This window comes from Collinsella sp. AK_207A, assembly GCF_902501965.1.
Taxonomy (GTDB): Bacteria; Actinomycetota; Coriobacteriia; order Coriobacteriales; family Coriobacteriaceae; genus Collinsella.
This window is the reverse complement of record NZ_CABWID010000022.1, coordinates 56,165-110,294: the sequence shown is the minus strand read 5'-3', so window position 1 is coordinate 110,294 and position 54,130 is coordinate 56,165. Positions and strand designations below refer to the sequence as shown.

Genomic DNA, 54,130 nt, shown 5'->3' with positions numbered 1-54,130 from the left:
TGGTCCCCGGTGACCTCATGATCGGCGCGGACAGCCACACCTGCACCTACGGCGGTATCGGTGCCTTCTCCACCGGCGTGGGCTCCACGGACGCCGGCGTGGGCATGGCCACCGGGCGCGCCTGGTTCAAGGTGCCCGAGGCAATCCGCTTCGTGGTGGACGGCGAGCTCGCCGACGGCGCCACGGCCAAGGACATCATCCTGCATATCATCGGCATGATCGGCGTGGACGGCGCCCTCTACTGCGCCATGGAGTTCGCCGGTTCCACCATCGAGGCGCTCTCCGTGGAGGGCCGTCTCACCATTGCCAACATGGCCATCGAGGCGGGCGGCAAGGCCGGCCTCTTCGAGGTGGACGAGAAGTGCCGCGAGTACGTGCGCGCCCGCAGCTCGCGCGAGTTCACGGAGTACCATCCGGATCCGGATGCGCAGTACAAGCAGGTCATCCACATTAACGCGGCCGACATCGTGCCCTGCGTCTCGTGGCCGCACCTGCCGAGCAATACGCATCCCGTCACCGAGAGCCGTCACATCACCGTTGACCAGGCCGTGATCGGCTCCTGCACGAACGGCCGCATCGAGGACATGCGCGCCGCCGCCGAGGTGCTGCGCGGGCGCAAGGTGGCCGACGGCGTGCGCTGCATCGTGATTCCCGCCACCCAGAAGGTGTGGCTGGATTGCGTGCACGAGGGTCTGATGGATGTCTTCATCAACGCTAACTGCGTGGTCTCCACGCCCACCTGCGGCCCCTGCCTGGGCGGCTACATGGGCATCCTCGCCGCGGGCGAGCGCTGCATCTCCACCACGAACCGCAACTTCGTGGGCCGCATGGGAGACCCGACCTCCGAGGTTTACCTGGCGAGTCCCGCCGTCGCCGCGGCATCGGCCGTGGCCGGGCACATCGCGCTTCCCTCCGATATCGCGTAAAGGAGCATATCCATGCAGTTCAAAGGCACCGTCTTCCGGTACGGCCGAGACATCGACACCGATGTCATCATTCCCGCCCGCTACCTCAACACATCCGATCCCGCCGAACTCGCCAAGCATTGCCTGGAGGACCTGGACAACACCTTCACGGCTCGCGTGAAGCCGGGCGACATCATCGTGGCCGATGAGAACTTCGGCTGCGGCAGCTCGCGCGAGCACGCGCCGGTGGCCATCAAGGCCGCTGGCGTGAGCTGCGTCATCGCCAAGAGCTTCGCGCGCATCTTCTACCGCAACTCCATCAACATGGGCCTGCCCATCCTGGAGTGCGCCGAGGCCGTGGACGCCATCTCCGAGGGCGACGTGGTGCACGTGGACGCCGACACCGGCACCATCACGGATGAGACCACGGGCGCGGTCTTCCATGCCGCCCCGTTCCCGCCGTTCATCCAAGAGATCATCAACGCCGGAGGCCTGGTGGCCCGCACCAAGGCCAAGCTCGCCGCCGAGGCGAGGACGGGGGAGGAGTAGCCCATGCCCGCGTATAAGATGTGCTGCCTGCCGGGTGACGGCATTGGCCCTGAGATCATCGCCGAGGGCAAGAAGGTGCTCGCTGCTGTGGGCGCGCGCTTTGGCGTGGACTTCGCCTGCGAGGACGCGCTCATCGGCGGTGCCGCGATCGATGCCACGGGAGAGCCGCTGCCCGCGGCCACGCTCGAGGCCGCCCAGGCTTCGGACGCCGTGCTGCTCGCGGCGGTCGGCGGCCCCAAATGGGACACGACCGACTCCTCAAAGCCGCGCCCTGAACAGGGGCTTCTGGGCATCCGCAAGGCGCTCGGCCTCTATACCAACCTGCGCCCCGTGCAGATCTTCGCGCCGCTCGCCGGCGCCTCCACACTCAAGCCCGAGGTCATCGATGGCGTGGACCTCATGATCGTGCGCGAGCTGACGGGCGGCCTGTACTTTGGTGCGCGTCATCGCTACTACGACGAGGAGGGCGCCGGTCCGGACGGTACGCCCGGCCAGCGCGCCGTGGATACCCTCGAGTACCGTGAGTACGAGGTGGAGCGCATCGCCCGCCAGGCCTTCGAGGCCGCTCGCCGGCGCCGTGGCCACGTGACCAGCGTGGACAAGGCCAACGTGCTGGACACCTCGCGCATGTGGCGCGAGGTCGTGCATCGCCTGCACGATGCGGAGTACCCGGACGTCACGCTCGACGACATGCTCGTGGACAACACCGCTATGCAGCTCATCAACCGTCCCGCGTTCTTCGACGTCGTGGTGACCGAGAACATGTTCGGCGACATCCTCTCCGACGAGGCCGCGCAGATCACGGGATCGCTCGGCATGCTCGCCTCTGCGAGCCTGGGCGACGGCGTGGCACTCTACGAGCCGAGCCACGGCTCCGCGCCGGATATCGCCGGCAAGGGCATCGCCAATCCGCTCGCGCAGATCCTCTCCGTCGAGATGATGCTGCGCTACAGCTTCGATATGGGCGAGGCCGCCGACGCGGTCCACGCCGCCGTGGAGGCTGTGCTCGACGAGGGCTGGCGCACCGGCGACATCGCGGATGCGTCCACGCCGACGGACCATGTGCTCGGCACCGTCGCCATGGGCGACAAGGTGGTCGAGCGTATCTAGGCGAGGTTCGGCGAATCCCGTCTAAGCTCTCCGCGCAGCGTCCCCATCACCGGCTTGGTGGTGGGGGTGCCGCCGTTGCATCGCGCGCCTAGTATGCCGGGTCCTGTCCCGTCACCTGCCGAGAGAAGGTGCTGATGGGCACGTAGCCGTCGTTCGTGAGCACTTCCACCACGAGCATGACGAAGTCCTTCTTCTTGCTCGGTCCGTAATGTGAGGGGTTGTCGTACTCTGTGGGGGAGATGCGCGTGGGATAGCTTCGACCATTCACCTCGATGTAGAGCTTGCCGACCCGGTCACTGTCATCGTCGAACGGGTTGTACGGCGCGTATTTCCAGCGCGCCTGCAGATGAAAACGGTCTTGGATGTCCTGGATGGCGATCTGGGCGGCCTGTTCCTGCTCGGCTTGGTAGTTGGGGTTGAGCGCGTACGTCGCCAGACTCAGGACGCACACCAACGAGCAGACAAGCGTCGTGACGCCCTTCCTGCGGGTCTTGGCGTCGAGCGGCATACCGGGGAATTGCTGGCGCGCGGCGAGGAAGCGGCGGATGAACGGGATGATGTTCCAAATAACGAGGAAGAGTGCCGCGCAGAAGATCGTGGCGATGATCATGCCGGACGACGACTTGTCATAGGGCACGTAGATGGTATCGAGGTTCCCCGAGAGCTCGTAGGACATGAGGCCTCCCAGCCTGTGGCGCATATATGGCCCCAGTGTACTCTTCAGGACCTGTCCCGTGATGCGGAGCGCGGCGGCATTGGTGCTCCATACCACACGTTGCCGACATGTTACGGTTGGGAAACGCCGCCTCGCCGATGGCATCGTCGTCCGCCCCCGTGGGTAAGGTGGAGCCACCGTGTTTTCAATGCGGAACTATGCACAAGGAGGCATGCTATGCAGCTCGAAATTCATTCCCATGCCATCGAATACGTTGACCCCGATGGTAAGGCGCTTGCGCGCGTCACCTTTCCCGATCGCGCCGACGGTACGGTGGATATCGATCACACCTTTGTGGACGAGTCCCTGCGCGGGCAGGGCGTGGCGAGCATGCTGATGCGCGCGGTGGCGGAGGAGCTGCGCGAGACGGGACGTCGGGCGCACCTGAGCTGCAGCTATGCCAAGAGCTGGTTTGAGAAGCATCCCCAGGAGCTCGATCTGGTGGTGGAGTAGCACCGCGCCCTGGGGCTGCGGGACTCCGTGCGGGCTGATGCTATCATGCCGGGTCGAGGACCCGGCAAAGGAGGCGCGGCGATCAAAGCCCCTTTTTTCGACATCGACGGTACGCTGATCAGCTTCGAGACGCATCGCATTCCCGATTCGACCAAGAACGCGCTCATCCAGCTGTGCCAGCGCGTGCCGACATCTCGGCCTGATCGACTAGCCGCCGTCCGCGTATGAGGTTCTGGTCTTGCGATGGCCGCTCTCTCGCATGAGGGCCTGCGGCATAGTACGACCCCATATGGGTACCAGCTTTGTAGTAAAATACGCGAGCATTTACCAGAGGAAGGAGCCACGCGTGGCTGTGAACGAGAAGCTGCTCAAGGAAGTCCTCGAAGAGATTCGCCCGAACCTCCAGGCCGACGGTGGCGATATGACCTATATCGGCGTCGATGACGAGGGCGTGGTCAAGCTGGAGCTTTCGGGTGCCTGCGCCGGCTGCCCCATGAGCTCGCTCACCCTCTCCATGGGCATCGAGCGCATCCTGAAGGAGCACGTGCCGGGCGTGACGCGCGTCGAGGCCGTGAACGACGATGCGAACGCCGAGGATCTCTACGAGGAGTATCGCCCCTTCTAGGCGAGAGCGCGCATGACGGCGACGAGCCTGACGGAACAAGATAGAACGGTCGATGATCCGCGCCGCGAAGACGGCGTGGTCATGTGTTGGACGGTGCGCGGGTGCGCGGGCCTGTGGGGCCCCACGGGCGCGAGCATGGAAGACGACTGCCCGCATAACGTGCCCGGCCGTTACTCGCCCTGCCCCTCAACCTGCGCTTACACGCGCTGCCAGCGTCCCTGGCATCGTGAGGCCACCTCGGTCTGGGACCTGCTGGACCCCGACGTGGACCGCATGGGGGCTATCAAGGAGGAATGCCGTCACTGCCTGCATTTCATCCACCACGGTCCGCGTGCGTGACGCTTTGGGAGGCTCGCCATGCTGAATGATCTGTACCATATGCTCGATCCGGTAGCCATATCCGCCGGGCCCATCACCATCTACTGGTACGGCATCGCCTACATCGTGGGTGCCGCGCTCACGGGCGTCGTCATGTACCGCACCGCGCGCCGCTGGGGGCTGGGCCTCACGGTTGACGACATCTGGATGGTCGTGACGGGCACGGTCTTCGGGCTCATCATCGGTGCCCGTTTGTTCTACTGCATCTTTTACGGCGATGGCTACTACTTCGCCCATCCGCTCGAGATCCTCGCCGTCAACCAGGGTGGTATGAGCTTCCACGGCGGTCTGGTGGGCGGCGTGATTGGCGGCGTTCTGGTGTGCCGCGCGATGGGGCTCTCGGCCTGGACGATCGCGGACCTTGCCGTGTGCGGGGCACCGCTCGCCCTCATGCTGGGGCGGTGCGCCAACTTCGTCAACGGTGAGCTGTGGGGCAAGCCGACGGACCTCCCCTGGGGCGTTGTCTTTGGCGGCGCCGCCGGCACCATGCCGCGGCACCCGAGCCAGCTCTACGAGGCGGCGCTCGAGGGCATCGTGCTCTTCTTCGTGCTGCAGGTCCTCAGCCGCCGCAAGCCCCTGCTGCCGCAGGGAACGTTCATGGGCACCTTCATCTTGGGGTACGGTATCTGCCGCATCCTGGTCGAGTTCGTGCGCGTGCCCGATGCCCAGCTGGGCTACCTGTTCGGCGGCGTGGTGACCATGGGCCAGCTGCTCTCGTTGCCGCTGGTGCTGGCCGGGATCGCGCTGCTGGTGGTGGCGCACCGTCGCGGCGCTCCGCAACGGGGGCGTTTGGGCGAAGGGGACATGCCGACAAGTGCCCGCGAGGCCTCCCGTCCGCGCGATTCCCGCGATGCGTAGCCGGTCTCTGCCCGCGCGAGCGGCGATCTACCTTACTGCCACGGTTGCCGTGCTGCTGCTGTGGAGCGCGGCGTCGGTGCTCCTGGCGTCTCCGGCGCTCCCGCTTCCCACGCAGGCCGCGGGTCAGCTGGTGGAGAACCTGCCGGAGCTGGTTCCCGCCTTCGGTGTCAGTCTCTACCGCGTGGTCGCGGCGCTCGCCATCGCCTCGGCGCTCGCCATTCCCGCTGGCCTCGCGCTCGGCCGCTCTCCGCGCGCCGATGCCCTGATCGGTCCCGTTATCCACATCCTCTATCCCGTGCCCAAGGTCGTGCTGCTGCCCGTGCTGCTCGTGTTTCTCGGCCTGGGTGATGCGGCTAAGATCGCGCTTATGGCCATCACCGTGTTCTTCCAGGTGCTCGTGACGGTGCGCGATGCGGCTGCCACCGTGCCGACCACCTCGCTCGAGGCCGCCCGGAGCGTCGGTGCTGGCCGGTGGGTCACCTGTCTGCACGTGGTGGTTCCCGAGGTGCTGCCCACGCTCTTCACGGCGTTGCGGACCGGCATGGGCACGTGCGTCGCCATCCTCTTTCTCGCGGAGGCCATCGCCGGCTCCACGGGGCTCGGCTACTTCATCGTGGATGCATGGGGTATGCTCGACTACCCGCGCATGTTCGCCGGCATCATTGCCATGGCCGTGCTGGGCGTGGGACTCTACGAGGCGCTGACGGCGCTCGAGTGGGTGCTCACGCCCTGGCGTCATCGCGGGCGGGTGGCTTAACCCGATTCAGGCGAGGGGCCCCGTCTTACTTGCCGTCCTTGAAGGTGCCCGTTTCCTCGTCAAAGGTCAGCGCTTGCTTGAGATAGCCCTTCTCGAGCATCCAGTCGAGCTGCGGCTGGATCATCTCGCTGGTCGGTTTGGCGTCGACCGGATACGTGGGGATGGGATAGCTCTTCTTGAGCGGGTCGGCTAGGTTCGCCTTCTCCACCAGGAGCGCGCGATAGCTCTCCGGGTCCTCGTTGATCGCCTGTGCCGCCGCGTTCCAGCCCTGCTGCACCGCATTGATCGCCGCGGCACCGCCGTTCCCTTGAGCGAACTCCTCGCGGACTGCCATCACGGACTGCGAGAGGTTCTTGCCCTGGGTGTCGTCGACGATGGTGCGGCAACCCTGTGCCTCGCCGAGCGCGAGGAGGCTCGCGGGAAGCGCGGCGGCATCCGTCTTGCCCGAGACCATCATCTGAAAGCGGACGGGCATCTTCTTGACCTCTTCTTTCTTGAAATCGTCGGCCCCGATGCCCGCATCCTCAAGCAGCATGTCCATCACGTACTCGGGCACGGTGTTGGAGCCCACGCCGATACTCGCGCCTGCCAGTTGCTCCACGCTCGCGATCTTCGAGTCCGGGCCCACCTGGATGCCAAAGCGCCCCTGGTCGGGCGTGGCGCCGAGCGTGATCCAGGCCAGGTGGACCGGCGTACCGCCGGCGGCGAGCACGGCGGAGACCTGCGGGTCGGTCATGGCCAGGTCGATGTCGCCGGAGGTCATGGCGGCGGCGAGTTCTTGGGCGCTTTGGAAGGTGATGATGTTCACCTGCGCGTCCGTTCCAAAGAGCCCGTCGCGCTCGGCCGCCCAGCCGGGCAGGAAGTCCTCGGTCACCATGGTGCCCACGTTGACCGTGCCGGCACCGCCGTCACCCGCGTGGGAACCTGCGCTCGAGCCCGATTCCGCGTTGCCGCTGCATCCGGAGACGAGCGCCGCTCCGGTGATCATGGCCCCTAAAAGAAGATCGCGGCGCGTGAGCGCGACGGTTGTGTGGTTTGCCAGCATCTCTTCTGTACATCCCCTTCGATTTCGAGGTTTGGCGCCCGCGGCTCGTCCCATCATGAAGCGGGTCCGAGCGGTCTCTCCTCGTGCCTCTCGTGTGTTCAGCGTTGCCAGTATAGTCCGCAATATGGTTTTGCGCGCGTGTCATTTTGCGCGGGCGCGCGGCACGTGTATGCTCGTGGACCGTGAGAGGGGAGTTCGAGAAAGGAGGGCACACCATGCATGAGATTCGCAAGCGCCTCGCCCAGGTCGTGTGGGGCGACGTCCACACGGGCCACCGGGGAGGCTTGGAGATCCTGAAGGCCATCGGCCCGGGCCTGCTCGTAACGGTGGGATTCATCGATCCGGGCAATTGGGCGTCCAACATGGCCGCCGGTTCCACCTTCGGTTACGCCCTGCTCTGGGTGGTGACGCTTTCCACCATCATGCTCATCCTGCTCCAGCACAATGTCGCCCACCTGGGTATCGTTACCGGCGAGTGCCTGGCCGAGTCGGCCACCCGGCACCTGCCGCGCCCCGTGGCCTTCGTTGCGCTCTCCACCGCCATGCTCGCGAGCATCGCGACGGCGATGGCCGAGGTGCTGGGCGGTGCCATCGCGCTCCAGATGCTCTTCGGCCTACCGGTGCGCGTAGGGTCCATCCTCGTCGCCCTTGTTGCCCTGGCGCTCCTGCTCACCAACTCCTATCAGCGCATCGAGCGCATCATCATCGGGTTCGTCTCGTTGATCGGCCTAGCCTTTCTGGTCGAGATTCTGCTGGTGGACGTGGACTGGCCCACGGCCGCTTGGAGCTGGGTCGTGCCGTCTATGCCCGCGGGTTCGCCCGTGGTGGTGATGAGCGTGCTCGGAGCCGTGGTGATGCCGCACAACCTGTTCCTGCACTCCGAGATCATCCAGAGCGCGCGCTACGACGAGCGGGGCGAGGGGGTCATTCGCCAGCGCCTTGACGACGAGTTCGTGGACACGCTGTTCTCGATGGTCGTGGGCTGGGCGATCAACTCGGCGATGGTGATCCTTGCCGCCTCCACGTTCTGGAAGGCGGGAATCCAGGTGACCGATCTGGCGCAGGCGGCGGATACGCTCACCCCGATGCTCGGCCGTGCGGCGAGCGTCATCTTCGCGCTCGCACTGCTCATGGCGGGCATCTCGTCATCCATCACCGCCGGTATGGCCGCGGGCACTATCTCTTCGGGTGCCATGGGCGAGCCCTACGACATCCACGACCGGCACAGCTCGGTGGGCGTGGTGACGACGTTCGTCCTGGCCGTGGCGGCGATCTTCTTCGTGAGCGACCCGTTCCAAGGGCTCGTGCTCTCGCAGGCAGCGCTCTCGGTCCAGCTGCCCATCACGATCTTCTTGCAGATCTACCTGACGAGCTCGGGACGCGTCATGGGGAAGTACGCCAACGGGGCGCGAATGCGCGCGGTGCTCGTGGGAATCGGCCTCATCGTGACCGCGTTGAACGTTTACTCTCTGCTCGGCCTGTAGCGGCTCGGTTGGAGGGCTGCGCTCGCGACCCCGCCCGCGCCGCGCGCTTTCTGGGCGAATTGCGTGGCCCCTTTATCTGACCTGCCGTTGGGTGTAATATCCAAAACCGTATGTTTACATGGGTTCTCCAGCGCTGGCGCGCGCGGGAAGCCTCACGCACGATAGAAGGAGTTCGCATGTCCGGACACTCAAAATGGGCCACTACCAAGCACCGTAAGGGCGCGCAGGACGCCAAGCGCTCCGCCCTCTTCTCCAAGCTTAGCCGTAACATCACCGTTGCGGCGCGTCTGGGCAACGATCCCAACCCCGAGAACAACGCCAGCCTGGCCGCCGCCGTGGACAAGGCCAAGGCCCAGTCCATGCCCAAGGACAAGATCAAGTCCGCCATCGACAAGGCCTTTGGCGCCGGTGCCGATGCCGCCGTGTACGAGGCCATCGACTACGAGGGCTATGGTCCCGCGGGCGTGGCCGTGTACGTTGAGTGCCTGACCGACAACCGCAACCGCACTGCCGCCGATGTGCGTTCCGCCTTCAGCCATGCGGGTGGCAACCTGGGCACCACCGGTTCCGTGTCCTTCCAGTTCGAGCGCAAGGGCCAGATCATCGTGGTGAAGGAGGTCCTCGACCCCAACGCCCGTAAGGAGGTCATGATTCCCAACGGCGCCGCAGGCGACGAGGAGGAGTTCATGATGGCCATCGCCGAGGCCGGTGGCGAGGACTACGAGGACGCTGGTGACGAGTGGCTCGTCTGGACCGCCGCGAACGACCTCAAGGCTGTGGCCGACGGCCTGAAGGCCCAGGGCATCGAGGTCAAGGGTTCCGAGCTCACGCGCGTTCCCACCACGCCGACGGCCGTCTCCCCGACGGACGCCAAGAAGGTGCAGCGCCTCATCGACCGTCTGGAGGAGCTGGACGACGTGCAGGACGTCTACAGCACGATGGATATGACCGACGAGGTCATCGCCGCCCTCGAGGAGGAGTAACTGCAGCACGGACACATGTCCGCTGCTGTGTGGAGTGAAGCCGGGTTCGCGCTGGGCGAGCCCGGCTTCACCTGTATTTGGGTAGAATGCCCTGAGTGCTTGTTTCTCAGGGCGGATGCCCCCAGGTAAAGGAGTCGCATGAGGCCGCTGAAGAGAGCCGCCGCCATTCTGTATCTGCTGTGCTGTGTGTTCGTGCTGGGCTCGTTTGCCTGCTCGATCGTTGGTCCCGCGCAGGAGCGCATGGCGTATCTGCTGGGCCTCCCGGCGTTTCGCATCGCGCTGCTGGCGGCTACCGGGGTCATAGCGATTCAGGCGCTCTACGTGCTGGGTCTCGTCATCGTGTGGCGGCCCGAGCCCAGGAGCGTGCACCCCGATGCCAATCCCGATATCGAGGTCACCTGCCCTGCGATCGAGAAGGTGGCGCGTATGGCCGCCGCCGACGATGATGACGTCCTGGTTGAGAGCGTGCGGGCGCGCGTGGCCGGCCGGGAGGCGGCCCGAGTTCGGGTAAAGGTGGAGGCCATCGCCCTTGTGAACGAGGGGCTTCCCGGTATGGCGCATCGCATGCAGCAACGCGTGCAGGATGCCTGCGAGGCCATGCTCGGGTGTCCGGGGGTTCACGTGCGCGTGCGGTTCCTGCCGTCCAAGACCACAACCGAGATAAAGGAGGCCTCCGATGAGTGAGGAGAAGGCCCGGAGCGCCAAGGCGCCCAAGGCTGTGATCGAGCAGGGGGACGACGCGAAGGTGGATGCTGACCCCTCCTTCGCTGCCGATAGCGGAGAGCAGGGCGGTTCCCGTCGCGCCGCATCCGATGCGGCGGAGGATCCCGCTCGGGTTGGCGGGCGCTTCCAAGATGCCACGATGGGCTTCATCGAGGGCGTGGGACGCCGGGCGTGGGCGTATGCCGACGCGCATCCGCACACCGTGCTCTACGGAGCGGTGGGCCTGCTGCTCGCGGTGCTCATCTTGGTGCTGGGGCTCTGGCACACCATCGTCATCGCCATCTTCGTGGGCGTCGGAGCGACGCTCGGTCAGATGCGCGACGGCGAGGGCGGCATTCACGATTTCTTTTGCCGAATCTTCGGTAGCAAGCGGTAGGCGAGAACGGTCGCGCGCAGCGCGGTTGAAAGGGGCGTTCACATGACCAAGAAGCAGACGAAAGACCAGGAGCAGGAGCTGGACGAGGCGCGGGAGAAGCCGGCGCCCGAGGATCAAGCGCCCGAGGACCAGACCGCTCGGGAAGAGGCACCGGAGATTGAGGACACCGAGGACGTGGAAGACGATTCCGAGGATTCCCTCACGTACTCCAACGGCGTGATCGAAAAGATCGTCGCCATGGCCACGCGCGAGGTGCCGCACGTGCTCGGTATGAAGGGCAACTTCTTCCATGCCGTGCAGGAGCAGTTCGGCGTGGAGAACCTCACCAAGGGCGTGACGGTGGAGGTGACGGACGACAACCGCGTGGTCGTGAACATCTCCGTCATCATCGAGTACGGTGCGTACGCGCCGGACATCTTCGAGGACGTGAAGGAGCGCGTTACCGAGCGCCTGACCGCTATGACCGGCCTCGAGGTGGCGGGCATCAACCTGCGCATCGAGGACGTGGTGACGCCCGAGGAGTATCGGGAGGGCCAGAAGCGCCTGGCCGCCGAGGTGGAGTAGCCGCCTGTACAACGCATGCGGGGAAAACGGCCCCGAACCATCGCCGTCCAACGGGGCGAGGTGGTTCGGGGCCGCCGTTTCGAGGCGCGCAGCGGGGCGCTCAGGTTGCTACCGCACGTACTCCACGACCTCGCCGAAGGGGCGGCGCGTCTTGGGATGCGCGCGATGGCTCTCGTCGTGCACGCCGAACTGCACCAACACGGAGACGCCCCATTCGCTCGGGTCGTAGAGCTTGGCGGCGGCGAAGAGCTCTTCCAGGGCATCGCGGTTGTAGCCCTCGATCGGCGTAGCGTCCACGTCCAGGAGCGCCGCTGCTGAGAGCATGTTGGCGAGCGCGATATAGCTCTGCTTGCCCGCCCAGTCGAACAGGGTGCGGTCGTTCTCGAGTACCTGCAGGTCGTTTTGCTGGAATCCGGAGAAGGCCTGAAGACGCGCTTGCTCGTCCTGCTTGCTCAGGTGCTGCACGTCGTGCGCGATGTGGTGGACCCACTCGCTCTCGGCGCTCACGCCGCGGCGGGCCAGGATGAGCACGGTGCGGTCGGCGTTCTTCTTGGTGCCCCAGGCACGCTCGAGAATATCCGCCAAGAGGCGACGATCTTCGATAACCAGGAACTTCCAGGGCTCAAAGCCAAAGGAGCTGGGGGCCAGGCGCCCCGCTTCGAGGATGGTGTTGAAGGCGCTGTCCGAGATGTGCCCCTCGGGGTCGTAGCGCTTGCAGGTAAAACGGCTCTCCAGCGCGTGGATGTAGGTCTGTCCCTCGGAATCGGCCATGATGATTCCCTTCGATCGTGGTGATTGCCAGATACAGAACGGTATACCCCACGGTAGCCCATTCCAAGGGGGAAGGGTGAAATATCGGGTAACCGGCGTCCGGGGCAGCGTGATTCCACGGTGAGGGCGAACGCGTGGTGCATTCTGAGCCGGTGTTGGCCTATCATGGCCCTGTCGAAAGGAAGTTAGCCATGTTTGACGGTTTGGACACGCCCGGCCGCAACGACCCGTGCTGGTGCGGGAGCGGTCGCAAATACAAGAAGTGCCATCACGAGTTCGATGAGCGTCTGGAGGAGCTCTGGGAGGGCGGCGACGAGGTGCTGCCGCGCGACCTCTACAAGAACGCCGAGGATATCGCCGCCATCGAGCGGAGCGCGCAGGTGAACATCGGCGCACTCGACTACGTGGCCGAGAAGATTCACGCCGGCTGCACCACCGAGGAGATCGATCGCTGGGTGCACGAGTACACCGTCGAGCACGGTGCCGTGCCCGCGCCGCTCAACTACGAGGGTTTTCCCAAGAGCGTGTGCACGAGCGTGAACAACGTCGTCTGCCACGGCATCCCGAGCAAGGACGAGGTGCTGCACGACGGCGATATCGTCAACGTGGACTGCTCCACCATCCTCGGTGGGTACTTCTCCGATTCCTCGCGCATGTTCATGGTGGGCGAGGTGTCGCCCGAGCGCCGTCGCCTGGTGGAAGTCACGCGCGAGGCAGTGCAGCGCGGGCTCGCCGCGGTAAAGCCCTGGGGGCATCTGGGGGACGTGGCCCACGCCGTGCAGAGCTACGTGGAGGAGAACGGCTTCAACGTGGTGCGCGAGTTCGGCGGCCACGGTATCGGCTTGGAGTTCCACGAGGACCCGTTCGTGGGCTTCGTGGGCGAGCCCGATGAGGGCGTCGTGCTGGCGCCGGGCTTCTGCTTCACCATCGAGCCCATGGTGAACGCCGGCGAGCCTGGTATCGATATGAACGATCCGAACGGCTGGACGGTGCGCACCAAGGACGGCAGCGATTCCGCCCAGTGGGAGGTCCAGCTCGTGGTGACGGAGGACGGCTACCAGCTTCTGAGCTGGTAGGTTCGTTGCTTCTACGCGGGGGCGGGGGCGTCTGCCGGGCACATGCTGCTGGGCGCCGCGCCCGCCGCGTGCGTTATGAGCGGAGAGGCGCCATGGTTCACATCTACCACGGGGACGGCAAGGGTAAGACGACGGCGGCCATGGGGCAGGCGCTCCGCGCGCTCGGCCATGGTTGGCACGTGGGCGTGGTTCAGTTTCTCAAAGATGGTTCCTCGGGTGAGGTTCGCATGCTCGCCAGCTTGCCTCGCACGTCGGTCGTGGCGTGTTCCACGGATGGGAAGTTCACCTTTCAGATGACGTCCGACGAGCTGGCGGCGATGCGCACCCGCCAGGAAGAGGCGCTCGCCCGGGCGCGTGCGCAGGCCGAAGCGGGGGAGTTCGACCTCCTCGTGCTCGACGAGGTCCTAGACGCGGTGAACACGGACACTCTTGCCGCTAGCTCCGTGGAAGATGCCGTGCACGCCTGCAAACCGAGCTGCGAACTCGTGCTCACCGGCCGCGATCCGGCGCCAGCCCTGCTCGAACTTGCGGACTACGTGACCGAGATGCGCTGTGAGAAGCATCCCTACCAGCAGGGTGTCGCTGCGCGAGAAGGCGTGGAATGGTAGGGTCATGCTGGCTCCGACCCCTGCATCATGGCAATTGAACGATGTTCATTGACGAACGTTCAATTCGTGCTACGGTAAGGCAAGCGCAGAGGGGAACCTGCGCTCTGTGAAGCCGCTGCGGGCTCGCCTGCCCGCAGTGCGCTCTTCCTTGGCTCGTTTTCGCACGAAGAGGAGGCGTCGTCTGCCATGCCACGCACCGTCAAGCAGGCAGATGAGCGCAAGCGCGAGTTGCTCGACACCGCTATGAGGCTGTTTGTGGAGCGGGGTTACAGCTCAGTCTCCATGCGCGACATCGCCCGTGAGGCGGACGTGACGCCGGGGCTCGCCTACCATTACTTCGAGTCCAAGGATTCGCTCTTCGCCGAGGTGCTCCAGTCGTATGCCGCGCAGTGCGCCGCGCCCGGTATCCGGATGCTCGAAGATACGGACATGTCGTTTGGCCAGCAGGTAGACGCCTTGCTCGATATCATCTCCCAGGAAGAGCACCTGCCCTATCACGAGTTCTTCCATCGTCAGGGCAACCGCGCCTTCCACGAGCAGCTCTCCGTGCGCCTGTGCGATCTGCTGGTGCCGCATTTGACCGTGGCGATTCAGGGGGAGGCGGAGCGCCTGGGGAAGGAGATCCGCTCGCCGCAGACGCTCGCTGACTTCATTGCGCACGGCCTCATCAACCTGCTCTCCGATCCGGACGTACCCGACGCCGATGTAGTCGCGCGCATGCGGGAGTACGTGGCGGCCTTGGTGGCGTCCCAGCTCATCTAAGGTGGTCCGACGCACGGGAAACGGGTGCGTAGACGTGAATTCTTCAATCGCGGGCGAGCATCGCTGCAGCGTGGTACACTACATCCGTTCCTGAAAAGCCTTTCATGAGGAGGTTTTTGTATGCTCGTCAACGCTGCCGAGATGCTCAAGAAGGCCGAGGCTGGCCACTATGGTCTGGGCGCCTTCAACACCAACAACATGGAGTGGACGCTCGCCATCCTGCAGGCCGCCGAGGAGGCCAAGAGCCCGCTGATCATCCAGTGCACCTCCGGCGCCGCCAAGTGGATGGGTGGCTTCAAGATGTGCTCTGCTATGGTGAACGCGGGCATGGAGGCCCTGGGCACCACGGTTCCCGTCGCCCTGCACCTGGATCACGGTTCCTACGAGGCCTGCTTCGAGGCTATCGAGGCCGGTTTCACCTCCATCATGTACGATGGCTCCCATGAGGAGACCTTCCAGATCAACCTCGACCGCACCAAGGAGCTCGTCGAGATCGCCCACTCCAAGGGCATCTCCATCGAGGCCGAGGTGGGCGGCATCGGCGGTACCGAGGACGGCGTGACCTCCAACGGCGAGCTGGCCGATCCCAACGAGTGCAAGCAGATCGCCGACCTGGGCGTTGACTTCCTGGCCTGCGGCATCGGCAACATCCACGGCCTGTATCCCGCCAACTGGGCCGGCCTGTCCTTCGAGCGTCTGGGCGAGATCAAGGCCCTGACGGGCGACCTGCCCCTCGTGCTGCACGGCGGCACCGGCATCCCCGAGGATCAGATCAAGAAGGCCATCTCCCTCGGCATCTCCAAGATCAACGTGAACACCGACCTGCAGGTCGTCTTCGCCGCTGCCACGCGCGAGTACATCGAGGCCGGCAAGGACCAGCAGGGCAAGGGCTACGATCCCCGCAAGCTGCTCAAGGGCGGCCGCGAGGCCATCGTGGCGCGCACCAAGGAGCTCATGGAGGAGTTCGGCAGCGTCAACAAGGCGTAGATTGAACAAGGCTTAGAACGCGCTTTGCGGCCGGCCATCCTTGCCCTTCGTTCGGTCCTCGCGAGACTGGAAAACGGCTTTGCCGTTTTCGCAGTTCGCTGCGGAGGATCGCTACGGGCAAGGATGGCCGGCTCGTTTCGTTTACGGACTTGTGGGTCAACGGGGAAGAAATAATCCTAACTTGGGAAGGCGTCGGTGGTCGGCGCCCATTTTGACAAGACTCTTTATTGCAAGGATTTTGGGCCGCGGCTCCTCAGGGATCCGCGGCCCTTGTTCATGCCCGTCCGGATCGCTGGGGTAACACGGAGCGTTTGGAATTCAGAATAGCCGGTCATAGCTTCCCGCTATATCGCAAGGTCAAAACGGTATGGTGGAATCGTCCGGGTTGCCTGTTTCGGGCTTGTGACGTCGGGCGTTGCCTTGCGCCGCCCTAGGGCACCTGCTATCCTCGTCCCCATGGTTTACGCTGCCGCACATAGCACGATGATGATGGTCATGGAGATGCCCTCGCCCGGGCACTTTGCCATGCCGTGCCGCGCTGGCCGGCATGCAGGGACCGGGCGCCTTCATTAGGTCGTCTCCGGCGGGGGATGACCCGCCTGCTCTAGACAACATCACATCGAGCGGAGCTCACCCGTGATCAGCATTCAACACGTATCCAAGACGTTCAGCCCCGTGGGGCATCGTGGCGCAGACGCCACGGCCGTCCACGCACTGAACGACATCAACCTCGAGATTGCCGACGGCGACATCTTCGGCATCATCGGCATGAGCGGAGCCGGTAAGTCCACGCTCGTGCGAACCATCAACCTGCTGGAGCGCCCCACCGAGGGACGCGTCGTGGTAGATGGCCAGGACGTCACCCAGCTCGCCGGAGCCGACCTGCGGGCGTATCGTCGTCGTGTGGCTATGATCTTCCAGAACTTCGGCCTGCTCGCGCAGAAGACGGTGCTCGCCAACGTGTGCTTCCCGTTCCTCGCGGCTGCCGGCAAGGTGACCGAGGCGGATCGCGAGCGTGCGCTCGGCTTGCTCGAGCGCGTGGGGTTGAAGGAGAAGGCAAACGCCTATCCGAGCCAGCTCTCGGGCGGCCAGCAGCAGCGTGTGGCGATTGCCCGCGCGCTCGCTTGCGACCCCGAGGTGATCCTCTGCGACGAGGCCACCTCCGCGCTCGACCCCAAGAGCACCAACACGATCCTCAAGCTGTTGCGTGACATCAACCGCGAGACGCACGTCACCCTGGTGGTCATCACGCACTCCATGGACGTAGTCGAGAAGATCTGCAAGAACGTCGCCGTGCTCGAGAACGGTCGCGTGGTGGAGCAGGGGCCGGTCGAGCGCGTCTTCGAGGCGCCGAGCGCCCAGGCCACGCGCGTGCTGCTCGGAAGGGTTGATTGGGATGCCTGATATCGCCGCTTTCATCGACCAGTTTGGAGCGTTGCTCGCCCAGGGAACCGTGGACACGCTCATCATGGTGTTTCTCTCCACGGGCATCGCGTACGTGTTCGGCATCCTGCTCGGCGTGATCCTGCACCTCACGGCGCCCGGCGGCCTGCGTCCGGCTCCCGTGGTGAACGCCGTGTTGGGCTGGATCGTCAACATCGGTCGCTCGCTGCCGTTCATCATCCTGCTCGTGGCCATCATGCCTGTGACCATGCTGGTCGCTCACGCCACCACGGGCGTGCAGGGTGTGGTGTTCCCGCTCGTGGTCGCCACCGCTCCCTTTGTGGCGCGCATGGTGGAGCAGTCGCTCGCCGAGGTGCCGCGCGAGGTCGTGGAGGCAACGGAGGCCTGCGGTGCCTCGGTGCCGCGTATCGTGTTCTCCGCGCTGCTGCCCGAGGCTCTGCCGAGCATCGTGCGCGGCGTGGCGGTGACCCTCATTGCCGTGCTGGGCTACACCGCGATCGCCGGCGCCGTGGGCGCGGGCGGCCTGGGCGATATCGCCATCCGCTACGGTTACTACCGCTACGAGGACCAGGTGATGATCGTCACCGTGGTGCTGCTCGTCATCCTCGTGCAGGTGATCCAGAGCGTGTGCAACCTCATCGCCCGCAAGGTCGATCATCGGTAAATTGCACAACCTCGTTGAGCAATAACTCGTTGACATGGATGAACCCATGCCTTACCCTCTGATTTCAATAAACCAACTTATCCAGTAGGAAAGGAAAATTACTATGTCGAACCTCAACGTCAACCTCTCTCGTCGTGGCTTCCTCGCAACCGTGGCTGGCCTTGGTGCCGTGGCTCTCGCTGGTTGCAGCAACGGCGGTACCGGCACCGCTGCCGGAAGCTCTGCCGGTTCCACCGCCGCGTCCACCACGCTGACCGTGGGCGCCTCTCCCACCCCGCACGCCCAGATCCTCACGGACTTCGCCGCCCCCAAGCTCAAGAATGAGGGCATCGAGCTCAAGGTGAAGGAGTACACCGACTACATCCAGCCCAACAAGGACACCACCTCGGGCGCTCTCGATGCAAATTACTTCCAGCACATCAACTACCTCAACAACTACAACAAGGAGAACAAGACCGACCTGGTCTCCGCAGGCAAGATCCACTACGAGCCCTTCGGCATCTATGCCGGTAAGTCCAAGGATCTGTCCAACATCGCCGACGGCGCCGTGATCGCGGTGCCGAACGATCCCACCAACGAGGGCCGCGCGCTGCTGCTGCTCGAGCAGGAGGGCATCATCAAGCTCAAGGATTCCAAGAACCTGGAGTCCACGCCTAACGACATCGCCGAGAACCCGCACAACATCACGTTCCAGGAGGTCGAGGCCGCTGCCGTGCCGCGCACGCTCCAGTCCGTTGACTTTGCCGTCATCAACGGCAACTACGCCATCGAGGCCGGTTACCACGTGAAGGATGCCCTGGCCCACGAGAAGGCCGGTACCACCGCGGTGAACGAGTACGCCAACATCATCTGCACCACCAAGGAGAAGGAGGACGACGCCTCCATCAAGGCCCTGGTGAAGGTGCTGCAGAGCGATGACTTCAAGAAGTACCTCGAGGAGAACTTCGGCGAGGACGTCCTGCCGGCGTTCTAGGCTTGGCTGATATAGCTGATCTACAAGCGGCGGGGCTGCCGACGAGGCAATCGCCGAATCTTGGGCACGGTTCTTCGGGGCCGTGCCTTTTTCTATGCGCTGGGGTGAAGCATCCGTCCACCGAGGTTCTCGCAGGTGTGCCTGCGCGCTGGCATACAATGCAGTATGGGGGACGTTTCCAAACTGCACGACCCGATGGAAGGGGTTTCCATGAGCCGTCACGATTCCGAGCCTGCATCGACGCCCGCCGTCGATAGGCGCTCGCTACTGGCGTGCGTCCCCGCCATCGCCGGCGCGGCGGCTCTTGGGGGCTGCGGGGCGACATCGGATGACGGGCAGGGAAGCGACCCCGCGCAGCAGGGAGGGGGTGCGCGCACCGCTCGCAGGCCCAAGCTGTCGGCCTCAACGGAAGACCTGTCCGCTTCCGTGACGCCGTCGACGACGGCGTTCACATCTACGCCCGCGGACGTTCTCGCCGATGAGGGCGACAAGGCGAAGTACTTCGATTTCAGCGTCCGTCTCTTCCGGCAGGTGGCCGCGGGTGCCTGGGCATCCGATGCGCAGGCGAACGTGTTCATCTCGCCGCTGTCCATCGCCCGGTGTCTCGCGATGGCGCAAAACGGCGCGGACGGGCAGACGCTCTCCCAGATGGAGCGGGCGATCGGCCTGGGTGTCGATGCCGCGAACGAATATCTGCACGCGTACGGCGAGCGCGTGGCCGGTCGGCTCCACGGGACTGCGACGGCGCGGGAAGCCGTGAAGGCCGCCCTGCCGCTCGACCTCGCCGAATCGATCTGGATCAAGGGCGATGCCGGGCTGGAGGTCAAAGAATCGTTCCTCCAAGATAGCGTCGATGCATTCGACGCGGAGATCTACCGGGCACCGTTCGACGACGCGACGGTGAAGGATGTCAACGCGTGGGTCGACGCCAAGACGGATGGCATGATCGATCACCTGCTGGACGGCATTCCCTCCGACGCGCTGCTCTACCTGATCAGCGCCCTGGCGTTCGATGACGCCTGGGAGGATCCCTATGATGCCGACCTGACCGAGGACGCGACCTTCACCTGCGAGGACGGCTCCCGGCTCGACGCGCGGCTCATGGCGTCCCGCGAGACGAGCTATCTGGAGAATGACGCATGCCGCGGCTTCATCCGCCCGTACGGGGGCTACGACTTCGCATTCGTCGGGCTGCTGCCGCGCGAGGGCGTGAGCGTGACCCAGCTGGTCGAGAGCCTGACGAGCGAGGGGCTGGAGCGCCTGCTGGTCCCTCGTGGCGGCTATGAAGTCGAGGCGAAGCTGCCGAAGTATGCGCTATCGTTCGAGACGCAGCTTGTCGACGCGCTGCGCGCCCTGGGAATGCGGGACGCCTTCGACGCGGCCGCCGCGGACTTCTCGCGCATGGGGAAGGCGAGCCAGAACCTCTACGTGGGCGAGGCGATCCACAAGACGTTCATCGAGGTGAACGAGGAGGGGACGCGCGCGGCGGCGGTGACGGAGATGGGCGTGGAGGCCACCTCGGCTTTGGAACCGACCGAGCCCGTCGTCGAGGAAGTCATCCTGGACCGGCCGTTCGCCTACCTGATCATCGACTATCAGGTCGGCCTGCCCGTATTCATGGGCGCGATGGCGCGGTTGCCGTAGCGAGGATTAAACGCCACGTCTGCCGTCGGGGCCTGCGGTCAGCTGCCGGCTCACGGCTGAGCCTGCCACGCCATCTCTTCGCGCCGCCTTCATCGAACCGAGAGCCCTTCCGGGTAGAAGAATGGGGCGGTTGAGACGAACGCGGCGACACCGAAGGGGCGGCTAGATGATCCAAATCGTGGCGCGGGATGCGGCGTGCCAGATCCCATCACCGTGCGCGGAATGCGCCTGCTCCAACAGGCCGACGTGGTCGTGTGAGCGACATTCCGCGTTCGCCCCTGCGAAAATATGGAGTTCCCACCAAGCGTAACTTCTTCTGGCAAACGCCTGCGCGACCGCGTATCATACCATACGTATTGCCCGGCTTCTGTCGGTTCATCGTCATGCCGGTCCGCCATGGCCGCGCATGTATGCGACAGAGGGCACGAGGACAGCGAAAGCGCAGGTAGCAATAGCCTCACGCGCCGCAGCCACGCCCCGTGCTGAAAACCCCAAAGGAGTGAACATGGCTGAAGAGAAGTACGTTCCGCGTCTGAAGACCAAGTACAACGACGAGGTCAAGAAGGAGCTTCAGGACAAGTTCGGTTACAAGAACGTCATGGAGATCCCCAAGTTCGAGAAGATCGTCGTCAACATGGGTGTTGGCGAGGCTGCCACCGATTCCAAGGCCATCGACGGTGCCGTGCGCGACCTGCGCGCCATCACCGGCCAGCAGCCCATGGTCACCCGCGCCCGCAAGTCCATCGCTAACTTCCGCCTGCGTGCCGGTATGCCCATCGGTGCCAAGGTCACCCTGCGCGGCGACCGCATGTGGGAGTTCTTCGATCGCCTGACCGCCATCGCCATCCCGCGTATCCGCGACTTCCGCGGCATCTCCGCCAAGAGCTTCGACGGCCGCGGCAACTTCTCCATGGGCGTCACCGAGCAGCTCATCTTCCCGGAGATCGAGTTCGATTCCGTCGACCACACCCGTGGTATGGACATCACCATCGTCACCACCGCCAAGTCTGACGAAGAGGCCAAGTTCCTCCTCGACTGCTTCGGCTTCCCGTTCAAGAAATAGGTTCCCATCGCCCCGGGCAAAGAGCGCCCGGGGCGTATATACACATAGGTGAGGAGGAAATAAGTGGCTAAGACATCGATGATCGTCAAGTGCTCTCGTGAGCCGAAGTTCTCGACCCGCAAGTACACGCGCTGCCAGCGCTGCGGCCGTCCGCATTCGGTTTACCGCAAGTTCGGCCTGTGCCGTGTCTGCTTCCGCGAGATGGCGCTGAAGGGCGAGCTTCCCGGCATCAAGAAGGCCAGCTGGTAAGTCACTACCAGCGCGCGCGACGGCAAGGCCAAACCTGAACCGTCCACGCGCAACGGAAGTACGTGCCTGGAAGAGGCTTTCCCGCTACGGGCAGGAGAGGACCTCAGGCACTTTCATCAAGGACGAAGGAGAATCTGCATGAACGTCACAGACCCGATCGCAGACATGCTCACGCGCATTCGCAACGGCAATTCTGCGAACAAGGCCGAGGTCTCTATGCCGAGCAGCAAGAAGCTCGTCGAGATCGCTCGCGTCATCTACGAGGAGGGCTACATCGAGAGCTATTCCGTTGAGGATACCGCTCCCGCCAAGACCCTCCACATCACGCTCAAGTACGGCCCCAAGAAGGCCAAGGTTATCAACGGCATCAAGCGCATCTCCAAGCCGGGCCTGCGCAAGTATGCCGGCGCCAAGGACCTGCCCCGCGTGCGCGGCGGCCTCGGCACCGCCATCGTGTCCACCAGCCAGGGTGTCATGGCCGACCGCGATGCTCGCAAGAAGGGCATCGGCGGCGAGGTCGTCGCCTTCGTGTGGTAACGCAATCGGTGAGTAGAAGGAAAGGATACAACCGTGTCTCGTATCGGTAAGAAGCCTGTCCAGATTCCCGCCGGAGTCGAAGTGACAGTCGATGGCAACAAGGTCATCGTGAAGGGGCCCAAGGGCACCCTCGAGCAGGGCATTTTCGAGAAGCTGAGCGTGGCCATCGAGAACAACGAGGTCATCGTCTCCCGTGCCGACGACGAGCGTGAGACCCGCGCCCGCCACGGCCTCGACCGCGCCCTCATCCACAATATGGTCGTTGGCGTCTCCGAGGGCTACACCAAGAGCCTCGAGCTCGCCGGCGTTGGCTACCGTGTCCAGCTGAAGGGCAAGGACCTCGAGTTCTCCCTCGGCTACAGCCACCCCGTGCACTACGCCGCCCCCGAGGGCATCACCTTCGAGGTCCCCGACAACACGCACGTGAACGTCAAGGGCATCAACAAGCAGCAGGTCGGCCAGGTTGCCGCCGAGATCCGCATGAAGCGCCCGCCCGAGCCGTACAAGGGCAAGGGCATCCACTACGTTGGCGAGCACATCCGCCGCAAGCTCGGTAAGGCTGCCAAGTAGTCAGGCTTCACGCTCACGTAAGACCGGCACCCCGTTAGGTGTCGGCAGGACTCATCAAAGGAGTTAGCACATGAACAAGCACAAGGCGAAGCAGGCGGGTCTCAAGCGCCGTCAGCGTCGCATTCGCGGCAAGATCTCCGGCACTGCCGAGCGTCCGCGTCTCCGCGTCGTTCGCACCAACGCCAACATCTACGCCATGATCGTGGACGACACCAAGCACAACACGCTGGTTTCCGCCTCCACGCTCGGCACCGAGCTCAAGGGCATCAACGGTGGCAACAAGGAGGCCGCCGAGAAGGTTGGCGAGCTCGTCGCCAAGCGCGCCCTCGAGGCTGGCATCAAGCAGGTCACGTTCGACCGCGGTGGTCGTATCTACCACGGCCGCGTCAAGGCGCTCGCCGAGGGTGCCCGCGCCGCCGGTCTCGAGTTCTAGGAGGATAGTGAACAATGGCTCGTAATCAACGTCAGCAGCGCGAGGCCTCCGAGTTCGAGGAGCGCGTCGTCTTCATCAACCGCGTGGCCAAGACCGTCAAGGGCGGCCGCCGCATGTCGCTCCAGGCGTTCGTCGTCGTGGGCGATGGCAAGGGCAACGTCGGTCTGGGCGCCGGCAAGTCCGCCGAGGTCCCCACGGCCATCTCCAAGGCCGCTATCGACGCCAAGAAGCACATGTTCCACGTGCCGGTGACCGAAGAGGGCACCATCCCGCACGACGTGCTGGGCGAGTTTGGCGCTGCCCGCATCCTGATCAAGCCCGCTGTCGAGGGTACCGGCGTGATCGCCGGCGGCGCTGTGCGTCCCCTCTTCGAGCTCGCTGGTATCAAGAACGTCCTCTCCAAGTCCCTGGGTTCCGACAACGGCCTGAACATCATCAAGGCCGCTGCCGAGGGCCTCAAGGAGCTCTCCAGCCCCGAGGACGTCGCTGCGCGCCGCGGTATGACCGTTGCCGAGATGTTCGTCGGTAAGGAGTAGCGAATCATGGCAAAGACCATCAAGATCAAGCAGGTTCGCAGCATCAACGGCTGCAAGGAGGACCAGCGCCTCACGGTGCGCGCCCTGGGCCTGCATCGCATCAACCAGACCCGCGAGATCGCTGACAACGAGGGCGTTCGCGGCATGATCTTCAAGGTCAAGCACCTTGTCGAGATTGTAGAGGAGTAACTCATGCAGCTTCACGATCTCAAGCCCAACGCGGGCTCTAACAAGCGCCGCAAGCGCGTTGGCCGCGGTAACGGTTCCGGCAAGGGTACCTACTCGGGTCGCGGCCTGAACGGCCAGGGTTCCCGCGCCGGTGGCACCAAGGGTGCCGGCTTCGAGGGTGGCCAGACCCCGCTCGCGATGCGTCTCCCCAAGCTTCCCGGCTTTGTGAGCCCGCGCCGCATCGAGTACACGCCGATCAACGTGTCCACGCTCGAGGCTCGTTTTGAGAACGACGCCGTCATCGACGGTGCCGCTCTCAAGGCCGCTCGTCTTACCAAGTACGAGGACGAGCCCGTTAAGATCCTCGGCGACGGCGAGCTGACCAAGAAGTTCACCGTCAAGGCCGACAAGGTCTCGGCTTCCGCCAAGGCCAAGATCGAGGCTGCCGGTGGAAAGGTCGAGCTCCCGTGCTAAATGGTCTGAAGAACACATTCCGCATCAAGGAACTGCGCGGAAAGATTCTCTTCACCATCGCCATGATTGCGCTGTATCGACTCGGCGCTCACGTCCCCGTGCCCGGTATTCCCGTTGATGACATCACCAAGCTGTCGATGACGAGCGGGAACACCGTGGCCGGGGGTGCCATGGCGCTTCTGAACCTCTTCTCCGGCGGCGCTCTTTCGTATGCGTCTGTCTTCTCGCTGGGCATCATGCCCTATATCACCAGCTCGATTATCCTCCAGATGCTCCAAAGCGTCGTGCCGAGTCTGCACGAGCTGTCGCGGGAGGGCGAAGTTGGCCAGCAGAAGATCACCCAGTACTCGCGTTACCTGACGCTTGGCCTGGCGGTTCTGAACTCCATCGGCTACCTCTTCCTCTTCAAGAGCTTCGGTATCGGCTTCAACGGTGCCGCCGCTCCTGAGTGGATCTTCGACATCATGATCGTGGGCACGCTCACCGCGGGCGCCATGCTCATCATGTGGATGGGTGAGCTCATCACCCAGCGCGGTATCGGCAACGGCATGAGCCTCATCATCTTTGCCAACATCATGGCGGGGCTGCCGCAGGCCATCCTGCGGTCGTCCGAGGGCGGCACCGTGGACCTCGTGGTCACGGTCGTCATCTTCGTGGTGATCCTCTGCGTCATCCCGCTCATCGTGTACCTCGAGCGCGGCCAGCGCCGCATCCCGGTGCAGTACGCTAAGCGCGTGGTGGGTCGTCGCATCATGGGCGGTCAGTCTACCTACCTGCCCATTAAGGTGAACACCGCGGGCGTTATCCCCATCATCTTCGCGAGCGCTCTGCTGTACTTCCCGGCGCAGCTGGCTGTGTTCTTCCCCAACGTCGGTTGGGTGCAGGCGGTAGCCAGCGCGCTTTCCACGGGTTGGCTCAACTGGATCCTCAACGTGGTGTTGATCGTGTTCTTCGCGTACTTCTACACCTCCATGGTGTTCAACCCGGATGACACGGCCGACAACCTCAAGAAGCAGGGCGGCTTCATCCCGGGCGTTCGTCCGGGCAAGGCCACGGCCGCGTATATCAAGAACGCGCTTTCCAAGATCACGCTGCCTTCGGCAATCTTCCTGGCGCTCATCGCCATCGTGCCGTCGGTTGTGTTCTCGTTCACGTCCAACCAGCTGGTGCAGGCCTTCGGCGGTACCTCCGTGCTCATCATGGTGGGCGTGGTGCTGGACACGCTGGACAAGGTGGAGAGCCAGCTCAAGATGTACGACTACGACGGTTTCTTCAAGTAAGTTCTGGCTGAGAGGAGCTACCTCATGAACATCGTATTGCTAGGAGCACCCGGGGCCGGTAAGGGCACGCAGGCTCAGCGCCTGGTCCGCGATTTCGGGGTGGCTCACATCTCCACGGGCGATCTGCTCCGTGCTGCCGTCAAGGGCGGTACCGAGCTTGGCATCCAGGCTAAGAAGTTCATGGATGCCGGTGAGCTGGTTCCTGACCAGCTGGTGATCGACCTTGTGAAGGAGCGTCTGGCGCAGGAGGACGCCCAGAACGGCTTCATGCTCGACGGGTTCCCGCGCAATACCGTGCAGGCCGTCACGCTCGACACCGAGCTTTCCGCTCTCGGCCGCGAGCTTGACTGCGCCCTGCTCGTTGACGTGCCGTACCCGGTGATCATCAAGCGCCTGTCCTCCCGTCGCACCTGCCGCGAGTGCGGCTACACCGGTACCGCGAGCGATACCGTGTGCCCCAGCTGCGGTGGCGAGATGTACCAGCGCGATGACGACAAGCCCGAGACCATCAAGAACCGCCTGGATGTGTACGAGAAGTCCACGAGTCCGCTGGTGGAGTACTACCGCGGTCAGGGGATTCTCAAGACGGTCGATGGCAATCGCGACGTCGATGTGGTGTATGAGGATGTAAAGAAGGCCCTCAATCTATGATTCACCTTAAGTCTGCACAAGACATCGAGCAGATGAAGGTTGCCGGAGCGCTGTCTAAGACGGCGCTCCGTCGCGTTGGGTCCATGGTGCGCCCCGGCGTCTCGACCTTCGAGCTCGATCAGCTCGCCGAGTCCGTCATCCGCATGCATGGCGGCACTCCTGCTTTCAAGGGTTATGGCGGATTTCCCGGGACGATCTGTGCCTCGCTGAACGATGCCGTGGTCCACGGCATCCCCAATCCCGACGTCATCCTGCGCGACGGCGATATCGTCTCCATTGACACCGGCGCCATCGTGAACGGCTGGGTAGGGGACAATGCCTGGACCTTCTACTGCGGCAACCCTTCTACCGAGGTCAAAGCGCTCTGTGAAGTGACGCGCGATTGTCTGGAGGCGGGTATCGCCCAGGCCGTTCCCGGCAATCGGATCGGGGACATAGGCCACGCGGTTCAAAGTCTGGCTGAGCGCCATGGCTACGGCGTGCTGCGTGAATATGTGGGGCACGGTGTGGGCCACGTGATGCATGAGGAGCCGAACGTTCCCAACTACGGCAAGAGCGGTCGCGGCGTCAAGCTCGAGGTCGGGATGGTTATCGCGATCGAGCCCATGATCACTATGGGAAGTCCGCGTGTGAAGACCGGTTCGGACGGATGGCTTGTTTCGACCAAAGACCATCTGCCTGCGGCCCATTACGAGAACACCATCGCCATCACCAAGGATGGCCCCGTGATTCTGACTACCGACGTGAACGGACCTTGGTGCTCCATGCAGGGTGGCCAGCTGTAACAGTCGGGCGTACTCCTCATATCAAGGCTACAAGAGGAAGGGGTCGGAGCTAAGTGCTCCGACCCCTTTGTTGTGTTTTGTCTTCTGTTATGAAGACTTCAATCTCGCGAATCACTTAGCTGAGTTGCGGTAGATGTTAAACAAAAGAATAGTTAGCATCTCGGCCTGATTGAGGTCGAAGCTGATGTTCTCGCCTGCAGCGGCAGCTTCAAGTATCTCAGGCTCGACTCCGCAGATGAGCCCAAGCCCCTCAGAAGTTAACATCCTTGAAGATAAGGACGATTTGAGAACCTCGAGTAAAATGTCAGGAAGGCCAGCAGAGTCAACATCGTCAAAGGTGCCCCGCATGTGAAGTAGAGTCTCGCGGAGCGTGGTGGCCTCGGTTTCCGTTAGCCTCATCGTTCCGACAGTGTTGCCTTCAACGTCCACCGCCTGCAAGTACCATGTTCCTTCAAATAGATCCATAAGGATAACTCCTGTTGCTTGATGCTTAGAACCGGATAGAAAAGCTGACGCTTACGCCGCTAGGAACTGTATAAAAGAAAGCACCCAATCCATTTGCGGTACCAGTCAACGTCACCTTATAACTATTTCCGTCAGCAACGTTAAACTGAACATTGCCACCAGTTCTTCCGCTGCCCCGTGATCCAATAGTTTTATATGTGCTATGTCCAGTACGTCTGTTTGTACAAATGAGAGTTCCCGTGAATGTGTAGAAGTGTGGAAATGCAGGCTGAACTGCCCAATAAATCTGGCCATTACCGATATGGTCAAGTACGGAAATCCCTCCAGAGCCGGTAACAGTAATACACGGTTGCAATTGTTCGTCTTGAAGCGGGAGGATGGCTTCATCAACTTGATTACCCGCGTTAGATGTCAGATATGGTGTTTGATCTGCACTGGTTTTTGTAAATGCGAATGCAGGACCGACAGGTAAGAACAAAATAAGAGTAAGTAAAATAGATATACTAATCTTCTTCATGGAACCCTCCTGTTCAAAAGAACACTTAAATAACATTATAGATTAATCACCACGGAGGGTAAGTAGAAATTAGGGTCTATTTGTGCTCAGTGGCATAACTTTCCAATGTGCCTTTAAGTATTGAACGGAAGTCTGAACATCTAATGAATTTGTGAAGTGGTCTGAGAAACTGGGCCGACTTCTCTTGTAGCAGTAATATTCAGCGTTGCTGTCGTTTTCTGTCTAGAGAAAGAGGACGCGCCTGTGAAGAAGGAAGACGCAATCGAGCTTGAGGGCACCGTCACCGAGCCGCTCCCCAACGCGATGTTCCGCGTTGAGCTGGAGAATGGCCATTCGGTTCTCTGCTCCATCTCCGGTAAGATCAGGATGAACTACATCCGAATCCTCCCGGGTGACAAGGTTGTGGTGGAGCTCTCTCCGTACGACCTTACGCGTGGGCGCATCACGTATCGCTATAAGTAAACACAGCTTGCATGCTCTTCTTCGACCGTCGGGTTCGCTCAAGCCCTGCGGTCGAGTTTGCATGTTCACTGGATTTGGTCATTCACGCCTGCGGCTGGGCGAGTAGATAACATTCCGCGTTTTTGTAGTTTGAGCACGATCGAGAGGAAGAACGATGAAGGTACGTCCTTCGGTCAAGAAGATGTGCGATAAGTGCAAGATCATTCGGCGCCACGGCAAGGTTCTCGTCATCTGCGAGAACCCCCGTCACAAGCAGCGCCAGGGCTAGGAGAGGAGACCTAAGTTGGCCCGTATCAGTGGTGTCGACCTTCCGCGTGAGAAGCGCGTCGAGATTGGTCTGACTTACATCTACGGCATCGGCCGCACGACCGCCACCAAGATCTGCAAGGAGGCGAACATCAACCCCGACACTCGCGTGAAGGATCTCACCGAGGACGAGGTGAACGCCATCCGTGCTTATATCGACCAGGCCCATATCATGATTGAGGGCGACCTGCGTCGTGAGCGCACCCAGAATGTCAAGCGCCTTATGGACATCGGCTGCAACCGTGGCCTGCGTCACCGCAAGGGTCTGCCCGTTCGCGGTCAGCGCACCCACACCAACGCTCGCACCCGCAAGGGTCCGAAGCGTCAGATCGGTGCAAAGAAGAAGAAGTAAGGAGCGCTTAGATGGCTACTGCTAAGAAGAACGTCCGAGGCGCCGCGAACCGCATCAAGCGCTCGGATCGCAAGAACATCTCCGTGGGGCAGGCTCACATCCGCTCCACCTTCAACAACACCATCGTGTCGATCACGGATGCCCAGGGCAACGTCATTGCTTGGAAGTCCGCCGGTACCGTGGGCTTCAAGGGCTCTCGTAAGTCCACGCCGTTCGCTGCCCAGATGGCTGCGGAGGCCTGCGCCAAGATCGCCATGGAGCACGGTATGCACAAGGTCGCCGTGTTCGTGAAGGGCCCCGGCTCCGGCCGCGAGACCGCGATTCGCTCCCTCCAGGCCGCCGGCCTCGAGGTCTCGAGCATCCAGGACAAGACCCCCATCCCGCACAACGGCTGCCGCCCCAAGAAGCGTCGCCGCGTGTAACTGAAAGGATCGATACATATGGCAATCGACAGGACTCCTGTTCTTAAGCGCTGCCGTCAGCTCGGGCTCGATCCCGCGGAGCTGGGTTACAGCAGCAAGAAAGAATCCATCCGCCAGCCCAAGCGTCGCCGTAAGGAATCTGAGTACGGCATGCAGCTGCGCGAGAAGCAGAAGGTCAAGTTCATTTACGGAGTGCTCGAGAAGCAGTTCCGTGGCTACTACGAGCGCGCTCGTAAGCGCCCCGGCATCACGGGTGAGAATCTGCTCGTGATCCTCGAGAGCCGCCTGGACAACGTTGTCTTCCGTCTCGGCTTTGCCCGCACCCGCAAGGAGGCTCGTCAGTCCGTGCGTCACGGTCACTTCACCGTGAACGGCCGTCGCGTCGACATCCCCTCCTACCAGGTGAAGCCCGGCGACGTCGTGGCCGTGGGCGAGAAGTTCCGCGACCTGCTCCCCATCAAGGAGGCCCTCATCTCTTCTGAGCGCTTCGAGGTCCCCGGCTGGCTTGAGGTTGATATCGAGAAGCTCTCCGGCAACGTCATCTCTCTGCCCACGCGTGAGCAGATCAGTGGTGACATCAAGGAGCAGCTCATCGTCGAGCTCTACTCTAAGTAACCCTCGGGTTGCTGAGGCTGGAGGTAATACATGTCAGAATTCATTAGGCCCCAGGTTCAGGTCGAAGAGATCAGCGACACCTGTGCCCGTGTGTCTGTTGAGCCACTGGAGCGCGGCTACGGCGACACGCTCGGCAACTCGATTCGTCGCGTGCTGCTTTCCTCCCTCGAGGGTGCTGCCGTCGAGGCCATCCAGATCGACGGTGCCCAGCACGAGTTCATGGCGATCGACAACATGGTCGAGGATGTCACCGATATCGTCCTGAACGTCAAGGGTCTGGTGTTCCGCTCGCTCGGTTCCACCAACGAGGCCACGGCCACCATCTCGGTTGACGGCCCCTGCGAGGTTACCGGTGCGGATTTCTTCGTGCCGGCCGAGTTTGAGCTCGTGAACCCCGAGCAGCACATCGCCACCCTCACCGAGGGCGGTCACCTCACCATGAGCATGAGGATCGGCTACGGTCGCGGCTATGTCTCCGCCGACATGAACAAGCAGCCGAACGACCCCATCGGCATCATCCACGTGGATTCGCTGTACTCGCCCGTGCACCGCTGCGCCAAGCTCGTCGAGGCGTGCCGCGTGGGCCAGCACACTGACTACGATCGTCTGGTCCTTGAGGTTGAGACCAACGGCGCCATTACCCCGCGCGTCGCGGTGGTTCAGGCTGCTAACATCATCAACCAGCACATGGCCGCGTTCATGAACCTCGCCGATGACGCGCAGGAAGAGGAGGAGACCTCCATCTTCGCCGCGGAGCAGACGAGCGACAACGCCGAGCTCGACAAGCAGATCGAGGACCTGGACCTTTCGGTTCGCTCCTACAACTGCCTGAAGCGCGCGAGCATTCACTCCGTGCGCCAGCTTGTCGAGTTCTCCGAGAACGACCTGCTGAACATCCGCAACTTCGGCGTGAAGTCGATCGAGGAAGTCAAGGATAAGCTTGAATCCATGGGCCTGAGCTTGAAGCCGTAGCCCGTCCGTGTATTAGAGGAGAAGACCTATGCGTCATAACAAGAAGAAGGGCCTGAAGCTCGGCACGGACGCCGCGCACACCAAGGCCATGAAGAAGAGCCTTGCCAAGGCGCTCTTCGAGAACGATCGCATCAAGACCACCATCACCCGTGCCAAAGCGCTTCGCAGCTACGCCGAGCCCATCATCACCTGGGCCAAGAAGGGTGACCTGCACAGCCGTCGTCTCGCCATCGCCAAGCTCGGCGATAAGCAGCTCGTCGCTGAGCTCTTCGACAAGGCCGCGCAGGGCATGTGGGCCGACCGCAACGGTGGTTACACCCGTATCTACAAGCTCGGTCCCCGCAAGGGCGACAACGCCGAGATGGTCATCATCGAGCTCGTCACCGAGCCGGTGAAGAAGAAGGACAAGGTTGCACCCGTCAAGGCCGCTGCCAAGAAGACCGCTCCCAAGAAGGTCGAGGCTGAGGTTGAGGCTGAGGCTGCCGAGGCCGCTGAGGACGTCGCCGAGGTTGCCGAGGCTGTGGAGGCCGCTGAGTAGACTCTTGCTGCTTCAGAGCTAATTTAGAAGGAGGTGCCGACTGGTGCCTCCTTCTTTTTTGAGTAAATGGCGGGTTCAATTCGTCCGTTCATCGCGCGCAATGAGTTAAGAGATGTCAGATAAGCCTTGAAATGACGAAAACCTGCATTTCAAGGCTTAACTGACATTTTGGTAAAGTAGCCAGATGTCAGTTAAGCCCCGAAATCGCAACAATCTCGTTTTCGAGGCTTAACTGACATGAAGGCGGTCTATTCGGTTGTTCGCTGCCATGCGCTACACGGCGATACTCACGTTCACTTCTTGCACCGGAACGTCGTAGAACGGGTCTTCGCGGCGGCCGAGGAAGTCGCGCGCCTGCTCGGGGAAGAGCGCGTAAGAAAGCACGTCCTCCTCGGAGCGAGCGTAGCAGGCGATTTCTTCACGCAGCCTGGGGAGAGCGGGTTCGAGCAGGTCAGCTGGCCGGCAGCTCACCGGTTCGTCGTCCCCAATGATATCTTGCTGCACCTCGGGGTCGATGGGCGCGGGCGGTCGCCCATAGAGCCCATGTACGTAGTCGTTGATCTCTTGTGGCACGATCTTGTAACGTTCGCCCGAGATGACGTTCATCATCGCCTGCGTGCCCACCATCTGAGAGAGCGGCGTCACGAGCGGCGGATAGCCCAAGTCGGCGCGGACGCGCGGTACCTCCGTGAGCACCTCGCTGTAGCGATTCTCTATACCCATTTCCTTTAGCTGGTTGATCATGTTGGACAGCATGCCGCCGGGCACCTTGTAGAGCAGCGCCTTCGGTTCCACGGCAAGGACCTTGGGATTCAGGATGCCGTCGGCGAGGAAGCGGTCGCGTACTGGTGCCAGATGCTGGGAAACGAGCTCTACCTGGTCGAGGTCGAGGCATGTGTCGTATCCCAGCTCGCTGAGCGCGATAGCGAGCGATTCCGTACAGGGCTGGCTCGTACCCTCGGCAAGTGGTGCGGCGCAGGTGTCGATGATGTCTGCGCCCGCTTCAACGGCCTTGAGGAGCGTCATCTGGCCAATGCCGGCCGTACTGTGCGTGTGCAGCTCGAGCGGCAGGTCCACCCGCGCCTTGATCTGGCTCACCAGGTCAAAAGCCACGGCAGGGGTCAGAACGCCGGCCATATCCTTGATGCAGAGAGCGTCTGCACCGAGCTGCTCGATCTGCGCGGCAAGGTCTACGAAGTACTCAACGGTGTGGACGTCGCTCGTGGTGTAGCAGATGGCCGCCTGCACCTGCCCGCCCGCCTCCCGCGCGGCGCGGATGGAGGTGGTGAGGTTGCGGACATCGTTTAAGGCGTCGAAGATGCGGATGACGTCGATGCCGTTTTCGACGGACTTCTTCACGAACTCTTCGACCACGTCATCGGGATAGTTGCGGTATCCCAGCAGGTTCTGGCCGCGGAGCAGCATCTGAAGCTTGGTGTGCTTGACGTGCTTGCGGATGGTGCGCAGACGCTCCCAGGGGTCCTCGTTCAAAAAGCGCAGGCAGCTATCGAACGTGGCACCGCCCCAAACCTCGAGCGCTTCGTACCCGGCAGCGTCGAGGGCGGGGAGAACGGGCAGCATGTCGGATAAGGGCATGCGCGTGGCGATCTGGCTCTGCTGGCCGTCGCGCAGGATGGTTTCGGTGAATTTGACGGTCTTGGCCATGGCTACTCCTTTGCGGGCGGGAACAGCTTGGTGAGCAGCATGGATACCAGGTAGATCACGAGCATGACCAGGAACACGCCGCCCCAGCCAAGACCGAGGATCTGAAGCGCCTGTTCAAGAGTCTCGAACATATGCGACTCCTCTCATGACACCGAACAATACGGGTTTGTTCGGGGAAGGGTTGGTAAAATGTCGGAACGACCGCAGCGGTTAGAGCAGGATGCCGAGTACGAGGCCGCCGGCTACCACGGATGCGATCTGACCGGCCACGTTGGCGGCGCTCGCCTGCATGAGGATGAAGTTCTGCGGGTCGGCCTCGGTGGCGAGCTTCTGCACCACGCGTGAGCTCATGGGGAAGGCGGAAATGCCGGCAGCGCCCACCATCGGGTTGATCTTCTCCTTGCGGAAGAGGTTCAGCAGCTTGGCGAACATCACGCCGCCCACGGAGTCCATCACAAAGCCGAGCAGGCCCAGAACCATAATGATGAGGGTGTCTACCTGCAGGAAGTCGTGGTACTCCATCTTTACGGACACGCAGAGGCCGAGCAGAATGGAGATGAGGTTCACGAGCTCGTTTTGCGCGGACATGCTCAGGTTGTTGAGGACGCCGCATTCGCGCAGCAGGTTGCCGAACATGAGGAAACCAACGAGCGGCAGGGAGTCGGGCGCTACCAGGCCGGCGACGATGCAGATGATCACCGGGAAGAGGATCTTGGCCGTCTGGGACACGCCGCGCGGGTTGTACTTCATGCGGATTTGGCGTTCCTTCTTGGTGGTCACGGCCTTGATGGCAATGGGCTGGATGATGGGCACGAGTGCCATGTAGCTGTACGCGGCGACCATGATTGCGCCCATGTACTTACTGCCCAGGCTGTTGGCGACGAAGATCGAGGTGGGACCGTCGGCGGCGGCGATGATGCCGGCGCTGGCGGCATCGGCAATGTCGAATCCCAGAAGCGAAGCCACGATCGTCACAAAGAAGATACCGAACTGGGCGGCTGCGCCAAAGAGCAACAGGAACGGGTTCGCGAGCAGCGGGCCGAAGTCGATCATCGCGCCGATGCCGATGAACAGCAACAGCGGGAAGAGCTCGGTCTCGATGCCGGCCTGGAAGAGCACGGTGAAGGGGCCGGCCTGGCCGCCGGTCTCGAGCACGCCGGTGTTCGGGATGTTAACGAGGATAGTGCCGAGGCCCATGGGCACGAGCAGCGTGGGCTCGTATTCCTTCCGAATGCCCAGGTACATAAGGACGCAGCCGATGGCGATCATGGCGATGCGCCCCGGCTCGGCCACGAGGCCGAGAATGCCTTGGATGAGAACGTCCATAGGAGACTCCTAGAGAAAGACGGAAAAGCGCTTGACGCCTTAGCCGTGCGAGAGCGGCGTCGTTAGGCGATGGAGAACAGCGGGTCGCCGGGGTTCACCATGGCACCCTTCTCCACGTTGACGGAGGCGATGGTGCCGGCCTGCTCGGCCACGATCTGCGACTCCATCTTCATGGCCTCGAGAATCATGACGGGCTGGTTGACCGCTACGGCGTCACCGGTATTGACGAGGATGTCGAGGATCTTTCCGGGCATGGGGGCCGCCTGCTCGTGGGCGCCGGCGGGCGTGACCGCGGCAGCGGGTGCCGGAGCAGCGGGCTCGGGTGCGGGCTCCGGAGCTGCGGGTGCGGGGGCCGGGGCGGGCGCCGCCGCCGGTGCCGGAGCAGCGGGTGCGGCAAGGGAGTCGGTGGCGGTAGGCTGGGGAGCGCCGATTTCTTCCATTTCCACCAGGTACTGGGTTCCATCGATCGAGATCTTGAACTTACGCAGCATGGGTCTCCTCCTGGGACGACTTCTTATAGATACGGGTTACGGCAAACGTGGATTCCGGGAGCGCGCCGGCGGCGAGCGCGCTGGCGATGAGCGTCACGCGCTGATACTCAGGGTTGGCGAGGGACACGCGCGTCACCGTGAGGTCGCTCGTGGGGCGATCGCCTGCCGCGATGGCGGTGGCGGCGATGCAGACGGGCAGATGGTCGTGCGGATCCACGGGCAGGTAGGGCGCGAGCGGCTCCCAATCGGGGCCGGGCCACGCGTTGGACGCGGGCGGCGCGGCGGGCGCGCCGGCGGATGGGGGATCGGGCGCCGGATGCGGGGAATCATCCTCCCCGCGGGGTCTGAGTGCGTGCAGCCAGGACAAGAATCCCATGGGCAACCTCCGGGTTCGGAATCACTAGGCGGATGGTAACGCTAACAATCTCCCAGCTCGTTCCACAAAGCGGCGAACCGCTCGCATACGTCCGGGGGCGGTCCAGACGGAGGCGTTTTGCAACCGGCATGCCAATCGGGGCGTCGCTCGCCGGGCGTCGCCGATACGCGCGCGTCCGGTAAATCGGCAAGCGTGTACAATAGATCCTTGTGAGATCAACCAAGCAAGGAGCATCTTCATGTCCCTCTCTATCGGCATCGTCGGACTGCCCAACGTAGGCAAGTCCACGCTGTTCACCGCGCTCACCAAGAAGAGCGGTCTAGCGGCCAACTATCCCTTTGCCACCATCGATCCCAACGTCGGTATCGTGGACGTGCCGGACGATCGCCTGCAGGCGCTGGCGGATATCGTGCATCCCGGCCGCATCGTGCCCGCCACGGTGGAGTTCGTCGACATCGCCGGTTTGGTGAAGGGTGCCAACGACGGCGCCGGCCTGGGCAACCAGTTCCTCGCCAACATCCGCGAGACGGATGCCATCTGCGAGGTCGTGCGCTATTTCACCGATGAGAACGTCATGCGCGAGGACGAGCACGTGGGCGAGTTCGTGGATCCCGCAGCCGACGCGGATACGATCATGACCGAGCTCATCCTGGCGGATATCCAGACGCTCGAGAAGCAGCTGCCCAAGCTCGAGAAGGAGTCCAAGCGCGACCGCGAGCTGGCGCCCAAGTTCAACGTGGCTACGCGACTACTCGCCTGGCTGAACGAGGGCAACCGCGCCGCCGCCATGGACATGACGGACGAGGAACGCGCCGCCGCCAAGGCGCTCTTCCTACTCACCATGAAGCCCATTCTCTACGTTGCCAACGTGGACGAGGACCAGCTGGGCGAGACTCCGGCGGCCATCGACGGCGTGACGCCCATCCCCATCTGCGCCAAGGTCGAGGCCGAGCTGTCCGAGCTCGAGCCCGACGAGGCAGCCGAGTACCTGGCCGACCTGGGCCTCGAGCGCTCCGGTCTGGAGACACTCGCACAGGCTGCCTACCACCTGCTGGGCCTGCAGAGCTTCTTCACCGCCGGCGAGATGGAGGTCAAGGCCTGGACGGTGCGCCAGGGCGCCACCGCTCCGCAGGCGGCCGGCGTGATCCACACGGACTTCGAGCGCGGCTTCATCAAGGCCGAGGTCATCGGCTACGACGACTACATCGAGCTCGGTGGCGAGAAGGGCGCGCGCGAGGCCGGGCGCCTGCGCATCGAGGGCAAGAGCTACGTGATGGCCGACGGCGACGTCGTGCACTTCCGATTCAACGTTTAGGGGGCTTTTTCGATGCCTATTTTCCGGTACGGTAAAAAGGGCGGCGTCATGGCGATCTTCCTGCTGGTGCTCGCCGTCATCCCCATTCTGCTCGCTATCATCTACGTGCCGCAGATGGCCGATCAGGTGCCCACCAAGGTAAACGCGGCGGGCGAGGTGCTCCGCTGGGGTAGCCGCTATGAGATGCTCGTGGCACCGGCGCTCTGCTTCCTGCTCTCGGTGGCCACGCTCGGAAGCGCCTTCAAGCAGGCGAACCTGCAGAAGGATTCCAAGGTCATGGCGCGCCTCACCTACGAGCGGTTCGTGCGCAACGGCATGGTGACGGCCGTGGTCCTCAACCTGGCGAACGCCTATCTGCTCATCATGGTGATGACCGGGCGCGGGTACGGCTTCTAAGACTGGGACGGACCTTCGGGGCTTCAAGAGAGGGCGGGTGCCTTTGCTGAGCAAGGGACCCGCCCTCTTTGCTACATCGTGCGGTCGAAGTTGACGGGCCGGTAGAAGAGCTCGGCGAGCCGCATCTGATCGCGCGTTTGGCCGAGCGCCCACATGGTCTTCGCCACGAGCGCCTCGGTGGTCATATCGCCGCCCTTCAAGATGCCGGGATGCTCCGCATAGGCACGGCCGACCTCGTAGACGCCCAGGTCGAGCCCCTCCTCGGGTACCTGCGTGGTCATGACGAGGGTCCGGCCGGAGTCCACCCAGCCAAAGATGGCGTCCTGGAACGTCCGCCCGGCCGCGTCGGCGTAGTCGGGCACCCCGCCGATGCCGAAGGTCTCCAGGATGACGCCGTCGTAATCGGGGCGGAGTAGGTCGAAGACGTGCGGCGTGAGCCCGGGGGTCAGGCGCACCACGCAAACGCGGTCGTCGAGGGTGTGGGAGAACCGGGGGTCACCGGAGGTGCTTTCGCTGTCGCTGGATACCATGGCACCCGGCGTTCCGCTGCGGATGATACGGTCGGTGCGGATGTAGGCGAGTGAGGGATAGTTCACGCTCTTGAAGGCATTGAAGCTCATGGTGCGCTGCTTGCGCCCGCGCGTGCCGGCGATCACGGCGCCGCCGAAGACGATGGAGACGTCGCGCGAGCGGTCGTTTGCGGCGTAGAGGATGGACTGGTAGAGGTTCAGCCGCGCGTCGGTGAAGGGGTTGCCCATGGGCTGCTGCGATCCGGTCAGCACGATGGGCTTCTCGCTCCCCTGGATGAGGTACGAGAGCGTGGCCGCGGTATACGACATGGTGTCGGTGCCGTGGAGCACCACGAAGCCATCGTAGGAGCCATATGCCTGCTCGATGACGTGGGCGATGGCGAGCCAGTCCGCGGGGCGCATGTTGGTGCTGTCGATGTTCATGGCCTGCGCTACGTCCACGTGGGCGATGCCAGCGATCTGCGGCACGGCGCGAACCAGGTCCTCGCCGCTCAGGGCGGGGGAGAGCCCGTCCCCCTCTTCAGCGGAAGCGATGGTGCCGCCGGTGGCGATGAGCAGGATGTTCTTCATGGGCAGCTCCTCGAGTGCGGTGACCTGGGTGCGGTGCATTGCAAGAACCGATTGTCTCACGAGTATCCCGGCGGCCGCATGGGTCAGCTGATTCTGCAGCGAATCGCCGTTCACCCTCCCTATGCCAGGGGAGGGGTGAGCTGGAAGTCTCGTGCATGCCCGGCAGCCCGGGTCTCCGCGAGCGTGCGCCACGTTATCATGAGCAGGTTGAGAAATACGTCCGCGCAGAGAGGAATCGCATGTCGCAGAACGCAGCTAGCAACGTTGACCAGAAGGTCCTCGTGTTCGATTTCGGCGCGCAGTACGGGCAGCTCATCGCTCGTCGCGTGCGCGATTTGCACGTGTACTCAGAGATCGTTCCCTGCGATATCACGGCCGATGAGGTTCGCGCACTGCATCCCTCGGCGCTCATCCTCTCCGGCGGTCCCGCTTCCGTGTACGCCGAGGACGCGCCCAAGATCGACCCCGAGATCCTGAACCTCGGCATCCCCGTGCTCGGCTTCTGCTACGGTCACCAGACCATGGCCGTGGCGCTCGGCGGCGAGGTCTCTCACTCCGAGGTGGGCGAGTACGGTCCCGCCAAGCTCACCCGCGACGGCGGCTCGGCGCTCTTCAATGCCACGCCCATGGAGCAGACGGTGTGGATGAGCCACCGCGACAGCGTGACGCGCGCGCCCGAGGGCTTCACCGTGACCGCCTCCACCGACGTGTGTCCTGTGGCCGCCATGGAGTGCTCGGAGAAGAAGCTGTACTCCACGCAGTTCCACCCCGAGGTCAAGCACACCGAGCACGGTCAGCAGATGCTCAGCAACTTCCTGTTCGACATTTGCGGGCTCGAGCCCACGTGGACTATGGACAACCTGGCCGAGAGCATGACCGCCACCATCCGCGAGCAGGTGGGCGAGGACCGCGTGATCCTGGCGCTCTCCGGCGGTGTGGACTCCTCTGTGGTGGCCGCGCTGTGCTCCCGCGCCATTGGCAAGCAGCTGACCTGCGTGTTTGTGAATCACGGCCTGCTGCGTAAGAACGAGCCGGAGCAGGTGGAGGAGGTCTTCACCAAGCAGTTCGACGTCGATTTCATCCACGTGCACGCCGAGGACCGCTATGCCGCGCTGCTGGACGGCGTGACGGAGCCGGAGGAGAAGCGCCGGATCATCGGCACGCAGTTCTGGAAGGAGTTCTTCGCCGTTGCCCAGCAGCTCGAGTGCGACGGGCGTCCGGTGAAGTACCTCGCGCAGGGCACCATCTACCCGGATATCATCGAGAGTGGCGCGCGCAAGACGGGCGGCAAGGCGAGCACCATCAAGAGCCATCACAACCTGATCCCGTTCCCCGAGGGCGTGCACTTCGACCTCATCGAGCCGCTCGACCACTTCTTCAAGGACGAGGTGCGCGCGCTCGGCCTGACGCTGGGCCTGCCCGAGCATATCGTCTTCCGTCAGCCGTTCCCGGGTCCGGGCCTGGCCATCCGCATCATCGGTGCCGTGAGCCCCGAGAAGCTTGCGATCCTGAAGGACGCCGACGCCATCGTGCGCGAGGAGCTCGATGCCTACAACGCGCGTCTCTTCGAGGTGACGGGCGAGCGCAACAGCGAGCATTCCTGCTGGCAGTACTTCGCCGTGCTCCCGGACATCAAGTCCGTGGGCGTCATGGGCGACGAGCGCACCTACGCGCGGCCGATCATCCTGCGCGCGGTGGAGAGCTCCGACGCCATGACGGCTGACTGGGCCAAGCTGCCCTACGAGGTGCTTGCGCGCATCTCCGGCCGCATCGTGGCCGAGGTGCCGGGCGTGAACCGCGTGGCGTACGACATTACGAGCAAGCCGCCCGCGACGATCGAGTGGGAGTAGGAAATTCGGTAGTTATGGGGGTATAAATCGTCATTTCTGCTAGAAATACCCCGATAAACGCGATATTTGCTATACTGGCTCCAGTCGAAAGATTGGGGCCAGTATGCGTTTGTTCGAGCGCGAGGACTATCTCGAGAAGATCCGCGGGTTCTACCACGACGACGGCGTGATCAAGGTCCTCACCGGAGTCCGCCGGTGCGGCAAGTCATGCCTCATGCAGACCGTCGCCGAGGAGCTCAGGGCCACGGGGGTGCGGGAGGATCACATCATCTACCTCGACCTCGACCGATACGGCTTCCGCTCGGTGAAGACGCCGGACCAGCTCGAGGCGCTGATCGAGCCCGCGCTCAAGATTGACGGCATGAAGTACCTCTTCATCGATGAGATCCAGAACGTCGAGGGCTTCGAGGAGGTGGTGAACGAGTTCCGCGCCGAGGGCGGATTCTCCATCTTCATCACCGGGTCGAACTCCTACCTGCTCTCCGGAGAGCTCGCCACCAAGCTGACGGGGCGCTACGTCGAGTTCGAGGTGCAGACGCTCAGCTTCAAGGAGTACCGCGAGATGAAGCGCTTCCTAGGGCAGGCGGTCGACCCCAACCCTGTGGCCGAGCTTGACCGCTACATCCTCGAGGGCGGCTTCCCCAAGGCGCTCGACTACCCCAAGATGGCGGACAAGCGCGCTTACGTGAGCTCCGTAATCAAGGAGATCTTCGAGAAGGACATCCGCCGGCGCGTGAAGGTGAAGAACGTCTCGGTCTTCAATCAGGTGCGCGACTACGTCATCAACAACTTCGGTGCAACGACCTCGCTGACGAACATCCAATCCGACCTCGAACGGCAGGGCGTCCGCACCAAGCGCGAGACGCTCAACCGCTACCTTCAGATACTCGAGGATGCCAAAATCATCAGCAAGTGCACGCGCTTCGACATGAAGTCGCGCAAGTCGCTTCAGGGCGAGCAGAAGTACTATCTTGCCGATTTGAGCTTCTACTTTGCGCTGAACACGGACAACCGCATCAACTACGGGCCGGTGCTGGAGAACATCGTCTATTGCTACGCGAAGAGCCTAGGTTACGAGGTGAGCGTGGGGCGCATCGGCAAGCTCGAGTGCGACTTCATCATGCGCTCGCCCGAGATGGAGTACGCCTACGTGCAGGTGGCGATGACCATCATGAACAGCCGCGAGACCGAGGACCGCGAGTACCGCCCGCTCGAGCAGATACGGGACAACTGGCCCAAGTTCGTCATCACGCGCAGCGACCCCATCCAGCACCGCGGCGGCATCGTGCACGAGAACGTGACGGAGCTGATTGGGGAGGGGCGGACGTTCGGGCTGGTGTGGGCGGGCGTCTCGCCGGAGGCGGACTAGTAGAAAGTGACTTCTACAGACTCCTGCTTACTCAGCTCGAAGGATAGTGCAAGCAAGAGAGTGCGGATGCCGCAAGAAAAATGCGGCCGAAGGCGCAGGCGCCCGCGACCGCAAAAAGCCATCTGGCTTTTCACAATGGGTTGACTTTATCACATCGACTATTTGCATTGCGGAGATGTGGCAACAACGGGCATGCAATGTCAGACAAAGTACAACTGTGTGATAGGAGCCGCTGTGGCCTTTGCGGCTGCAACTGAGCCCATCTCCGTCAAGCTCCGCAAGGACGAAAAGGGGCGCTTCACTGCTGTCTGCGACGAGATTGGTGCCTCCCCGAGCAACGCCATCCGTATATTCGACTCCGCGTTCAGCCACCTGGGCGGGTTCCCATTCGACCCCTCGAATCCCTGCATATTCAGTCCCGAGACGCTCGCCGTGGTGGATGACGTGGCGGCGGGCAGGAACCTCTCCGGCCCCTACCGCACGGTGAAGGAGGCCATGGTCGCGTTCGACGAGGACTAGGCCATAATGGAGCTGAGGTTCGCGGCGAAGTTCGAAGCGCTCATGCGCACGGAGGGCTGCCAGAAGCGACACATGACCACTTTCTGGGCGGGACGTACCGTGGGTACCACACCGAGGTGGGATTACTGCTCATCTACCACATCGATGAGGAAGGTCTCGTGCTCGCCGTCACGCGCGCGAGGAACCAAAGGGAGTTGTTGGGACTGTGGGTAACGTAAGATTGTTATCTTCAGGACATTGTGCGAGCGATCGGGGGAAGATGGGTGACTTGATTATTTCAGTGTTAATCTCAATAGTGACTTCGCTGATTGCATCAGTGGTGTTTTCCGCTGCGACTGATGGCAGAAGATGGAGAAAGGTGAGGCCAAAAGTCGAATTCGATATATACGAGATTCTGCTGAGTCTAATGCGTTTTATCCAAGTGGGACTTGAGATTAACGAAAACGGATGGAGGTTTTCGTTTGAGAAGGTGGAGGCTGGTGAGGCGACGACAGAAGATTTCAACCTTTGGCTGCAAAACAAATGCCTGAATAATACCTACAAGTACGATGAGATGGGTGACAGGCTTCTACCTATTGGAGATAAGTTAGCTACTTGCAGGGATAAGCTATGCAAGCAAATCGATCGTTGTGCCGCCTACCATGCTTTTATGACCGCCGAGGAAATTCTGCTTCTGAAGAAGATAGCGACGAAGGTCTGCGTTTATTCATACGAAGAGAATGCGGAAATGGTCATTGCCGGCAAGGTGTTCCGCCCTGTTAATCCAACGCTGGCTTACATGGCAGATAATTTCCTCGAACTAAGTCAGCTTTATTTAGCGTTGCAGAATAAAGCTATTTCATATCGCAGGATCGATCGAACAATCAACAATTATGTCGTAAGCGATTTTAGAATTGCAAAAGCAAGGAAACATTATTATGCGGGAGAGTATCGGCGCTGTATTTGTGCATTGAGGCTGATGAGAAAGGTGGACGTATTTCAAAAGTACTCGCTGTTGTTTAAGGCGTATTATTGCTGCGGGGAAATAGAAAAAGCGCTTGTAGCTCTTAACCATTATCTCGACGTGACTACACTGAAGCCTATTTCATTTCGAAACATCTTCAGCGACATGCATATGAATATTCACAGCTTAGATGAGAGGGTGCTAGAAGATTTATGCGATCGTTTTACGAATGATGCAGTGAACGAGATGATTCGAGAGTTGGATCGAGAAAAACGTATAGAGGATGCCGCAATCAAATCGGCTTTAGAAATCAAATCGCATTATGCCAAGGGATAAGAAGCCAAGCAGGAGCTCAACTGACTTCATCTATATGCGCGATGAATCGATAATCTGGCTATAGGAATCAGCCTGCATAATATGGGTTGAGCTTCAGAGTAAGCACATGGAACGCGATCGTTCTTATATTCCGATGAAATGATGGTGCACCGTTTAGACAAGAGCGTGTGTGGGCTTTTTTCTCTTGCTGAATTATGGTGCGAAGAGGTGTCTTGGAGGAAACATGTCTAAGGATTCGCAAGGGCAAACAATCGGGGCAATATTCAAGGGACTTCTCGTGTTTGCAGTCTTGGTGGCAATTTTCGTTGTAGCTTCTTCTGCCATCATTAATTTCGTGTCAGCTTCAATAGCTGCGCTTTTTTCCACTCTATCCACTATTGATGTCGCTATAGTTGTCGCATTGATTACCGGCTGCGTTTCTATAGTAACCGTTATCGGGGGTGGTATTGCAAATAATTACCTAGCTTACCGTCAAAGAAACAGTGAGTACTTACGAGAGCATAGGGCGCAAGCGTACGAAAAGCTAATTGAAATAGTGTACAAAATGCTCATGAAATCAAAGAAGAAGGAACAATATGGTGCAGACGAAATGCTAAGCGACATGAATGACTTTAACCAGTCGCTGACTTTGTGGGGATCTTCCAAAGCCATTCGTCTATGGGATGAATGGAGGCTGGCGACCGTCGGAAAGCAGCCGTCTGCCTCCGAGCTTCTCTTTGCTATGGAGAAAGTGCTAATCCAACTACGGCGGGATATGGGGCAGGGTAGAGGTCTGAAAAAGGGCGACCTACTCAAACTGTTCATCAATGATGTTGATACGCTGCTTGGCAGCTCCAATTCTGCAAATCAATGAAGGGGCTCTTGGCGTTCTCGACACGTTGGTGCGTGTTGATTCCTAGGATCCATCTCCTTCTATTGAGAAAAAATGCCGCATGCGGCAAAATTGCTCAATAGAAGTCGATCGGGAATCAAGGCGAGGCACACATGGAAATCAGGCGGGACCGATATCTCAACAGGCTCATCGACCGCATGCACAACGATATGGTTAAGGTGGTCACGGGCATCCGTCGCTGCGGGAAGACGTATCTGCTCTTCAACCTCTTCGGCGACTACCTGCGCTCGGAGGGCGTCGATGACGAGCACATCATCGAGGTCGCGCTCGACGTCGAGGAGAACGCCGCGCTCCGCGACCCCGCCGCGCTGTCCGCGTACCTGCGCTCGAAAATCGCGAGTGGGCGCGAGCAGTACTATGTCTTTCTCGACGAGGTCCAGTATGCCATCTCGCGCGAGGAGCTCAAGAACCCGGACGTCCCACCCCGGCTCTACGGCGTGCTCAACGGGCTCCTGCGCATGCGCAACGTCGACGTGTACGTGACGGGGAGCAACTCGAAGCTCCTCTCGCGTGACGTCATGACGGAGTTCCGGGGGCGCGGGGACGAGGTCCGCGTGCGACCGCTGTCCTTCTCCGAGTTCATACAGGGCTTCGATGGCGATCGCTACCAAGGCTGGGCCGAGTACACGGTGTACGGCGGCATGCCGCTCACGCTTTCGATGCGCACGGACGAGCAAAAGGCGCGGTATCTCGAGCGGCTCTTTGAGGAGACGTATCTGAAGGACGTCGTGGAGAGGCACGAGATAAGGAAGCGGGATGAGCTTGATGACCTCGTGAACGTGCTCGCCTCCGGTATCGGGACGCTCACGAACCCAAGTAAACTCGAGAACACGTTCAGGAGCGTGCTCCATTCCAAGATCTCCTCGAACACGATCTCCAGCTATATAGGCTACCTCGAGGACGCCTTCGTCATCGAGGAGGCGCGGCGCTACGACGTGAAGGGGAGGGGCTACATCGGCAGCCCCCTGAAATACTACTTCGAGGACGTCGGGCTCCGAAACGCGCGGCTCGGCTTCCGTCAGGTCGAGGAGGGCCACATCATGGAGAACGTTGTCTACAACGAGCTCCGAGCGCGTGGGTACTCGGTGGACGTCGGCGTGGTCGAGAAACGTGTTCGCGAGGAGGGTAGGGACGTTCGCAGGCAGCTCGAGGTGGACTTCGTTGCTAACAGGGGCTCCGACCGCGTCTACATCCAATCGGCGTTGGAGATGAGGACTCCCGAGAAGGCCGCACAGGAGAAGGCCTCCCTGCTCGGCATCAATGACAGCTTTAAGAAGGTTGTGCTTGTGCGCGACGTGGTGAAGCCCCTGCGTGACGAGCGGGGCGTGGTCACGATGAGCGTGTTCGACTTCCTGCTCGATGAGAACAGCCTTGTTGGGATATAGGAGAAGAAGCGACCACGTTGAGTTCATTTTTGAGTTCATTCGGGCGTCGAAGATTCGGTTGATTTTGGTTAATGGGGAGGCGGCAGTACACCACGTAGACGAGAGACCATGGAAATGCACAATTTAATTACTGAGTGGGAATAAGCAGAGACCCTTTGCGAGGGAGGCCGGAAGCGGCCTCCCTCGTTTTTTATCTGTATGCGGTGGGCTGTTGTTCGCTCTCGTGTACGTTGTACAAACAAGCCATTGGAACAACCTCTCAAGCTGTTTAGCTGGGATTATTGTTTGACGGTATGTTTTGGCTCGATTCCAATTCGTCAAACCGCTCCATCAATCTTTAGCGAATTGATGCTGACCAGCCGATTGCTGTTGTAGGCGAAGGACCGCGCAATTTGGTACTCAAATTGTACTCACGGCATTTTGAGGGTCGATTTCTCGGTACTCACGGTGTCAGAAAGTTGCCCTTTACCTCGGCTTTTCATTTACTCTCTGCGATGCCTTCAAGCGACTGCTTGACTGCCTTGCGATGATAAAAGTAACGAATTCCCACAAGCGGTCTTCGTCCTGCCGCGCTTAGGAGTTTTGAGACTTATGAATGAATCTGACACACGGCTGAAGCTGATAGACCCCGTGATCATGAAGTCATGGGATCGCGACAGCCAGGTCTTCACCGAGTACTACTTCACGGATGGCGAAATCGTCGTCCGAGGGAGCATGGTCACGCGCAGGGACAAGAAGAAGGCCGACTATCTTCTTATGTATGCGCCGAACATCCCTATTGCCATTGTTGAGGCCAAGGATACCGACCACACCGTCGACGCTGGCCTTCAACAGGGCATGGGTTACGCCGAGGCCCTCGATGTTCCATTTGCCTACAGTTCCAACGGCAAGGGCTTCGTGGAACATGATTTCCTTACGGGCAAGGAACGAGATCTTGCCATGGACGAGTTTCCATCTCCGGCCGAGCTCTGGGCGCGCTACTCAAAAGCCAAAGGCCTCGAGAACCCGCACAGTCAGGAGATCGTTACCGCTCCCTATTACCAGGAGCGCGGCGGCAACCGACCGCGCTACTACCAGTGCATCGCCATCAACCGCACCCTCGAGGCCGTAGCGCAAGGTAAGGACCGAATCCTCCTCGTCATGGCCACGGGAACGGGCAAGACGTTCACCGCCTTTCAGATCGTGCACCGCCTGCGCCAGTCGACCGAGGTCCGCAAGGTCCTCTATCTGGCCGACCGGAACATCCTCGTTGATCAGACCATCGACGGGGACTTCAAGCCGCTCAAGAAGGTCACGACCAAGGTGACTGGTCGAAAGCTCGATTCGGCGTTTGAGGTCTACTTCTCCCTCTATCAGCAGCTCGTTGGGGAGGACGGCGAGGAGATATTCCGTGCATTCGACCGCGAGTTCTTCGACCTCATCATCGTGGACGAGTGCCATCGCGGCAGCGCGGCGGAGGACTCCGCCTGGCGTAAGGTGCTCGAGTACTTCAGCGGCGCCATCCAGATCGGCATGACGGCCACGCCTAAGGAGACTGAGGACGTTTCCAACATCACCTACTTCGGGGAACCCGTCTATACCTACTCGCTCAAGCAGGGAATAGAGGACGGTTTCTTGGCACCCTACAAGGTCATCCGCCCCAAGCTGAGCGTTGACGTCAACGGGTATCGCACTGAGGAGGGCGCCAAGGACGACCGCGGTGAGGTTCTGCCCAAGCGCGTCTTCGAGAAGCAGGATTTCGACAGCGAGATCGTCATCAAGGAGCGCTACGAGCAGGTGGCCAAGAAGGTCACCCAGTTCCTCAAGGAGACCGACCGCTACTCGAAGACCATTGTCTTCTGCGTAGACATCGAGCATGCGGAGAACATGCGCCGCGCACTCGTGAACGAGAACGCCGACATCGTGAAGGACCACCCGACCTACATTATGAAGATCACGGGCGATGACAAGGAAGGCAAGGCGCAGCTCGACAACTTCATCGACCCGGACGAGAAGTTCCCGACCATCGTCACCACGTCTAAGCTCCTCACCACCGGCGTCAACTGCAAGACCTGCAAGGTCATCGTCCTGGACAACAAGTTCGGCGGGCATGGCATGACCGAGTTCAAGCAGATTATCGGGCGAGGCACGCGAATCTGTGAGGACTACGGCAAGCGCTACTTCACCATCCTGGACTTCCGCGACGCGTCGCGCCTGTTCGCCGATCCGGACTTCGACGGCGAACCAGTCGTCATCTTCGATCCCCCCGAGGACGGACCTATGACGCCTCCGGAAGACGACCCGACGAATCCCGGCACGGGGGACGACCCTGGCGTCATCGTCGACCCGCCCGGCCCGGAATGGTCGCCCGTCGACCCACCGGACGACCCTCCGGGCCATATCAAGTACCACGTGCACGGCGCCGACGTCTACGTCGTCTCCGAGATTGTTCAGTACTACTCCTCTGACGGGCAGCTCGTGACCGAGAGCCTGAAAGACTACACCCGCAAGAACATCCTGGGAGAGTTCGACACCCTGGACCACTTCCTCGCGGCGTGGAACTCGGAGCACAAGAAACAGGCCATCATCGACGAGCTGCGCGCCCACGGCGTGTTCCTCGACGAACTCCGCCGCGAATCGGGGCAGGAGCAGATGAGCGACTTCGATCTCATCTGCCACATCGCCTACGACCAGAGGCCCCTCACGCGGAGCGAGAGGGCCAACAACGTCAAGAAGAAGGGCGTGCTCTATGAGTACGCCGGGGTGGCCCGTGAGGTCCTCGAGGCCCTGCTCGACAAGTACGCGACGTCAAACCTCGTCGACCTGGACGACACCCACGTCCTTGACCTCGAGGAGTTTCGGCGCTTTGGCAACCCCATGAAGATCGTCGCCGCGTTCGGAGGCAAGCAACAGTACATCCAGGCGGCGCAGAGGCTCGAGGACGAGCTCTACGTCGCGTAAAGAAAGGCAACGGTAGCAAATGGCGCTGGGATCTCTCGTAAAGACCCTTCAGAACATCATGCGCAAGGACGCCGGTATCAACGGCGATGCCCAACGCATCGAACAGATGACGTGGCTGTTCTTCCTCAAGATATACGACGCCAAGGAGCAAGAGTGGGAGTTCCACGACGACTCCTATAGGTCCATCATCCCCGAGCGCCTGCGCTGGCACAGCTGGGCGCACGACAACATGGACGGCAAGGCGCTTACTGGCGACGAGCTGCTTGACTTCGTAAACAATGACCTGTTCAAGACCCTTGAGAGCCTCGAGCTCGCGCCAGACGCGCCGCTGCGCCACGCCGTCGTGAAGGCGGCCTTCACCGACGCTAACAACTACATGAAGGACGGCATCCTGCTGCGCCAGGTCGTCAACGAGATCGACGGCGCCGTCGACTTCACCGAGTACAAGGAACGCCATGCCTTCGGTGAGATCTACGAGACCATCCTTAAAGATCTGCAGTCGGCGGGCAACGCCGGCGAGTTCTATACCCCGCGCGCCGTTACCGACTTCATGGCCCAGGCACTTGCGCCTAAACTCGGCGAGACCGTGGCCGACTTCGCGTGCGGTACCGGCGGCTTCCTTACGAGCGCGCTCAAAATCCTCGACGCTCAAGTGCAGACTCCGGCCGACCGCGAGCTCTACGCAAAATCAATCTACGGTATCGAGAAAAAGCAGCTTCCCTACCTTCTCTGCGTGACCAACATGCTTCTGCATGACATCGATAACCCGCAGGTGTTCCATGACAACTCCCTCGAGAAGGACGTCCGCGAGTGGCGACACAAGCCCGACGGTCAGTTTGATGTCGTGCTCATGAACCCTCCCTACGGAGGCTCCGAGAGCGCTTCTGTTCAGAACAACTTCCCGGCCGCGCTTCGCAGCTCCGAGACCGCTGACCTGTTCTTAGCTCTCATCCTCTACCGTCTTAAGAGAAACGGTCGCGCCGCTGTTATCATCCCGGACGGTTTCCTGTTCGGCCAGGACGGCGCCAAGACCGAGATCAAGCGGCGCTTGTTGGAGGAGATGAACCTGCACACCGTCCTGCGTCTTCCGCAGAGCGTGTTTGCTCCCTATACGCCCATCACCACCAACGTCCTGTTCTTCGACAACACCACACCTTCCGAAGGCGTCTGGTTCTATCGCATGGATATGCCCGAGGGTTACAAGCACTTCTCTAAGACCAAGCCCATCAAATCGGATCACTTTGCGCCCGTGAAAGAATGGTGGGAGAACCGCTGGGAGATCGTTGAGGACGGAAACCCGAAGGCCAGGTTCTACACCGTTGATGAGCTGCGCGACGGTGGCTTCAACTTCGACCTGTGCGGCTACCCACACGAGGAGGAGGAAATCCTGCCGCCCGACGAGCTCATCAGGAGCTACAAGGCGGAGCGTGCCAGGCTTGACGCCGAGATTGACCAGAAGCTTGCCCAGATCTGCGAGATTCTCGGAATTGAGGCGTAGATGAAGGCAAAGGACCTCAAGAACTCAATCCTCCAGATGGCGGTCGAGGGCAAACTCGTGCCTCAGGACCCCTATGACGAGCCAGCAAGTGTTTTGCTCGAGCGTATTCGTGAGGAGAGGCACAAGCTCATCGTTGAGGGGAAGGTCAAGTTCCCCAAGGGCGGCGAGAGCATTATCTATACCGGTTCCGATGGCTCCCCCTATGAGAAGCGCGTCGACGCCAAGGGGCGCGTGCTGAGCGACAAGAGCATCGCGGAGGAGGTGCCGTTCGGGATTCCAGGAAACTGGACCTGGGCGAGGTTGGAGGACTGCTGCAAGAACGTTGTTGATTGCCCGCACTCAACTCCACAGTACCTTGCAGCCGCAACAGGTTTTACCGCAATTGACACCAACTGCATGGATGACAATTGGAATCTTACGGATCTCAGAAATCTATCCGAGGAAAGCTACAGGAGGCGCACCGGAAGATATGTCCCAAGACCTGGAGACATCGTCTTTTCTCGCGAAGGATCCATCGGCAGGTCCGTAATCCTCGATTCAGAATGTGTATGTCTTGGCCAACGCGTAATGCTGTTGAGCTCCAATCCCAAGCTCCTTCTCAACAAATATTGTCAAGTCGTTCTTTCTTCACCCTATGCATGGGACCTTTACCTTGTAGCCAACGTTGGCACCGGTGTTAAGCACATCAACGTCTCCATGGTTAAGAGGTTGCTCGTCCCCCTCCCGCCCCTCGCCGAGCAGCGCCGCATCGTCGAACGCGTCAACGAGCTCATGCCCCTCGTCGAGGAGTACGGCGAGCTCGAGGACGCCCGCGAGGCGCTGGACGCCGCCCTGCCCGGCCGTCTGCGCAAGTCGGTGCTGCAGATGGCCGTGCGGGGCAAGCTCGTGCCGCAGGATCCCTCCGACGAGCCCGCGAGCGAGTTGCTTGAGCGCATCCGCGAGCAGCGCCGCCAGCTTGTGGCCGAGAAGAAGATGAAGGCCCCCAAGGGCGGCGAGTCCGTCGTCTTCGCCGGTTCCGATGGCCGCCGCTATGAGAAGCGCGTCGACGCCAGGGGCCGCGAGTCCGAGCCCGTCTGCATCGAGGACGAGATCCCCTTCGACATCCCGGAGAGCTGGGCGTGGGCGAGGCTGGAAAGTTTAATTACCCTGCTGTCGGGAACAGACCTAAAGCCAGCCCAATATAACGATTTGGGGAAAGGAGTCCCTTATCTCACCGGGGCTTCTAATTTCAAACACGGCTCATTGATTGAGAATCGCTGGACGGAAGAAGTGAGTCGGATAAGCCGTCGCGGCGAGCTTTTATTTACATGTAAAGGCACAGTGGGTGAGATGGCGCTAAATTCGTTTGACCAGGCACACATCGCTCGCCAGATCATGTCGATAATGCCATCTAAAAAGCAGACATTGCCCTACATCACCGTGTTCCTTGGCTGCATGGTCGAAGCCATCAAATCTCAGGCGAAGGGGGTTATTCCGGGGATAGAGCGCTCGACCCTGCTCCACGCACTTGTTCCCTTCCCTCCCCTTCAAGAGCAAGTTCGTATCGTGACGACCGCCAATGCAATATTGGCTCTGATTACCAGTCAATAGTCCTATCAACTGCGGCGCGCTGCTCGCTAGCAGTGCGCCGCAGGTATATGCGGGTCGTCTCGATGCTTTCGTGCCCCATGAGATCGGCTAGAAAAGCGATGTCGGGGTCTCGGGCTATGAAGTTCTTTGCAAAGAGGTGCCTGAAGGAGTGCGGATAAACGACATCCGGATCAACTCCGTAGCGGACTGCGATTCGCTTTAGTCCCAAGGCTATGCCCCTCTGCGAAATAGCATCGCCCGACGGGCCCGGAAACAGTGGGTCGTCACCCGATTTGCTCAAGCACAGCTCAAGCGTATGATCTTGAAGCTCCCGTGGTATCCAAATACGGCGCAGCTTCTGGCCTTTGGAAAGAATGTCCATGTAACCATTGCGCACATGTGCAATGGTGAACTTACGCAGCTCGCTCACGCGGGCTCCCGTACACGCCAAATACCGGACAACGAGATTCCAATACCAGTCCCCATCGCGTTCAAGACCGCGCCGGATGATGCCGTATTGCTCGTTGCTGATTACCTTGTCCAAGAACGGCTTCTGTTGGACGCGGACTCCTTTTAACCGCAGACCTTCGTAGCCGAGATAGTCCAAATACGCGTTAATAGCCCCGATGCGATTGTTTGCGGTCTTTGGCGCAAAAGAGGCGACCAGCCACTCCTTGTGCTCTAGGAGCGACTGGTCCGTTAAGTACTGGCATCTTGATCTGAGCTGTCTTGCGGCAAACGTATAGGAGTCTACGGTTTTTTTCGAAAAGCCTCTAAACAACAAATAACTAGCGAACTGTTCCATGACATCCCCCTTCGTTGATGCCATGAAACTACAGTTTAGATTAGTTGTGAGAGCACCTCTTCCACGCGCTCGACGATGCGACGCTGCTCGGCCAGGGGCGGGAGGGGGACGAGATACTGCTTTACCGTTTCTTGCGAAAGTTCCCTCTGCTTCGTGCTGCCGCTCGCCTGGTCCTCGATGACGGACTGGACCGATGGCCCGGCGAAGTACGCGAAGGCGTACGCGAAGCAGAGCCAGTCCTCGTGTGTCCGTATGACCGTCACGTGGCTGTCCGCAACGGCCCAGCCGTACTTGTTCTTCTTCGAGTCGTAAACGGCCATGCGTCCCAGCGTGCCCAGCCCGGTGGAGTTCCAGAGGAGGTCCCCGTCCCTGAGGATGCGATCATCGTCGTACTTCTCTACGGTGTCGGGGTCGACGAACTTCGCCTTCTCAAGGGAGAAACCTGCCCATTGGTTGCATTTCTGGGCAACCACGGGGTATTTCTCGACCATCGAGTACTTGGGCGACTTGCCCCTCTGGATGTACGAGGTCACGCTCTCCAGCCTCGCCCACGCCCAGCTCTCCGGGATGTCGAAGGGGATCTCGTCCTCGATGCAGACGGGCTCGGACTCGCGGCCCCTGGCGTCGACGCGCTTCTCATAGCGGCGGCCATCGGAAGCGGTGTAGATGACGGACTCGCCGCCCTTGGGGAGCTTCATCTTCTTCTCGTTTATAAGCTGCCTGCGCTGTTCACGGATGCGCTCAAGCAAGACGCCAACGGGCTCGTCGTCGGGGTCCTGCGATACAAGTTTGCCCTGCACGGCCTCCTGAAGCACGGATCTGCGCAGGCGCCCGGGCAGCGCGGCGTCGAGCTCCTCGCGGGCGTCCTCGAGCTCGCCGTACTCCTCGACGAGGGGCATGAGCTCGTTGACGCGTTCGACGATGCGGCGCTGCTCGGCCAGGGGAGGGAGGGGGATCAAAACCTCGGTAATCTTAGAGACGGCCAAACCGGGTTGAGCGGTCGCGGTCGCATATTGATTCAGGTCGAGCGCCCTAAGAAATAGGCATGCCCAAGCAACGCTAACTTCGGATGGACAGGTAGTTACAACTGCATGCTCAGTCGCATAGAACCTACCGGTTGCTCGTTGGACATTTCCGCAAAGAGCACCTTGGCGCCCGATTATTGGAAAATCCCCCTCATTGTTGAAACGTGAAACGTACCCACGGACTCCATTGCCTCCATAACAGCGATACAGGGCCTTGTCGTCCGCCACTTCAGAAATCTCGGCTGCCTTGATATTCTTACCGGCCTTCATTTCAAAGAGCGCGCCGATTCTCGTCCATGTCCATCCGCCGGGAATCTCGAACGGCACCTCCTCCGCGATGCTCTTGTCGCTCAGCACGCGCCCCTTGGCGTCGACGCGCTTCTCATAGGGGGAGCCATCGGAACCTGAGCGGCCTTTCGAGCAGCCCTTACGGCATGCGCCGGTTGCGTCCTCGTGCTCTGCGGCCGGGTGGCGCCTCCGCTGCGAGGCGTAAAGGGGGCCCACGAGACCCCGCACAAATC

63 protein-coding genes (1 of these 63 only partly in view) are annotated in these 54,130 nt (G+C 61.5%); 50 read left to right on the top strand and 13 right to left on the bottom strand.

Annotated elements, in window-relative coordinates:
* The 3 genes in view from leuC to leuB are tightly spaced (at most 12 nt apart) and all read left to right on the top strand, a layout consistent with a single transcriptional unit that may run on beyond the window.
* On the top strand, window positions 1-926 hold the 3' portion of the coding sequence (gene leuC, locus GDJ97_RS08810) for a 3-isopropylmalate dehydratase large subunit (protein ID WP_193221382.1). Its footprint begins 340 nt before the window's first position; the window shows 926 of its 1,266 coding nt (coding positions 341-1,266); its start codon lies off the left edge, out of view; the stop codon is at window positions 924-926.
* 12 nt (window positions 927-938) lie between these two features.
* The gene (gene leuD / locus GDJ97_RS08805) at window positions 939-1,454 is read left to right on the top strand and encodes a 3-isopropylmalate dehydratase small subunit (RefSeq protein ID WP_152070915.1); all 516 of its coding nucleotides are present in this window, start codon (window positions 939-941) and stop codon (window positions 1,452-1,454) included.
* A 3-nt stretch (window positions 1,455-1,457) separates the two neighbouring features.
* Window positions 1,458-2,564, top strand: a complete 1,107-nt coding sequence (gene leuB / locus GDJ97_RS08800) for a 3-isopropylmalate dehydrogenase (protein WP_152070914.1) — start codon at window positions 1,458-1,460, stop codon at window positions 2,562-2,564.
* Window positions 2,565-2,652: 88 nt separating this feature from the next.
* Here leuB and GDJ97_RS08795 read toward each other — a convergent pair whose 3' ends face one another.
* On the bottom strand, window positions 2,653-3,240 hold the full coding sequence (locus GDJ97_RS08795) for a hypothetical protein (protein ID WP_152070913.1): 588 nt from the start codon (window positions 3,238-3,240) through the stop codon (window positions 2,653-2,655).
* A 216-nt stretch (window positions 3,241-3,456) separates the two neighbouring features.
* Here GDJ97_RS08795 and GDJ97_RS08790 point away from each other — a divergent pair, with 216 nt between their 5' ends.
* The 5 genes from GDJ97_RS08790 (at window position 3,457) to GDJ97_RS08765 (ending at window position 6,350) form a co-directional block, all read left to right on the top strand.
* Window positions 3,457-3,732 carry a GNAT family N-acetyltransferase gene (locus GDJ97_RS08790; RefSeq protein ID WP_152070912.1) on the top strand — a complete coding sequence of 92 codons (276 nt, stop codon included), beginning with the start codon at window positions 3,457-3,459 and terminating at the stop codon, window positions 3,730-3,732.
* Between the two features lie 346 nt (window positions 3,733-4,078).
* The gene (locus GDJ97_RS08780) at window positions 4,079-4,357 is read left to right on the top strand and encodes a NifU family protein (RefSeq protein WP_152070910.1); all 279 of its coding nucleotides are present in this window, start codon (window positions 4,079-4,081) and stop codon (window positions 4,355-4,357) included.
* Between the two features lie 12 nt (window positions 4,358-4,369).
* On the top strand, window positions 4,370-4,696 hold the full coding sequence (locus tag GDJ97_RS09615; protein ID WP_226808986.1) for a hypothetical protein: 327 nt from the start codon (window positions 4,370-4,372) through the stop codon (window positions 4,694-4,696).
* Window positions 4,697-4,714: 18 nt separating this feature from the next.
* A complete protein-coding gene (gene lgt, locus GDJ97_RS08770; protein ID WP_152070909.1) occupies window positions 4,715-5,593 on the top strand; it encodes a prolipoprotein diacylglyceryl transferase in 879 nt (292 codons plus the stop codon).
* On the top strand, window positions 5,586-6,350 hold the full coding sequence (locus GDJ97_RS08765; protein ID WP_152070908.1) for an ABC transporter permease: 765 nt from the start codon (window positions 5,586-5,588) through the stop codon (window positions 6,348-6,350). Before lgt ends, GDJ97_RS08765 begins: the two co-directional genes overlap by 8 nt.
* A 25-nt stretch (window positions 6,351-6,375) precedes the next feature.
* Here the strand turns inward: GDJ97_RS08765 and GDJ97_RS08760 are convergent, their stop codons facing one another.
* A complete protein-coding gene (locus GDJ97_RS08760; RefSeq protein ID WP_226808984.1) occupies window positions 6,376-7,395 on the bottom strand; it encodes an ABC transporter substrate-binding protein in 1,020 nt (339 codons plus the stop codon).
* Between the two features lie 215 nt (window positions 7,396-7,610).
* Between GDJ97_RS08760 and GDJ97_RS08755 the strand changes: the two genes are divergently transcribed.
* From GDJ97_RS08755 to GDJ97_RS08735, 5 genes are all read left to right on the top strand, one after another.
* Complete coding sequence (locus GDJ97_RS08755) at window positions 7,611-8,879, top strand: Nramp family divalent metal transporter (protein ID WP_152070907.1); 1,269 nt, start codon at window positions 7,611-7,613, stop codon at window positions 8,877-8,879.
* A 176-nt stretch (window positions 8,880-9,055) separates the two neighbouring features.
* The gene (locus tag GDJ97_RS08750) at window positions 9,056-9,862 is read left to right on the top strand and encodes a YebC/PmpR family DNA-binding transcriptional regulator (protein ID WP_152070906.1); all 807 of its coding nucleotides are present in this window, start codon (window positions 9,056-9,058) and stop codon (window positions 9,860-9,862) included.
* Window positions 9,863-10,000: 138 nt separating this feature from the next.
* Window positions 10,001-10,546 (top strand): hypothetical protein, encoded by a 546-nt coding sequence (locus tag GDJ97_RS08745; RefSeq protein WP_152070905.1) that lies wholly within the window; start codon window positions 10,001-10,003, stop codon window positions 10,544-10,546.
* Window positions 10,539-10,961: a DUF2273 domain-containing protein gene (locus tag GDJ97_RS08740; protein WP_152070904.1), complete on the top strand. Its 423-nt coding sequence runs from the start codon at window positions 10,539-10,541 to the stop codon at window positions 10,959-10,961. Before GDJ97_RS08745 ends, GDJ97_RS08740 begins: the two co-directional genes overlap by 8 nt.
* Before the next feature lie 42 nt (window positions 10,962-11,003).
* The gene (locus GDJ97_RS08735; RefSeq protein ID WP_152070903.1) at window positions 11,004-11,525 is read left to right on the top strand and encodes an Asp23/Gls24 family envelope stress response protein; all 522 of its coding nucleotides are present in this window, start codon (window positions 11,004-11,006) and stop codon (window positions 11,523-11,525) included.
* A gap of 108 nt (window positions 11,526-11,633) precedes the next feature.
* Here the strand turns inward: GDJ97_RS08735 and GDJ97_RS08730 are convergent, their stop codons facing one another.
* Entirely contained in the window at window positions 11,634-12,296 is a 663-nt protein-coding gene (locus GDJ97_RS08730; RefSeq protein WP_152070902.1) for an NAD(P)H-dependent oxidoreductase, read from the bottom strand.
* 191 nt (window positions 12,297-12,487) lie between these two features.
* On the opposite strand from GDJ97_RS08730, the gene GDJ97_RS08725 reads away from it, so the two are divergent.
* The 19 genes from GDJ97_RS08725 to map all read left to right on the top strand — a co-directional run bounded on the left by GDJ97_RS08725 (window position 12,488) and on the right by map (window position 27,160).
* The gene (locus tag GDJ97_RS08725) at window positions 12,488-13,372 is read left to right on the top strand and encodes a methionyl aminopeptidase (RefSeq protein WP_152070901.1); all 885 of its coding nucleotides are present in this window, start codon (window positions 12,488-12,490) and stop codon (window positions 13,370-13,372) included.
* 92 nt (window positions 13,373-13,464) lie between these two features.
* The gene (locus tag GDJ97_RS08720; RefSeq protein ID WP_152070900.1) at window positions 13,465-13,980 is read left to right on the top strand and encodes a cob(I)yrinic acid a,c-diamide adenosyltransferase; all 516 of its coding nucleotides are present in this window, start codon (window positions 13,465-13,467) and stop codon (window positions 13,978-13,980) included.
* Between the two features lie 186 nt (window positions 13,981-14,166).
* On the top strand, window positions 14,167-14,742 hold the full coding sequence (locus tag GDJ97_RS08715; protein ID WP_152070899.1) for a TetR/AcrR family transcriptional regulator: 576 nt from the start codon (window positions 14,167-14,169) through the stop codon (window positions 14,740-14,742).
* A gap of 120 nt (window positions 14,743-14,862) precedes the next feature.
* A complete protein-coding gene (gene fba, locus GDJ97_RS08710) occupies window positions 14,863-15,729 on the top strand; it encodes a class II fructose-1,6-bisphosphate aldolase (RefSeq protein ID WP_152070898.1) in 867 nt (288 codons plus the stop codon).
* Between the two features lie 636 nt (window positions 15,730-16,365).
* Window positions 16,366-17,133, top strand: a complete 768-nt coding sequence (locus tag GDJ97_RS08705) for a methionine ABC transporter ATP-binding protein (protein WP_152070897.1) — start codon at window positions 16,366-16,368, stop codon at window positions 17,131-17,133.
* Window positions 17,126-17,797 (top strand): methionine ABC transporter permease, encoded by a 672-nt coding sequence (locus GDJ97_RS08700; protein ID WP_152070896.1) that lies wholly within the window; start codon window positions 17,126-17,128, stop codon window positions 17,795-17,797. The genes GDJ97_RS08705 and GDJ97_RS08700 overlap by 8 nt, the downstream gene beginning before the upstream one ends.
* 103 nt (window positions 17,798-17,900) lie before the next feature.
* On the top strand, window positions 17,901-18,770 hold the full coding sequence (locus tag GDJ97_RS08695; protein WP_152070895.1) for a MetQ/NlpA family ABC transporter substrate-binding protein: 870 nt from the start codon (window positions 17,901-17,903) through the stop codon (window positions 18,768-18,770).
* 210 nt (window positions 18,771-18,980) lie between these two features.
* Complete coding sequence (locus GDJ97_RS08690) at window positions 18,981-20,414, top strand: serpin family protein (protein WP_193221381.1); 1,434 nt, start codon at window positions 18,981-18,983, stop codon at window positions 20,412-20,414.
* Between the two features lie 505 nt (window positions 20,415-20,919).
* A complete protein-coding gene (gene rplE / locus GDJ97_RS08685) occupies window positions 20,920-21,477 on the top strand; it encodes a 50S ribosomal protein L5 (RefSeq protein WP_152070893.1) in 558 nt (185 codons plus the stop codon).
* A 78-nt stretch (window positions 21,478-21,555) separates the two neighbouring features.
* On the top strand, window positions 21,556-21,726 hold the full coding sequence (locus GDJ97_RS08680; protein ID WP_373422680.1) for a type Z 30S ribosomal protein S14: 171 nt from the start codon (window positions 21,556-21,558) through the stop codon (window positions 21,724-21,726).
* Window positions 21,727-21,864: 138 nt separating this feature from the next.
* Window positions 21,865-22,263, top strand: a complete 399-nt coding sequence (gene rpsH, locus GDJ97_RS08675) for a 30S ribosomal protein S8 (RefSeq protein ID WP_152070891.1) — start codon at window positions 21,865-21,867, stop codon at window positions 22,261-22,263.
* 33 nt (window positions 22,264-22,296) lie between these two features.
* Window positions 22,297-22,833, top strand: a complete 537-nt coding sequence (gene rplF, locus GDJ97_RS08670) for a 50S ribosomal protein L6 (RefSeq protein ID WP_152070890.1) — start codon at window positions 22,297-22,299, stop codon at window positions 22,831-22,833.
* A gap of 70 nt (window positions 22,834-22,903) precedes the next feature.
* Complete coding sequence (gene rplR, locus GDJ97_RS08665) at window positions 22,904-23,266, top strand: 50S ribosomal protein L18 (RefSeq protein ID WP_152070889.1); 363 nt, start codon at window positions 22,904-22,906, stop codon at window positions 23,264-23,266.
* A 14-nt stretch (window positions 23,267-23,280) separates the two neighbouring features.
* Window positions 23,281-23,802 (top strand): 30S ribosomal protein S5, encoded by a 522-nt coding sequence (gene rpsE / locus GDJ97_RS08660; protein WP_152070888.1) that lies wholly within the window; start codon window positions 23,281-23,283, stop codon window positions 23,800-23,802.
* Window positions 23,803-23,808: 6 nt separating this feature from the next.
* The gene (gene rpmD, locus GDJ97_RS08655; protein ID WP_152070887.1) at window positions 23,809-23,991 is read left to right on the top strand and encodes a 50S ribosomal protein L30; all 183 of its coding nucleotides are present in this window, start codon (window positions 23,809-23,811) and stop codon (window positions 23,989-23,991) included.
* A gap of 3 nt (window positions 23,992-23,994) precedes the next feature.
* Complete coding sequence (gene rplO / locus GDJ97_RS08650) at window positions 23,995-24,444, top strand: 50S ribosomal protein L15 (protein WP_152070886.1); 450 nt, start codon at window positions 23,995-23,997, stop codon at window positions 24,442-24,444.
* The gene (gene secY / locus GDJ97_RS08645) at window positions 24,438-25,724 is read left to right on the top strand and encodes a preprotein translocase subunit SecY (protein ID WP_152070885.1); all 1,287 of its coding nucleotides are present in this window, start codon (window positions 24,438-24,440) and stop codon (window positions 25,722-25,724) included. The genes rplO and secY overlap by 7 nt, the downstream gene beginning before the upstream one ends.
* A gap of 24 nt (window positions 25,725-25,748) precedes the next feature.
* On the top strand, window positions 25,749-26,375 hold the full coding sequence (locus GDJ97_RS08640; protein WP_152070884.1) for an adenylate kinase: 627 nt from the start codon (window positions 25,749-25,751) through the stop codon (window positions 26,373-26,375).
* On the top strand, window positions 26,372-27,160 hold the full coding sequence (gene map, locus GDJ97_RS08635; RefSeq protein WP_152070883.1) for a type I methionyl aminopeptidase: 789 nt from the start codon (window positions 26,372-26,374) through the stop codon (window positions 27,158-27,160). Before GDJ97_RS08640 ends, map begins: the two co-directional genes overlap by 4 nt.
* Window positions 27,161-27,271: 111 nt before the next feature.
* On the opposite strand, the gene GDJ97_RS08630 is transcribed toward map, so the two are convergent.
* Together GDJ97_RS08630 and GDJ97_RS08625 are read right to left on the bottom strand one after the other, a co-directional pair.
* Window positions 27,272-27,625, bottom strand: coding sequence for a hypothetical protein (locus tag GDJ97_RS08630; protein ID WP_152070882.1), 354 nt, complete (start codon window positions 27,623-27,625; stop codon window positions 27,272-27,274).
* A 25-nt stretch (window positions 27,626-27,650) separates the two neighbouring features.
* Window positions 27,651-28,142 (bottom strand): hypothetical protein, encoded by a 492-nt coding sequence (locus tag GDJ97_RS08625; RefSeq protein WP_152070881.1) that lies wholly within the window; start codon window positions 28,140-28,142, stop codon window positions 27,651-27,653.
* A 243-nt stretch (window positions 28,143-28,385) separates the two neighbouring features.
* On the opposite strand from GDJ97_RS08625, the gene infA reads away from it, so the two are divergent.
* The 7 genes from infA (at window position 28,386) to rplQ (ending at window position 31,809) form a co-directional block, all read left to right on the top strand.
* On the top strand, window positions 28,386-28,604 hold the full coding sequence (infA, locus tag GDJ97_RS08620) for a translation initiation factor IF-1 (protein ID WP_009141477.1): 219 nt from the start codon (window positions 28,386-28,388) through the stop codon (window positions 28,602-28,604).
* 154 nt (window positions 28,605-28,758) lie between these two features.
* The gene (rpmJ, locus tag GDJ97_RS08615) at window positions 28,759-28,872 is read left to right on the top strand and encodes a 50S ribosomal protein L36 (RefSeq protein ID WP_006363204.1); all 114 of its coding nucleotides are present in this window, start codon (window positions 28,759-28,761) and stop codon (window positions 28,870-28,872) included.
* A gap of 15 nt (window positions 28,873-28,887) precedes the next feature.
* A complete protein-coding gene (gene rpsM / locus GDJ97_RS08610; RefSeq protein WP_152070880.1) occupies window positions 28,888-29,262 on the top strand; it encodes a 30S ribosomal protein S13 in 375 nt (124 codons plus the stop codon).
* 11 nt (window positions 29,263-29,273) lie between these two features.
* Entirely contained in the window at window positions 29,274-29,684 is a 411-nt protein-coding gene (rpsK, locus tag GDJ97_RS08605; RefSeq protein WP_152070879.1) for a 30S ribosomal protein S11, read from the top strand.
* An 18-nt stretch (window positions 29,685-29,702) separates the two neighbouring features.
* Entirely contained in the window at window positions 29,703-30,299 is a 597-nt protein-coding gene (rpsD, locus tag GDJ97_RS08600) for a 30S ribosomal protein S4 (protein WP_152070878.1), read from the top strand.
* Window positions 30,300-30,329: 30 nt separating this feature from the next.
* Entirely contained in the window at window positions 30,330-31,271 is a 942-nt protein-coding gene (locus GDJ97_RS08595; RefSeq protein ID WP_152070877.1) for a DNA-directed RNA polymerase subunit alpha, read from the top strand.
* A gap of 28 nt (window positions 31,272-31,299) precedes the next feature.
* Window positions 31,300-31,809: a 50S ribosomal protein L17 gene (gene rplQ, locus GDJ97_RS08590; RefSeq protein ID WP_152070876.1), complete on the top strand. Its 510-nt coding sequence runs from the start codon at window positions 31,300-31,302 to the stop codon at window positions 31,807-31,809.
* Window positions 31,810-32,082: 273 nt separating this feature from the next.
* Here rplQ and GDJ97_RS08585 read toward each other — a convergent pair whose 3' ends face one another.
* The 5 genes from GDJ97_RS08585 to GDJ97_RS08570 form a co-directional block, all read right to left on the bottom strand.
* The gene (locus tag GDJ97_RS08585; RefSeq protein ID WP_152070875.1) at window positions 32,083-33,474 is read right to left on the bottom strand and encodes an oxaloacetate decarboxylase subunit alpha; all 1,392 of its coding nucleotides are present in this window, start codon (window positions 33,472-33,474) and stop codon (window positions 32,083-32,085) included.
* 2 nt (window positions 33,475-33,476) lie between these two features.
* Window positions 33,477-33,605 (bottom strand): OadG-related small transporter subunit, encoded by a 129-nt coding sequence (locus GDJ97_RS09685; protein WP_255445813.1) that lies wholly within the window; start codon window positions 33,603-33,605, stop codon window positions 33,477-33,479.
* Window positions 33,606-33,684: 79 nt separating this feature from the next.
* Window positions 33,685-34,800, bottom strand: coding sequence for a sodium ion-translocating decarboxylase subunit beta (locus GDJ97_RS08580; protein WP_152070874.1), 1,116 nt, complete (start codon window positions 34,798-34,800; stop codon window positions 33,685-33,687).
* Window positions 34,801-34,862: 62 nt separating this feature from the next.
* On the bottom strand, window positions 34,863-35,291 hold the full coding sequence (locus GDJ97_RS08575; protein ID WP_152070873.1) for a biotin/lipoyl-containing protein: 429 nt from the start codon (window positions 35,289-35,291) through the stop codon (window positions 34,863-34,865).
* Window positions 35,281-35,667: a hypothetical protein gene (locus GDJ97_RS08570; RefSeq protein WP_152070872.1), complete on the bottom strand. Its 387-nt coding sequence runs from the start codon at window positions 35,665-35,667 to the stop codon at window positions 35,281-35,283. The genes GDJ97_RS08575 and GDJ97_RS08570 overlap by 11 nt, the downstream gene beginning before the upstream one ends.
* Window positions 35,668-35,905: 238 nt before the next feature.
* Here GDJ97_RS08570 and ychF point away from each other — a divergent pair, with 238 nt between their 5' ends.
* A complete protein-coding gene (gene ychF, locus GDJ97_RS08565) occupies window positions 35,906-36,982 on the top strand; it encodes a redox-regulated ATPase YchF (RefSeq protein ID WP_152070871.1) in 1,077 nt (358 codons plus the stop codon).
* A 12-nt stretch (window positions 36,983-36,994) separates the two neighbouring features.
* Entirely contained in the window at window positions 36,995-37,378 is a 384-nt protein-coding gene (locus GDJ97_RS08560) for a DUF1648 domain-containing protein (RefSeq protein WP_226808976.1), read from the top strand.
* 71 nt (window positions 37,379-37,449) lie between these two features.
* Here GDJ97_RS08560 and GDJ97_RS08555 read toward each other — a convergent pair whose 3' ends face one another.
* Entirely contained in the window at window positions 37,450-38,478 is a 1,029-nt protein-coding gene (locus GDJ97_RS08555; protein ID WP_152070870.1) for an asparaginase, read from the bottom strand.
* Between the two features lie 239 nt (window positions 38,479-38,717).
* Here GDJ97_RS08555 and guaA point away from each other — a divergent pair, with 239 nt between their 5' ends.
* From guaA to GDJ97_RS08510, 9 genes are all read left to right on the top strand, one after another.
* The gene (gene guaA / locus GDJ97_RS08550) at window positions 38,718-40,328 is read left to right on the top strand and encodes a glutamine-hydrolyzing GMP synthase (protein WP_152070869.1); all 1,611 of its coding nucleotides are present in this window, start codon (window positions 38,718-38,720) and stop codon (window positions 40,326-40,328) included.
* A gap of 103 nt (window positions 40,329-40,431) precedes the next feature.
* Entirely contained in the window at window positions 40,432-41,697 is a 1,266-nt protein-coding gene (locus GDJ97_RS08545) for an ATP-binding protein (protein ID WP_152070868.1), read from the top strand.
* Window positions 41,698-41,931: 234 nt separating this feature from the next.
* On the top strand, window positions 41,932-42,216 hold the full coding sequence (locus GDJ97_RS08540) for a type II toxin-antitoxin system RelB/DinJ family antitoxin (RefSeq protein WP_226808974.1): 285 nt from the start codon (window positions 41,932-41,934) through the stop codon (window positions 42,214-42,216).
* Window positions 42,217-42,475: 259 nt separating this feature from the next.
* A complete protein-coding gene (locus GDJ97_RS08535) occupies window positions 42,476-43,495 on the top strand; it encodes a hypothetical protein (protein ID WP_152070866.1) in 1,020 nt (339 codons plus the stop codon).
* A 223-nt stretch (window positions 43,496-43,718) separates the two neighbouring features.
* Window positions 43,719-44,348, top strand: a complete 630-nt coding sequence (locus GDJ97_RS08530; protein ID WP_152070865.1) for a hypothetical protein — start codon at window positions 43,719-43,721, stop codon at window positions 44,346-44,348.
* Between the two features lie 131 nt (window positions 44,349-44,479).
* Window positions 44,480-45,772 carry an ATP-binding protein gene (locus GDJ97_RS08525; protein WP_152070864.1) on the top strand — a complete coding sequence of 431 codons (1,293 nt, stop codon included), beginning with the start codon at window positions 44,480-44,482 and terminating at the stop codon, window positions 45,770-45,772.
* A gap of 591 nt (window positions 45,773-46,363) precedes the next feature.
* A complete protein-coding gene (gene hsdR / locus GDJ97_RS08520) occupies window positions 46,364-48,712 on the top strand; it encodes an EcoAI/FtnUII family type I restriction enzme subunit R (protein ID WP_152070863.1) in 2,349 nt (782 codons plus the stop codon).
* Between the two features lie 19 nt (window positions 48,713-48,731).
* Window positions 48,732-50,210: a class I SAM-dependent DNA methyltransferase gene (locus GDJ97_RS08515; RefSeq protein ID WP_152070862.1), complete on the top strand. Its 1,479-nt coding sequence runs from the start codon at window positions 48,732-48,734 to the stop codon at window positions 50,208-50,210.
* Window positions 50,211-51,800 (top strand): restriction endonuclease subunit S, encoded by a 1,590-nt coding sequence (locus GDJ97_RS08510; protein WP_152070861.1) that lies wholly within the window; start codon window positions 50,211-50,213, stop codon window positions 51,798-51,800.
* Here the strand turns inward: GDJ97_RS08510 and GDJ97_RS08505 are convergent.
* A complete protein-coding gene (locus GDJ97_RS08505) occupies window positions 51,787-52,584 on the bottom strand; it encodes a tyrosine-type recombinase/integrase (protein ID WP_152070860.1) in 798 nt (265 codons plus the stop codon). The genes GDJ97_RS08510 and GDJ97_RS08505 overlap by 14 nt on opposite strands.
* 35 nt (window positions 52,585-52,619) lie before the next feature.
* The gene (locus tag GDJ97_RS08500) at window positions 52,620-53,966 is read right to left on the bottom strand and encodes a restriction endonuclease subunit S (protein ID WP_193221380.1); all 1,347 of its coding nucleotides are present in this window, start codon (window positions 53,964-53,966) and stop codon (window positions 52,620-52,622) included.
* Window positions 53,967-54,130 lie beyond the last annotated feature (164 nt).

Bases quoted from the DNA above. Each gene is read 5' to 3' on its own strand.
- leuD (WP_152070915.1), top strand. From the start codon at position 939: ATGCAGTTCAAAGGCACCGTCTTCCGGTACGGCCGAGACATCGACACC.
- leuB (WP_152070914.1), top strand. From the start codon at position 1,458: ATGCCCGCGTATAAGATGTGCTGCCTGCCGGGTGACGGCATTGGCCCT.
- GDJ97_RS08795 (WP_152070913.1), bottom strand. From the start codon at position 3,240: ATGTCCTACGAGCTCTCGGGGAACCTCGATACCATCTACGTGCCCTAT.
- GDJ97_RS08790 (WP_152070912.1), top strand. From the start codon at position 3,457: ATGCAGCTCGAAATTCATTCCCATGCCATCGAATACGTTGACCCCGAT.
- GDJ97_RS09615 (WP_226808986.1), top strand. From the start codon at position 4,370: ATGACGGCGACGAGCCTGACGGAACAAGATAGAACGGTCGATGATCCG.
- lgt (WP_152070909.1), top strand. From the start codon at position 4,715: ATGCTGAATGATCTGTACCATATGCTCGATCCGGTAGCCATATCCGCC.
- GDJ97_RS08765 (WP_152070908.1), top strand. From the start codon at position 5,586: ATGCGTAGCCGGTCTCTGCCCGCGCGAGCGGCGATCTACCTTACTGCC.
- GDJ97_RS08760 (WP_226808984.1), bottom strand. From the start codon at position 7,395: ATGCTGGCAAACCACACAACCGTCGCGCTCACGCGCCGCGATCTTCTT.
- GDJ97_RS08755 (WP_152070907.1), top strand. From the start codon at position 7,611: ATGCATGAGATTCGCAAGCGCCTCGCCCAGGTCGTGTGGGGCGACGTC.
- GDJ97_RS08750 (WP_152070906.1), top strand. From the start codon at position 9,056: ATGTCCGGACACTCAAAATGGGCCACTACCAAGCACCGTAAGGGCGCG.
- GDJ97_RS08745 (WP_152070905.1), top strand. From the start codon at position 10,001: ATGAGGCCGCTGAAGAGAGCCGCCGCCATTCTGTATCTGCTGTGCTGT.
- GDJ97_RS08740 (WP_152070904.1), top strand. From the start codon at position 10,539: ATGAGTGAGGAGAAGGCCCGGAGCGCCAAGGCGCCCAAGGCTGTGATC.
- GDJ97_RS08735 (WP_152070903.1), top strand. From the start codon at position 11,004: ATGACCAAGAAGCAGACGAAAGACCAGGAGCAGGAGCTGGACGAGGCG.
- GDJ97_RS08730 (WP_152070902.1), bottom strand. From the start codon at position 12,296: ATGGCCGATTCCGAGGGACAGACCTACATCCACGCGCTGGAGAGCCGT.
- GDJ97_RS08725 (WP_152070901.1), top strand. From the start codon at position 12,488: ATGTTTGACGGTTTGGACACGCCCGGCCGCAACGACCCGTGCTGGTGC.
- GDJ97_RS08720 (WP_152070900.1), top strand. From the start codon at position 13,465: ATGGTTCACATCTACCACGGGGACGGCAAGGGTAAGACGACGGCGGCC.
- GDJ97_RS08715 (WP_152070899.1), top strand. From the start codon at position 14,167: ATGCCACGCACCGTCAAGCAGGCAGATGAGCGCAAGCGCGAGTTGCTC.
- fba (WP_152070898.1), top strand. From the start codon at position 14,863: ATGCTCGTCAACGCTGCCGAGATGCTCAAGAAGGCCGAGGCTGGCCAC.
- GDJ97_RS08700 (WP_152070896.1), top strand. From the start codon at position 17,126: ATGCCTGATATCGCCGCTTTCATCGACCAGTTTGGAGCGTTGCTCGCC.
- GDJ97_RS08695 (WP_152070895.1), top strand. From the start codon at position 17,901: ATGTCGAACCTCAACGTCAACCTCTCTCGTCGTGGCTTCCTCGCAACC.
- GDJ97_RS08690 (WP_193221381.1), top strand. From the start codon at position 18,981: ATGAGCCGTCACGATTCCGAGCCTGCATCGACGCCCGCCGTCGATAGG.
- rplE (WP_152070893.1), top strand. From the start codon at position 20,920: ATGGCTGAAGAGAAGTACGTTCCGCGTCTGAAGACCAAGTACAACGAC.
- GDJ97_RS08680 (WP_373422680.1), top strand. From the start codon at position 21,556: ATGATCGTCAAGTGCTCTCGTGAGCCGAAGTTCTCGACCCGCAAGTAC.
- rpsH (WP_152070891.1), top strand. From the start codon at position 21,865: ATGAACGTCACAGACCCGATCGCAGACATGCTCACGCGCATTCGCAAC.
- rplR (WP_152070889.1), top strand. From the start codon at position 22,904: ATGAACAAGCACAAGGCGAAGCAGGCGGGTCTCAAGCGCCGTCAGCGT.
- rpsE (WP_152070888.1), top strand. From the start codon at position 23,281: ATGGCTCGTAATCAACGTCAGCAGCGCGAGGCCTCCGAGTTCGAGGAG.
- rpmD (WP_152070887.1), top strand. From the start codon at position 23,809: ATGGCAAAGACCATCAAGATCAAGCAGGTTCGCAGCATCAACGGCTGC.
- rplO (WP_152070886.1), top strand. From the start codon at position 23,995: ATGCAGCTTCACGATCTCAAGCCCAACGCGGGCTCTAACAAGCGCCGC.
- GDJ97_RS08640 (WP_152070884.1), top strand. From the start codon at position 25,749: ATGAACATCGTATTGCTAGGAGCACCCGGGGCCGGTAAGGGCACGCAG.
- map (WP_152070883.1), top strand. From the start codon at position 26,372: ATGATTCACCTTAAGTCTGCACAAGACATCGAGCAGATGAAGGTTGCC.
- GDJ97_RS08630 (WP_152070882.1), bottom strand. From the start codon at position 27,625: ATGGATCTATTTGAAGGAACATGGTACTTGCAGGCGGTGGACGTTGAA.
- GDJ97_RS08625 (WP_152070881.1), bottom strand. From the start codon at position 28,142: ATGAAGAAGATTAGTATATCTATTTTACTTACTCTTATTTTGTTCTTA.
- rpmJ (WP_006363204.1), top strand. From the start codon at position 28,759: ATGAAGGTACGTCCTTCGGTCAAGAAGATGTGCGATAAGTGCAAGATC.
- rpsK (WP_152070879.1), top strand. From the start codon at position 29,274: ATGGCTACTGCTAAGAAGAACGTCCGAGGCGCCGCGAACCGCATCAAG.
- rpsD (WP_152070878.1), top strand. From the start codon at position 29,703: ATGGCAATCGACAGGACTCCTGTTCTTAAGCGCTGCCGTCAGCTCGGG.
- GDJ97_RS08595 (WP_152070877.1), top strand. From the start codon at position 30,330: ATGTCAGAATTCATTAGGCCCCAGGTTCAGGTCGAAGAGATCAGCGAC.
- rplQ (WP_152070876.1), top strand. From the start codon at position 31,300: ATGCGTCATAACAAGAAGAAGGGCCTGAAGCTCGGCACGGACGCCGCG.
- GDJ97_RS08585 (WP_152070875.1), bottom strand. From the start codon at position 33,474: ATGGCCAAGACCGTCAAATTCACCGAAACCATCCTGCGCGACGGCCAG.
- GDJ97_RS09685 (WP_255445813.1), bottom strand. From the start codon at position 33,605: ATGTTCGAGACTCTTGAACAGGCGCTTCAGATCCTCGGTCTTGGCTGG.
- GDJ97_RS08580 (WP_152070874.1), bottom strand. From the start codon at position 34,800: ATGGACGTTCTCATCCAAGGCATTCTCGGCCTCGTGGCCGAGCCGGGG.
- GDJ97_RS08575 (WP_152070873.1), bottom strand. From the start codon at position 35,291: ATGCTGCGTAAGTTCAAGATCTCGATCGATGGAACCCAGTACCTGGTG.
- GDJ97_RS08570 (WP_152070872.1), bottom strand. From the start codon at position 35,667: ATGGGATTCTTGTCCTGGCTGCACGCACTCAGACCCCGCGGGGAGGAT.
- ychF (WP_152070871.1), top strand. From the start codon at position 35,906: ATGTCCCTCTCTATCGGCATCGTCGGACTGCCCAACGTAGGCAAGTCC.
- GDJ97_RS08560 (WP_226808976.1), top strand. From the start codon at position 36,995: ATGCCTATTTTCCGGTACGGTAAAAAGGGCGGCGTCATGGCGATCTTC.
- GDJ97_RS08555 (WP_152070870.1), bottom strand. From the start codon at position 38,478: ATGAAGAACATCCTGCTCATCGCCACCGGCGGCACCATCGCTTCCGCT.
- guaA (WP_152070869.1), top strand. From the start codon at position 38,718: ATGTCGCAGAACGCAGCTAGCAACGTTGACCAGAAGGTCCTCGTGTTC.
- GDJ97_RS08545 (WP_152070868.1), top strand. From the start codon at position 40,432: ATGCGTTTGTTCGAGCGCGAGGACTATCTCGAGAAGATCCGCGGGTTC.
- GDJ97_RS08535 (WP_152070866.1), top strand. From the start codon at position 42,476: ATGGGTGACTTGATTATTTCAGTGTTAATCTCAATAGTGACTTCGCTG.
- GDJ97_RS08530 (WP_152070865.1), top strand. From the start codon at position 43,719: ATGTCTAAGGATTCGCAAGGGCAAACAATCGGGGCAATATTCAAGGGA.
- GDJ97_RS08525 (WP_152070864.1), top strand. From the start codon at position 44,480: ATGGAAATCAGGCGGGACCGATATCTCAACAGGCTCATCGACCGCATG.
- hsdR (WP_152070863.1), top strand. From the start codon at position 46,364: ATGAATGAATCTGACACACGGCTGAAGCTGATAGACCCCGTGATCATG.
- GDJ97_RS08515 (WP_152070862.1), top strand. From the start codon at position 48,732: ATGGCGCTGGGATCTCTCGTAAAGACCCTTCAGAACATCATGCGCAAG.
- GDJ97_RS08510 (WP_152070861.1), top strand. From the start codon at position 50,211: ATGAAGGCAAAGGACCTCAAGAACTCAATCCTCCAGATGGCGGTCGAG.
- GDJ97_RS08505 (WP_152070860.1), bottom strand. From the start codon at position 52,584: ATGGAACAGTTCGCTAGTTATTTGTTGTTTAGAGGCTTTTCGAAAAAA.